Origin of the sequence: Geobacter sp. OR-1, from assembly GCF_000813145.1 — a bacterium.
Classification (GTDB): Bacteria; Desulfobacterota; Desulfuromonadia; order Geobacterales; family DSM-12255; genus Geoanaerobacter.
In genome coordinates this window covers 286907-343575 of record NZ_BAZF01000002.1, presented here as the reverse complement: position 1 = coordinate 343575, position 56669 = coordinate 286907, and the positions used below count along the sequence as shown (strand labels likewise).

The following is a 56669-nucleotide window of genomic DNA, read 5'->3' as shown; positions in this document are numbered from 1 at the left end:
TTCCAAAGCCTTGCATAAGGGTGCCTTGAACCAGATCGGGATCAACAAAACGGGTGGCACCGGCAAAGTTTGTTTCCTCTTTGAATTGCCCTGGTCTTTTGTCGGGTCGTCCGACCATGATGTCAGTGTGCCTGGCACGCAGAAGTTCAATCAACTCTTCCGCTGTCCCTGGTGTCCGCCGCATGTTTTCCAGGCTGCTTACCACCCGATACGTGCCAAGGATATCGTGTCCGTCAGCAGGCCGTACCGTTGGGATGACTCCCGAATCCACGATTTCCTTGGCTTCGTCTACCTGGAACCGTGTCCCTTCGATATAATTGGAAAAATATGCATCAAAGAAGGCAACAGTGTAAAATGACGGTCCGGAACCGCTATTCGTTGGACAGTATTTATACGGATTAGACGCCAGGACGGACCAGAGCGCTTCCACATGCGCCAGTGCATGCGGATCATAAGGGGCGCCAAGCTGGTGTGCTTTGGCAATCGGGTCGGCGAGTGTGGCTTTACGTGTTCTGAGCAATGTGCCGATAATATCGTCCAGCTCGGCAAACTCTTTCTCCAGTCCCAGTTGTGGCGCAATGAGCCGGGCCTGATCACGCAGCCGGTTGATCGATTTTTCTTTCTCGACGTTCAACTGTTCTGCCAGCCGACGTTCAATCAGTTCGCGAGAAAGGTTTTTCAGCTCGCCACCGCTTCGCTCCCGGGAGGGGGTAAGATTTTCAAGTAGAGCACGGGCACGGGATGACATGAATATTCCCAGCAAGGGGGTATCCCCTTCGACTGGTGGCGGTCCCTTGATTTGAATGAACTTTGTGCCATGAAGTTCGAGAGACCTGGGATATTCTCCGGTGACATACACCCGGCCAGCGGGAGAAACGCGACTTTCAATTGCGGTACGGTTACTCACGACGCATCCCGGCAAAAGCAGGGACAATGCCTGCAACCAGTTCTGTCGAATGATGTACGCGGGGTCGTCACTGACGTTGGTAGTGTAGAGTCGCGGGCCGATTTTGCGAACACGACCAGCCTTGACTTCACGGCTGATTGCCCCCGATGTATTTGAGTCGGAGAGAAACAGCAACGGTAATTTTTTCATGTTTAGCGTCATGGGTAACTCGCAAAATGATGTATTTCGTAATAATAGATACCACGAAACACGGATTTTATAAAGTTAAAGATGTTTTTATAGTTTTAAGCTGTTTGTTCGAAGGTGTGTAGTGTCGTCCTCCCAAACGTCATTCACTCCAAGATACTGTCCAACACGCTACTGCTGTCGATTTGCGGCGTAAATGCAGAATGGGGCTTTGCGCCAACTCGTTGAACCGGTGTGTCCATACATTGTTTATCAGACGGCAAAGGAATAGACGGCGGAGAGGGCTCCGTAGCTGTCTTCCCCTCCATAAGCAAAAGCACTTGGCACCCCTTCTCAGTGGAAAGGAACTGTTTAAGCGCTTCATGGGTGAATGCCGCCTGCTTTCTGTTTTTGCGCAATCGATCAAACGCATTGATGATTGTTGGATCATAGGTGCATAGCTTTATGGAGTATTGGGGCATATTACACACCCTTTCCAAAAGCGAGTGACTGAAACCCTCTGGCATTAGCGTACTCAGGCTCGGGTAGGACAACAACTTCAATGTTTCTCGCTGGCAACCCGTTTTTCAGCAAGGCGGCACCGCCGCCGAATAACAGGACTCGATCAAAGTCCGCGTGCATGCCGACATGAGCCTGCAGTTCCCCCTGAATGTCCCTTATGATGTGCTCAATATATGCAACTCCGGCTTCCTGGATCTCTCTGGTCACGTCGTGTCGTTCAAAGCCGTATTGCAGATACCCTTTTTCGATAAGGAATGCAATTTCGACCGGGGTGAAGGTTCCTGATGGTGCGAGCTCCTTGATCCGGGGAAGGAGAAAGCTGGTTGCCATCTGGTGGACACCACGTTTATTGAGGGTCTTGCCATGAATGATCTGCTTTCGATGCGGCGAGAACAGGGTAAAGATGATGGTATTGAATCCGATGTCGATACCGAGAACATTTCCATCCGGTCGTTCCGGCAGGCCATCCAGATAGTCTCTGAGGCCTCCCAATCCTTGAGGAAACACAGCAACATCCTTGATTGATCCACCGGTCAGTGACTTTGCCAGACCGGGAACCGCCCCTCCTGGCTTATGCTGCTCCTGCCAATAGGAATATGGAAGTCCGACGGCAAGCAGTATGTCTCCTTCTGCTGCAGCTATCTTGTGGCACTGTTCGACAAAGACGGGATAATAGCGAACCAGTTCTTCCATTGTTTTCAGATAGGAAGAGCCGGACGACATCAAGGAGTCCTCTCCCACCAACAGATTGTCACCGTTGTAACTGAACGCGGAGATTATCCTTCCCTTACGATCCCCATAGATCCACTTGGCCGAAGAGAATCCGAGATCACACACCAATACATTCATAACTACCCCCGATATTTTTGTGAGGCATTTACGCCTCCATAATTAATATCTATAGGGGGGGCAGGTTCCGGTGGCGAAAATGGTGTCAAAAATGGCTGCCATTTGGAGGCATCCAATTTTAGCGGCATCTATGGGAGCGAAAAAGTAGCCATAAATGAGCCAATTTGCCGTTATTCTAAGGACGGTGGCTAAAATGCCACCATCAATGAGCCATACCTTCATTCAGTGAATTTGGATTGAGTCGGTTCAACCTCATGATGTACTCCTGCATTCTAAACGCAGATTTAATGGCGTAAAACGCTTCGTCCCAATCTTTTCCTCGTCCTTCGATCATCGGATACTCTGGAACAGTGGCAAAGAATGTTTTGCGCTCGACATCCCAGTCGATTCTGAGCGAAGCCGGCTGGGTGGAGGTTTTTCTTCTCTTTCCCAGGTTGCGCCTTTTGCCGCCAAACATGCTGAAGAATACTTCCGGAAAGTCTCTCTGTAGCGCTATATGAGCTGTGGTCGCAATTCCTTCTCCAGGCGCAGTCTTGAGTTCAGCCGTAGCCGATGCAGGGTCCATTTTCCAGCCAAGGCACCAGCGGCCAAAGGAAAAGCCCTTTTTACGAAATGCCGCTGTCAATCTGGGATCGATTTCATATTGACGCCGGTATTCGCTTCTTGCCATGGCCGGAATATGCCCTGTTTCCCGCAACAAGCTGTGAACGAAATCGACGCTGGTTTTCCTGAGGGCCTTGGTGATCTCCACTACGCTAAAGCCAGCCGAATACGCTTCGATGATCCGGTTGTTGAGTATTTCTTCCAAATCCTCAATTTGCATCATGCCTCCTCGATGTAATACAAACTTTTCTACAAAGACTTTCCTTAGAAAAGTTTGTTATTTGGATTTTTTGACAGATTTCTCCAGACGTTTTTGGGATGACTTCCGTTCAAGAGCCGATAGTGCAAGGAAAAGTTTTCTGGTTTCCCCCCGTCTGTTTCGTAGCATGTTGTAGGCGATCTGACGGATACGCAAGATCTTGAACTCCGGGTATTCGATATGAAAAAACTCGCGGATACGCGTTGATACTTCCATGACTGAAACTCGCGATTTCTGCTTGAACTCATCGGGGAGATAGGAGTTCAGGATGTAGCGCTCAATTTTTCCGAAATTTGGAAAGGCCAGCATGAGAGCTCTCTTGTCGGGTTTGAACGTCATGTTCATCTGGGCCACATACCATTCGCTGGACCAGATTTGACAGAGGACTGACAAAGTGTGCTGATCCGAGTCGGTCAACGGCTCTGATATCAGGCCATCGTCGACCAATCGTTTAAGAGCTTTCTGTGATACCGGTTGAAATGTTGCTACTGCTTCCTCCAACTTCATTGGTGACCTCCTGTGCTCTTTGTTGCTGAAAAATCGTTAGGCGAAACGCTGGGGATCAATGGCACCGCTGCTGACCAGAGCCTTGATGCGCTCCATTGCCCTGCTGAGAATATCGCGCACGTTTGAAACGACGCATCCCAAGCGTTCGGCAATCTCGTAGTTTGAGAGCTTCCCTTCCATCCCGATTCCCAGCGACAGATAGAGAACCTGCTGCTCTTTTTCGGTGAGGAGATGACAGATTGAATTGTAGATTGCCTCTGTATTCGGCTGTTTTTGTCTGCCTTTAGTCTGTTTGCCGGATATAGCTGTGAGATCCTCGGTACACAGATGGGAGGGAATTGAGTTTGACCCGTGAGTCAGTATGTCCGGAGAAGGAGTTATGACGCTTATCTGGCTGCGGAATACCTTCCAGAAGGCAGCCTCAAAGCGAATGTGCTTCTGTTTGCTGCGCACTGCTGCAATCATTGCCGCCTCAAATGCTTCTTGCATGTAGTCGCATTCTTCGTAAGGAGAGAATTTTCGGTATTTAGCGATATAGCCTTTGATTACTGGCTGATGGTCCTTTACCCATGCAGCCGCTTGCTGAAAGTCCATGATTGAACCCTCCAGATAAAAAAAGCCGGCCACGGAGTCGTGCTCCGATGACCGGCTTTGCCAGTGCCCAATGCTTTGAGCCTGGCCGTGCCAGAATGAAATTTCGATTCAGCAACCAGATACGGCTTACGTGCCGAATCCAGACGCGATACCACCCAGTTGGTGTGGCTTTTTCAGGAAATAAGAATCAGCGGTTATTTCAACCTGATTCCCAGACATGCTGCTATGCGGATAATGTCCTGCTTTGATGCCGATTTACGAAGATGATCCTCAACTTTTCTGCGTAGCTTTATGGTATCCATCTCCGCTATGATCCTCACCCCGCATACCTGAATTGAGCCGTCCTCAGTCAGCGACACCGCACCGTTTGCATACGCTTGTCCAATTACGGTGAGATTCGGAGTCCCTTTATTAAGGACAAATGAGCCTTCGGAATAGACAACGGTCTGGCCTGATCTGCGCAGGTACGAAACCACGGTTTTCATTGCTTCATCCGGAAATGGGCAGTTCATCGATATTCCTTCCTGTCAATCTGACGCCTCTTATTGGTTAAATAATGGTTAAAAGATGATTAGCCGGGTGTTGATAACCCCGTAACCAAACGATTGTTTTCTGGAAATGGAAACATGGCGGTCGGTCATAAGTCATGAGTGCGGTCGGTCTAAAGTCAGTATTATGGTCGGCCATAAGTCAGTACCGGTCGGCCAAAGGTCAATAGGGGGTCGGTCATAAGTCAATGTCAGGTCGGTCATAGGTCAATACCTCCGGGTAACCACGACAAGTTCATTCTTAAATTCCCACGCTTCCAGAAAACCAACCTCCTTCAGAAGATCGAGGGCCTTCTTCAATTCCGCCTTGAAGTGCTTTGCTTTCATCCCGGAACCGCACAGCTTCAACAAGGTCTCGATCTTGACCGGATACGGTTTGCGATGACTCGCCCAGTAGCCGAAAAGCTTTGAAGCAATTCCGTCCGGCAATAACCGCCTGGTCTCCCAAGCCACCCTGGTCAGAAATTCTTCGTCGAACAGCAACTGCATTTCCTTGCCAACCCAGACCTGCCAGCGTGAAAGGTTTTCATCCCGGTCGTTTTTCGACATGAACTTTTGAATCAGTGAGATGCTGATGAAGCACTGCAGGCGCTTCGACTGGATGCGCAGCGCCGTCGCCTGCATACGACTGAGACACGTTCGCAGCCGTTCATAATTCTGCCCCTTGATAGGCCAGCCGAGAGCCTTGATGAATGAATAAGGAGTGAACTCAACACACTCCCCCAACGGGATCTTCTTGATCAGATGCATGAGATGCATCCAGACAAGCTCATCATCCTGACGCAGTTCTTCGCCACGGTAGATAACCTGGCCATCTCCGATCACGGCTATTTCAGCCTCCTTCATGAACACGCGAGAAAGATTCCTGTTACGGCAGGTGAAAAGTGCCGAACGCAATATTTCGTTCGGCATTGCCCTTTGTCCGTCTGGCCATTCGGGAAGATATTTGGGCCTGGCGGCAAGGCTTGCCAATATCTGCTCGAAGGAATCAGGCACACAGGAGTTTTTGGCGTCTGTAAACAGTTGTGGTTGTGATTCGTCATGCAAACGCTACCTCCCGGATCAGGTTCGCTCTTGTTCTCTGAGGTGCCTTACTCACTTTTTCTTGCCTCCAGCCAGGATTCAAGATCTTCACGGCGCCACCGTTTGCAGCCCATGAGTACAACCGGTTTCGGAAAATTTTGGTGTCTCAGCATTCTCCAGAGTGTTGCTCGCGATACGTTCATGATCTCCATCAGGTCACGCTGCCTCAAAAGAGCTTCCATTGCCTTTCCTCCGTTCGTGATGTTTCTCCTTGTTCAATAAATCTATAAAGGGGGCAGGTTTGACCGGGCCACTGGAAGAAAAATGATCCATAACATTTCAAATATATTGATGATTATTTTGTTTTAACTATATCGGCTCCTAGATTAGACAACTTACAGTTCCCGCTGTTTCATACCGATTCCCCAATGCCCTCCCTGCCGCTCTCTGGTTTTCAGGCCATACCGACCAACCTGCCCCCCCTATAGATTATTTCTATGAAGAGCTCGTTTAGGAGGGCCTATGCAGGTGAAATCATGGAGCATCGCCACGCTTGTTCTGCTTGTCCCGTTGGCAAGCCATGCCTCAGACATTCGACAGAGACCTTTCAGCTATTCGCTGGAAAGCGTGACAGCAAAGGCAGATGACCAATTCGTGGTCTGCTCAGACTGTTCAGATAATCGACTCTCCATGATGCCCATGACGCCAAAACTGGCCCTGCGCATGACCACTCCACTCAAGCTGGATGCCCCTGATACGCGTGAAGTGCAACTAGCCCAGAACAATAAGGGTGATGCCGTCGTTACGCTGGCACGCCTCGATCCCATTCAGTTCGATTTCAACAGCGCCAAGTTATCAGGGCATGAACGTGAGAGGCTAAACGGACTCCTGACGGAACTGCCGAGAAACAGCACATTCGATCTGACTGGGTACACCTGCACGGTTGGAAGTAGTGACTACAACGAGGGGTTGTCGATCAGGAGGGCGAATCACGTAGCCGGAATATTTAAGGCTAATGGCCTGAATGTGGGGACCGTTGAAGGAAAAGGCAAGTGCTGCCCCATTTCCATCGAGAAGCGTCTTAACCGGAGGGTAGAGATTCTGGAACATCGAAAGGAGGAGAAGTGAAGCGGAGAAATGACAGGAGAATTACGGTTGGCGCTCTGATGCTGCTTCTCGTGGCAGCGGCGGGGTTCTCAATGGCAAGTGATGATGTGGGAACCGAGAAAGAGAACTTGATGAAAACTTTTCCGAATCTGCGAGTTGACTCCTTCAGGGAATCGCCGCTCAAGGGCCTGTATGAGATCACTGCAGGAGAACAGGTTTTTTACTTCAGCCCTGAAGGGTACCTCTTCTTCGGTGAGATCTGGACAAAGGAAGGCAAAAACCTGACCGCCGAGATGCGGGAGAAGGTTGCTGCAGAACGGATCAAGAATCTCCCCCTTGATAAGGCCTTAAAAATCGGCAACGGCCCAAAGAAGGTTATCGAATTTACCGATCCTGACTGTCCCTATTGCCGCAAGGTCGACAACCTTCTCTCAAAGCGAACTGATGTGACCCGTTACGTCTATTTCCTCCCCCTACGCAAAATTCACCCCGATGCCGAGAAGAAGGCCCGTTACATCCTGGCGCAACCGAACAGAGACAAGGCATTCCACGACGTATTTGCTGGAGCCTTGGACGGAAAACCGATCTCCGTAACCGATGGCACTCAGCAACAACAGTTGGAGGAAATGGAAAAGATTGCGACAGGGCTTGGTGTACGAGGAACACCGGCACTCTGGATCGAAGGTGCTCACGTGAATGGTGCAGACATCCAACGGATAACCGGGTTGCTGGACAAGGGAAAGGAGGTGAGTAAGCAGGAATCGCGCTGAATCTCGCTGTACACAGTCTGACCATCACACCAGAGCACAAAGGAGAAATGAATGCACAAGCGGAAAGTACTTCTGATGGCCGTCGTCGCGATGATCGTGACGCTGGCGGCATCACAGGCCATGGCCCTCGTCGCCCCGGTAGCCGGATCATTCGGATTCGAGGCCTATGACTTCTTCATCAACAACATCCTCAAGGGTCCATTTGGCGCCATTGCCGGAGTCCTGTCGATCATCGCCGGTGTCGTCGTCATGATCCAGCAGAAGATGGTCCCGGCAGTCCTCTGCATTCTGGGAGGGGTACTTGTCATCAACTCGGACAAGATCGTCACCTCCCTCGGAATGATCATCTGACCTCAACCGGGGGGGCATATGCCCCCCCTGGCATCTTGCAGTCCTATGGAGACAACACGTGATCCGGAAGTTTCCCCAATACCTGACGCAGCCGTTTCAGGTCCTCTGGTTCGAGCCCGACGACCTGGCAATCATGACGGCGAGTTTTATCTTCGCCCAGCAGTTCGGGGGGTATTTCTGGCTGGTGATGATCGTCGTGCCGTGGGCGTATAGCCGTTTCAAGCGGCAGTACCCGCGTGGCTTCCTGCGCCATATCCTCTATTTCATCGGCCTGGCCCCGATGAAAGGCTACCCGCAGTTTTTTGAAAGAGATTTTCTGGAATGACCACTACAGCTGGAGTGAAGAAGTGAACCTCGACATATTTCTACAGAAAAGTTCCAACATATTTGCCGAAAACCGGCTGCTCAAATTCGTTGTCGTGGTGATTGGCATTGCTGTTGTCATCAACACCGCCGGACTGTTCATGGCTTTGAACAGCCAGCGGGTGATTCTCGTGCCGCCAACCATCAATTCGAAGATCTCAGTTTCAGGCGACAAAGCATCGGATGAATACCTCAAGGAATTCACTCGTTACATTCTCAATCTGGCTCTTACCTACAATCCGGTCAATGCCCGGTCGCAGTTCAGTGAGCTGCTGGCTGTCTACGATCCCGCCGAGTTCCAGTCATCCCGTAAGGAGCTGTACGAGCTGGCGGATAAAATTGAAAACACCAAGGCGGCAAGCGCCTTTTATATCCACTCGATCATCAACAATGCCGAGAAGCGGCGTCTGGAAGTCACCGGCACCAAGAAGACCTACATGGTGGACCAGAAGGCTGAAGACGTCCAGAAGGTCTACCTCATCGAATACCGCTTCGAGAACGGAAAATTTATCCTGGTGCGGCTCTATGAGAAGCCTGCACTGGGCGAGAATAAGGGGGCTTGATGCGCACGATTGCTTTATTGGCCGCATTGTTGGTGCCGGCGTTGGTACACGCGACAGATCTAGGCGGTATCCAGAAACAGAAGGTTACCACAATTGAACAGGTTGCCGAGAAACCCACCGATGGAGAATTCCCCACCATCGTCCTTCCGGAAGCAACTACGAGCATCAGGCTGTCCAGTTCGGACATGAACCGCATTTCCTGCCCGGCTGATATCCGCGAAGCGCTGACTTCCACCGAGAAGGGGCTCACCATCAAGATCACCGGCAAGGATGCCTTTGTGAAATTCAAGGTAACCAAGAAAGGCGACAAGTTTGCCTATGCAACCACTCCGACCGAACTGTATGTCGTCTGCGGCGACGAGACCTTCAGCATGATCGTCTTCCCGCAGCGCATCCCCTCCCAGACGATTCGCCTGACTTCTGGCAAGGAGCGGAAGATCAAGGAGAACATCTCCCTCAACGCCGGTCTGCCGTTCGAGAAAAAGCTGCTCAAGGCCATCCGGGACGTCTACACCGAAAACATCCCCGACTCCTACAGCGTCAGCAGAAAGGAGAAGCGCTTCTCCTCATACCGGGAAATCTTCCTGACCCTTAAACGGGTCGTGGATATCGAAGGAGAAGGCCTCCGGATCAAGGAGTATGAAGCGTCCCTTCGTGGCGAGACCACCGAGTTCAAATTGAACGAGAAGATGTTTTTGAAAACGGAACTGGTGGAAAACCCGGTCGCAATATCCCTTGAGCGTCACATCCTTCGTGCCGGTGATACCTCACGGCTCTACGTCGTGGAGCAGCGGGCGGAAAACCATGGCTTACAAAAACTGGCCGGTGATCTGCCGGTTATGGAGGGTGCCAGACAAGGTGTCCCGGCAAAACAGTCAGTGAATGCCAAGGATCGTCCAGCAGAAGTGAATCAGGAGACAGACGATGAAAAATAGGCTGCTCTCCATCTGGAACAATCTAAATGGGAACCAGCGCCGTCTGGTTGTCTGGATCGGTGGCGGCTGTGCCTTTCTGGCGGTCTTCTTTTTCGGGAACATGGCCATGAATCGGGGGAAAAACCAGTTGCCGGCAAAAGGTGCAAAGCAGACCACGTTGGATATTGAGCCAAAGCTCCTGGAAAAATCCCAGTTCCTCGAAAGCCAGAAAGAGATTTCCAAACGTGATGACAAGGTTGCCGAGCTCCAAAAGAGGCTCGACGAAATTACCCGTGAGAAAAGTGGCCAAGTCGTAACACCGCCACAGTCGGCAGGTGCAGCGGCTACCGTTCCGGCTGATCCTCGCATCACGGCGAGCACACAGCTGCCGGGGCAGTCACCAAAAGCAGGTTTCCCCAAAGCTTTGAACAGTAAGCAGCCGTTGCCGCCACCACCGCCAATGCCGCAAGGCAGCATGCCACTCCCTCCACTTCCTTCCACAACGCAAGGCATGCCGGCAGGACAGCCGCCATCTCCATCCGAGACTGAGATCGGCGACATCGCTATCGTCACCCATTCTGGGTCGGGCAAGTCCAGCAAGATCGAAGCAGAGGATAAAAAAAAAGACACCGCAGCCGCTTCGGTTTATCTGCCTCCTTCCTTTATGGAGGCGACCCTGTTGAGTGGCTTGGACGCCCCCACAACTTCGGAAGCCAAAGGTAATCCAGTGCCGGTGCTGCTCAGGGTCAAAACTCCGGCGGTCCTCCCCAACAGCGTCAAGGCAAACCTCAAGGGGTGTTTCGTGATTGCTGACGGCAAAGGGAACCTGGCAACCGAACGGGCGGAACTGCTGCTGGTATCCCTGTCATGTCTCGACCGCAAGGGGCAAGCGGTTGTCGATCAAAAGGTCAAAGGTTTCGTTGTCGATGAAGACGGCAAGATCGGCCTGCGGGGGCGGGTCGTGGCCAAGATGGGCTCCATGATTGCCAGAAGCATGCTGGCTGGCTTCTTCGGCGGCGCCGGTGACGCCATCAAAGCATCAGCTACAACCATGTCCGTAAGCCCTCTCGGAACCACCCAGACGGTTGATCCCAAAGACATCGCCATGTCCGGAGTTGGGTCCGGCCTGTCGAGTGGCTTCAAGGAGATCCAGAAGTTCTACATGGAACTGGCCAGACAGACCATGCCGGTTATCGAGGTCGGAGCCACGAAGCCGGTGACCCTGGTCATCAGTGAGGGGATCAATCTGGAGATCAAGAAGATTGCCAAGGGAGGCAGAAAGTGAAGAAGGCTCTGATTGCCATAGGAATGTTGAGTATGAGCGGCTGTGCTCTGTTCAACCCATATGAAAGCAGTTTCAGCTGTCCGGAAAGCTACAACGGCAAGTGCGTCTCAGTGCAGACAGCATACAGCGAATCAGCCACTGGATCGCTTAAGACCAAAGTAACCCCAGAGGGTAGTACAGCTGAAGAGTGCGGCTCCGAGAATAGTGCTGCCGGTGCCTGTCCTGACGGGAAGAAGGATATGTCGTTAAATCCTGCGTCGAAAGAGAACGGCACCTACAACAGGTATCGCACTGCACTTTTCGACAAGTTCAGTGGCCTCCTGAAAGAGCCGGTCACGCCGGTCGTTGCGCCGCCCAAGACCATGCGGGTGCTGATGTTGCCATACACCGGCCAGGACAATGAGTTCTACATGCTGCGCTACGTGTATTTCTTCGTTGACGAACCACGCTGGCTTCTGGGCGATACCGTCTCGTCCGGCGAAGAGGAGTAGCGCATGGGCATCATGTCATCACTTTTCGGCAAAGATGGCGGAATCACCCAGGGGGAACTGCGGAGGCTGTCACAACGGGAGAAGTTTTCCGACTATCTCCCCTGGATTGCCTATGAACAAAAGAAGCAGATCTACCTGAATACCGACAACACCTTCGGCATGATGTGGGAGTGCGCTCCCCTGGCCTTTGCCAGCGAAACCAGCATCAAAACCCTGGAGGGTCTCTTCCGCGTCAACTTGCCCGAAGGTTCGATCATGCAGTTCATTCTCTTTGCAGATCCGTTCGTGAAACCTGTTGTTGATGCCTATGGTTCGCTGAAGACCCGTGACAGCAAACTGGTGCGTGATGTTTCAGACAACGTCTCGCGCTTCTTTCAGGAGGGAGTGGAAGGTCTCGATTGCTTGAGCGGCATTCCGGTCCGTAACTTCAGGATGTTTTTCACGGTCAAGTTCCCGGTTAAGGAAAACGGACAGGTGAACCTGGAGGAAGTCTTCGGCACGATCCAGGAGGTTTTGCGAGGCGCAGGCCTTTCGCCGGTTGTAGTCAGACCGGGAAGGCTGCTGGACTGGATGCGGCGGATGCTGAACGAAGATCCTTCCAGCAACTCCAGCCACTATGACGAACGGAATATCATCCGCAAACAGGTTCTGCTCGGCACAAAAGTCGAGAAACACTTTAGCTCTCTCAAGTTTGACAACCGGCACTTCCGCTGTGTGACGCCCAAATCGTTCCCCCTGAATGGCGACCCGATCCAGACCAACCAACTCTTCGGCGGGATCATGGGGATGGCGACCGACTCCGACCAGATCCGGACACCGTTCTTTTTCACCCTGAACATTGTGCTGCGCAATCAGAAGAACAAGCTGCACACCAAGTGCAACCTGGTTCTGCAGCAGCAGGGAGTCGGCAGTTTCGCTCCTTCGCTCTCCCGCAAGAAAGACGAATACCTCTGGGCGGTTGATGAACTGGAACGGGGCACCAAGTTCTACCGGATCATCCCGATCATGTGGGTGTACGGCAGCGATGAGTGGCTGGTGAACGAATCAGTGACCAGGGCCAAGCGAGTTTGGGAAGGCCAGGGTTATGTGATGCAGGAAGATAAGGGGATACTTCCCATCCTGTTCATCTCATCCCTGCCGTTTGGTCTCTATGACAGCGGCAGCAACATCGATACCCTTGACCGTGACCATATCATGCCGGTGGACAGCATCGCCGTGACGTTACCGGTACAGGGGGACTTCTCCGGTCTGGGCAAACCGGTAATGCTCTTTGCCGGGCGCAAGGGAAATCTGTTCGGCCTCGACATCTTCAACAAAGGGGTCAACAACCACAACGCCATGGTCTGCGCCTCCAGCGGCGCCGGTAAAAGCTTCTTCATCAATTACCTGGTCTACAACTACTTTGCCATGAAGTCGAAGATCCGGATCATCGACATCGGCGGTTCCTACAAGAAGATGACCAAGCTTTTCGGCGCCCGTTATCTGGACTTCAGCGAAGATTCCCCGGTCTGCCTGAACCCCTTCACTAACATCATTGATCCCGAGTACGACATCCCGGTTATCGCTCCCATTGTTGCCCAGATGGTCTTTTCCACCGGCAAGACCATCCCCAGCGAGACCGAGATGACCCTGATCAAAGGCGCAGTGCGCTGGGCCTGGCAGCAGGAAGGGAATAATGCCGGCATCGACACTGTTCACGAGTATCTGTTCAATTTCGACCGCTACTCCTCGGAAGGGGGCGAAATCAAGGAGGCCGCCTCTCGCCTGGCCTTCAACCTGGCCGACTTCAAGAGTGATGGCGCCTTTGGCCGCTTCTTCAACGGCAGAAGCAGCCTCGATATTTCCAATGACGAGTTCGTGGTGCTGGAACTGGAGCATCTCAAGTCCCGCAAGGAACTGTTCCGCGTCGTCACTCTCCAGGTGATCAACGCCGTCACCCAGGATCTCTACCTTTCGGACAAGTCGGATCAGCGGCTGATCGTATTCGATGAGGCCTGGCAATTTCTTGGGGAGAGTTCGACCCTGAAGGAGGTCATCGAGGAAGGGTATCGTCGTGCCCGGAAATACGGCGGTAGCTTCACCATCATCACTCAGTCGGTGCTCGACATGAAGCTCTTCGGCGGGGTTGGCGATGTCATCAGGAACAATTCGGCCTTCAAATTCTATCTGGAGTCGTCTGACTTCGAAAAGGCGCTGGACGAGAAGCTGATGGACTACGACGAATTCACCATGCGGATTCTGAAATCCACCAAGAGCAACAAGCCGAAGTATTCGGAGATCTTCATGGACACGCCCTTCGGCGTCGGTATCGGCAGACTGGCCGTCGACCCGTTTTCCTACTACGTCTTCACGTCGGATGCGACCGAGATCGCCGAAATTGAGGCAATGGTCGATGGCGGAGTGAGTTATGAGGATGCAATCCGTGAGATGGTCAAGAAATACCGCAGCTAGTCTGCTGGTGTCAGCGCTGCTGGGAAGTTCATCAGCCCTAGCTGTCGACGGGAAAACCGCCGGTCAGGATGCTGGCAAGTCAGCGCTGTCCCGGTTTGGCAGTAAGAACGCCATCAACAGCAATATTTCATTGCCGATGACCAATTCCTCGAACCTTATGCAGACCGTGAACGGCGCCACAAGCTTCCCGGCAACACTAACCGCACCTTCCTCGGCAAAATTCCTGGAAGTGTTTATCCAGCCGTCCGGTACCGGTGACCTGCAGCAGGTGATCGTAAGTCAGGATCTCAATACCGATGGGACTATCGACAACGCCCATACCGTGCCGGCGCTCGTCTCAGGGGTTTGTGCCAACGGGTACATCTCCTGCAATGCCGGCAGTTGGTCCAACTGCAGATACTACACCTGGACTGCCGATACGGATGGTCGGGTTTCTGAAGCCCCGGCCTCCATTACCGACCTTGGCGGTTGCTACTGCATCAACAGCAGTTGTGGCAGTAACCTGGTCTGGGTCAACAGCGCCATTGTGCTCAAAGATATCGGCGGTGGCATCGTCAATGCCGTTCATACCAGCAACACGTCATTCACCATTACCAGCGTCAATACCGACATCACTACCATCACCTATTACGGGCAGGTGACCACTCAGACGAATAACGCCGCCTCAAGTGTCGCTGCCTTTGCCTCCTCGCCAACGGTATCCACCTTGACCGGCTATTACACCAACTGGCCACAGTTGACAGCCGCCCGGGATGCAGCTGCCACCTCCCAGACCTCCGATCCGAGCAGCTTCTACTACCTGATTTCCAACTCGGGTGCAGCACGGCAGGCCCAGGGAAAGGCAAGTGTCTGTACCGTTGACCGTGCAGGCAGGGTCGATACCACTGTCACGTCGTTCAACGACTCTGGTCCCGGTCAGGTTTGCACCGATCATCTGATCTACATGCGTGTCCACAAGGTCGATGATTTGACCTATCGCCTGCAATATCTGGATACCGGACCTGGAGGACCGGGAGCCGCCCACAACAACTGCAATGACAATCCGGGAGGTGACGGCTGGCACACCTACAAGAGCGTCGCAGTTTCGGCCCCGGACCCCGCCAAACTGGGAAAGCTGATGTCCGCTACTTTCAATATCAACAACATGGGTGGCCCTGGCTGTTCCACCGCGTCGGCGTCGGTGGACGGAATCATCAACGGCTTCGATACATCCGTTCAGGTCGGGATGTCATGTCCAGCTGGGGGCGCCCAAGGGCCAACCTTCAACTGGAGTTATTTCTTCGACTATAAGGAGGACCAGTACACGGAATCGGTGGAGGACAGGTGCACAACGCTGGCGAATGACCCGGACTGCCGGTTGAAGGATGAGGAGATCGACAATGTCGTGACCAACCAGAACTTCAATCCGACCGGTCTCAACCAGCTCCCTTCGTGCAAGCCGTTCACAGGCCAGGTGGGAACAAACAACATCTGCCGCGACTGGTGGCATAAGAAGCGTACCTATGTCTGCGGCAGTCAGCAGTACGACTTCTCCGATGTGACAACCCGCTTCGGCCAAGTTGTTTCATCTTCCAGCGACAACACGGCAAATCTGACCTTCCAGGACCCGCGTCTCGGTCCCACGGGATGGACGGTCGCCAATGGCAGCATCAACCTGCCGCAACGGGACCCGGCAACAGAATGCGAGGTGGCCTGCAAGACCCGCATCGCCAAGATCGATACTCAGGTGACGACGACCGGGAATGTCACCGACATGCGTGTTCCCGCCCAGTCCTATGACATTTTCTATAAGACCTGCATCGACAACAGCTGCCCGGCTGATCCCGGAGAAGAGATCGTCATCGATTGCCAGTGCATCAACGAGTTCGCCGAGGCTGCCACGGTCATCCAGACACTCCGGCTGGCGGGCAAGGACAACATCTGTTCCAGCGGACAGAAACAGCCGATGCAGTCGAGGTAAGACCTGATGCTATTCCGTGTTGCCTATTCAGTGCTTTATTCTGTTCTCCTGCTCTCCCTCTCCGGGGTGACCACTACGGCGCAGGCCGTTGTCAGTTGCCAGGATACAATCACCACGGGAACCACTTACCGCTATATAGACGCGCTGTCGTTCTTCACCGAGTACAACGGCAAGACCTACGCCATAGCCAAATCAGCCGTCAGCGGCAGTCAGTCGCTTCCGGACAGCTATTTCGACTTTGCGGCCAACATCAGCCGGGAATACCTGATGACCGGTACTGATACGGCTTCGCTCAAGCGGATGCTTGCCTTGGGCCAGTTCGGCGCTGCCAAGCCGGTTAGTATCGGCAGCCAGCAGACGCTGGACTTCTTACTCAAGCGCTACGGTGCGTATCTCGGTGCGTCATCTGCTGCGAAGAGCACTTATATCGACGCCTGGAAGGAATTCGGCCCTGGCGGATTTACCACTCTTGACGGTATGGGACTATCCTTTACGAACTGGCCGGCTGCCGGTGCTTACACCGGCCAGGACCCGCAGGCAGTTGTCATGGGGAGTGACGGTGTCTGGACCAGCGGTCTTGATGGCGCACGTACTTCCCAGATCGTGGAATTTACCGGCAAGCTCGATTGTGCGCTTTCCTATGTCGATCCCGGCACGATCACCCCCCCGACCTCCGCCACCTCCGCCTCCGCCGCCTGACCCTAATGCCATCAGCAACATCATGTGCGGCCAGGATCTCAACAATAACGGCTATGCGGCTGATCCGGGCGAGGTGGCTAACTGCATTCAGACGGCTCAAGGGCAATTCTGTCCGGTAGGCTCCACTGAATGCGTGGAGACCTATACCGCTCCGGTCTGTCCGGGGGGCTCAACCCTGGAGCCAGCCCGTGACATGTGCCAGGCAACGGCTCAAAACGTATGCGGCAGCGTTTACAGCTGGGATGCAGGTATCGATAAATGCACCAAGGCTGTTGTCTGTCCTGAAAACGGCACATTTAATCCAGCAACTGACCGGTGCGAAAAACTGGTTCAAAACGATTGTCCCGTCGGCTACGCCTATGATGGTAACCCGGCAAGCCCCACCTATGACCGCTGCGTCAAGTCGGCAGCCTGCACTGATGGCGGAACGTTCGTGGCGGCAAAGGACCGGTGTGAAAAAGCCTGGATGCCGGTGTGCGATACTGCCAACGGTTATTCCTATAATGCCCAGACCGGTGTCTGCCAGCGGGCGCCGATCTGCACCTATGGCAGCTACAATGCTCAATACAATCTCTGCGTTCAACCCATCGTACCGTCCTGCCCAAGCGGCTACGGCTACAACAGCACCCGTGGACGTTGCGAAAAAACTCCGGAATGCCCGACAGGCACAACGTACAACGTTGTCACAAACAAGTGTGACGCCATTACCAACGCCAGCTCGCAACAGGTCTTGTCCTGCAGCCCGCAATCATTTCTCTGTACATCGTATGCCGACTCCTGCTGCAACGTGAGCATTACCTGTCCCAGCGGTCCCCAGGGCCAGGTCAGTGTCGTTGCGAACTATTGCTGTCTTGGCTCTGACGCCATGACGATCCAGTCTCCTCTGGACCTCCTTACCAGAACGGAGCTGACCAGCACCGGCTACGCCCTGTCAGCCCTGCAATGCGACAGCGTTGGCAACTGCAGCTACTACTTCATGGATCGTTATTGCGACGGTTCTCCGGCCAGTGACTGGATGTTGTCCGGATCTTTCGGGATGTCCTCACCCCAGATGATTTGCCCTCCCGGACAGGCGCTCATCAATGGCAATCAGTGTCTGTCTGCCACCAATCCCACGTGTACCGGCGGCAATTTCGATCCCAGCCTGGATGTCTGTTGGATAACCTACTCACCAACCTGTAGCCAGGGGACATACGACAGCGCTTCAGGGCTCTGCATTCTCGCTCCTTCTTGTCCCAATGGAACGCTGAACAGTTCGACAGACCTCTGCGAGGCAACCACCACCAGGGATTGCGGCGCCTATTCGCTCGATGCAGCCGCCAATCTCTGTTATTCCGCCCCGGTGTGCGCCAACGGCGCCTATGACGCAAACCTCAATGTCTGTCAGGCCTCACTTACCCGGAATTGCGGCACGTACAACTGGAGCCAGGCTGATTTCAAATGCCTCCAGGGGATAACCTGTCCGCAAGATCCCGGTTTCTCTCGGGCAGCAACCACCGCTTACTCGACCACACTCGACAAGTGTCTCTCCGAAACCCAGCACGACTGCCCGGCAGGAACGACCTACATGCCGCTGCCCATCGGCAAATGCGAGGCGGTACCGATCTGTTCAGGGGCCGGGATCTATAACACGCAGAAGGACAGCTGCTTTGAGGGGTTCAATACCTGTCCACTCGGGACGCAGTACGCCTGCATGGAATATCAGAGCAAGATGCAGTGTTCCCCGAACCCCTGTTTCAATCCGGGAACTCCGGGAGCGGAGATAACCACCACCCTTGATGAATCAATGCTTCAGGACGACGGGCCTCGTGACCCCAATGGCCAGTGTCTCGGCCAGCTGTACATCTTCAATGGCAAGGCCTCACGCTGCCGGCCACCGGGGCTCAAGGTCGGGATGATCAATAACTGCTGCGAGAGTGACCAGGTCGCCTCCGAGGATACCGGTGGCAGCATCCAGGCAGCGGTACAAGGCATCCAGATGGCCTACGAGATAGGCCAGGTCGCCTATTACGGGAACGCCTTGGTGACCGGTGCAGCTCAGATTTCGGCCATATCGACCACCGCCACCGGAGCAGTGACGTCCATGACCGTGGTCACTGCAACCGGCACGACAACCACCCTCTCAGGGGCAGCGGCAACCGGCGCCTACGCTACCATGGCCAGCGGCGCCACCGGTGCATCAGCTGTCGGCGCCGGCTTGCAGGCGTATGCTGCGGCTCTCTTCAACCCGGCTACCATCGCCATCGCGGTGGTCATCCTGGTGGTCATGAAGGTGCTGATGGGAAGCGGCTGTGATCAGGGGGATATTCAGACCGGAATGCAGAACGCAGCCAAGGACTGCCATTACGTGGGGGACTATTGTGAGAAGAAATGGGCACTGGTGGGATGTGTACAGAAGGCGAAAAGTTTCTGCTGTTTCAACTCGAAAATGGCAAGAATCATCCATGAACAGGGGAGACCGCAACTGCATGCCTTCCAGCCGAACGGTGCCTGGGGGGTGCCGGAACAACCGAACTGCCGTGGCTTTACGCCCGATGAATTCCAGGCGCTGGACTTTTCGCGGATCGATCTCTCGGAATACTTTGACGACGTGCAGAAGGATCTGGCCACCAAAATCCAGGGATCGCAAGAGACCATCATGCAGAACATCCAGAACAAGTACCAGGCGACACCGAAGTGATCAGGCGGTCAGGACTGGCAGCGATTGCGATGGTAATTGGCGCTACGTCGGTGCAGGCCAAGGTGCTCGGTACCTTCGGCATGACGTACCGGATCTCGGAACGGGACGCCCTGGCCGAGATCGAGGAACGGTCCCGGCAGGTGGACTGGAACAAGGTCCTGGACAAGCGGAAGGTCGAAAACTACCAGGGGCCTCCGGACAGGATGAACCTGCCGCGAGCGAAACTGGGCCGGATCTTCCCGGTTGATATGACCTATACCACCGAGATCGACGTTCCCGACGGCAAGGGAGGGATTCTCTACCCCAAGGGGTACACCTTCAACCCGCTCGATTATGTGACCTACCCGAAAACACTGGTGGTCATTAACGGCAATGATCCGGAACAGGTCAAGTGGCTTGCCGCATCGGAGTATGACAAGCGGCTCGATGTGACGCTTCTGCTCACGGAAGGAAGCTTCGGAGCCGTGGCAAAGCGGGTCAGTCGTCCGGTGTTCTATGCCGACAGGAAGATCATCGAACGTCTCAAGCTGAAGGCCGTGCCATCGGTCATCAAACAGAATGGACGGTTGATGGAGGTAACTGAAGTGGCGCTGCCGGTCGGCAAGGCAAAGGCAGCATCAAGATCATCGCATGCCAAGAAAGGGAATCCATGAAGTCACTGCTAGCTCGATGTCTCGCCATGGCCGGCATCCTGGCACTCGGCGCCGGTTGCTCCCACGAATCCTGGACGACTGTTGAGGAAACCACCCGGCTGCCGACCGTGGCGGCTCCTATTCTTGCTCCGATCAACTGGGTAGCCAAGGCGGGTCGGGCATTGACCAGCGGTGCGTCGGAATCGGCAACGACAGAACGTGGCAAGCAGTTCGTCCTGTCCCGCAGGGTCATGGATAGCTTCAGTGCCGACGGAAAGATCATGGACCAGGTCCTGGCGATGCAGAACCGTTTCCGCTCTTTCGACTGGGGCGACATCTCAGCCGAACAGTCCCAGGCAAATGCAAAGCTTCAAGGTGGCAAAGGGGCTATTGGTCGGTATCCGACCGACAGCACGGTACCGGCAATCATCATCACAGACGAAGGGTCAGAGTTCAGGGTGCGGTATGAGGACGAACCAGCTGAATAACATCTCGATCATCACCATGGTCATACTTTTTCTGTCCGTAACGGTTGTCCATGCCGCCGGTGGGGCCTGCAAGGGAAAGGTGCTCAACCCGGTGACCGACATCTGCTGGCAGTGCATGTTTCCGGTGAAGATGGGCAGTGTTACCTACGGCAACGGCGCCGAATCAGCTCCCGGCAACATCACGTCGCCGGTCTGCGCCTGTCCGGACAGCAAAGGAATACTGATCATGGGTGTCTCCACCGCGTTCTGGGAGCATGCCCGCATGATCGAAACGGTCAAGGACCCGTACTGTTTTCCGGTAATGGGGACCGGCATGAATAACCCGAAACCAGGATATTCTTCCGGAGAGAATCGAAGCAAGGAGTATGGCGATTCGGACTTTGCTTTCCAGCAGGCCCATTACTACTATTTCCCGGCCTGGTCGATTCTGCGCCTCTTCATGGACTTCCCCTGCGCCGAGAACAAGGCATTCGACCTGGCCTATATGACGGAAGTCGATCCCATGTGGAATGACGACAGCCTGTCGTTCATCATCAACCCGGAGGCGCTTCTGTTCGGTAACCCGGTCTCGCAACTGGCGTGTGTTGCCGACAGCGTGGCCGCTACCGTGACCCAGCCGATAGATCCACTGTTCTGGTGCATGGGGAGTTGGGGCTCGTTCTACCCCCTGTCCGGCAGCATGATCGAAAACAACCCACTGAACGTGAATGCCGGCCTGGCAGCCCGGATGCTGTTCAAGCTCGGGCGGGAAACGCTTCTCTATGATACCGGCATCAACCAGTGCGCCAGCGCCGGGGTCGTGACGCCGATCCTGGTCAAGAGCAACTATCGTCTCCAGATAGCACGGCCGGTGCGAGGCAATGACTGCATTCCCATCGGCAGACCGTCACTCATCTGGGGAACGGCAAAAAACCCGCCCTTCGGCACGGCCAATACTTCACCGGACAATTTTCTCTGGTCTCTGACACGAAGGAGGGTCTGTTGCGTCGGTTATGCGCTCAATTGATACTGGCTGCCCTGGCCATTCCCGCAGTTGTTCGAGGAGACAATACCCGGCAGCTGTTCATCGATACGCCGGACGCCTGTTACCAGACGGAGCGCCAGGATGGAGAGAGCGTCTACCTGAAGGTCATCGGAACCTGTGCCGGCAAACCGGGCCGGGCTGTCATCAACGGCGACCGGCAGCGGGTGAAGGTCTTTGTTGGTGGGAAGCTCTGGAATGAGCAGCAGCCTCAGCCAATGGGCACTCCTGAGGTTTCGGCGGTGCTCGACAGTGCAAACCGGATGACCGGAACCATCAAAATCCCGGCCAATTCCGCCGAGCACGAGATGAAACAGGTGGCAGATCAGCTCAATGCCTACTACCGTTCCCCGGAGTTCCAGGGTCGGCTGAAGAGCGAAACGGAGCGGATAACGGGTGAACTCTTCGGTGATGCATCTGGCAGGTTCTATCCGGACAGCAAGGCTCAAGCTCACGGTAAGCTCGGCAGCGATGAACGGGTTTACGTCTTCATCTCATCGGCCATGCCGTTGCAGACAGTCAGGAACTATGCGGCTTCGGTGGCTCGTTTGCGTGACCCGAACGTTACCCTGGTCATGCGTGGTTTTGTGGAGGGGATGACGAAGATCCAGCCGACCATCAGGTTCATCGCATCGGTGCTGCAACGTGATGCGTCGTGCAATCCTGCAGATGGCGAGTGCAAGATGCTGCCGGCCAGCCTGGCTGTCGATCCGCTGCTGTTCAGACGGTACGGCATCGACCGGGTGCCCGCAGTTGTCTATGCCCGTGGCGTCAAGGCTGAGGATGCTGCCCTGAGCGAAGGCGATTCCAAGAACACCAGCATTACAGAGAACCATACCGTCTACGGCGATGCCAGCCTCGAATATCTGCTCGAACAGATCCAGAGGGAAACCGGCTCACGCACCCTGGCTGACCTGCTCCCCGCTTCGACCGGGAAGAACTGATTCAGGAAAGAGAGCATACCGAATGAACGATGTGAACAACATGGAGACGACCTCATCACATGAACAGCCTGAGAACAAGGTTGCTGTTTCGGCACCATCAACGGCACCAAAAGAGCAGCCAAAACAGCCACTGGGACTCATTCCCATTGTGGCGCTCTGTTTGGCGGTATCTTTTGGCGCATCTTTTGCCACCATTTTTGGCTATGACCGCTGGTATGCCCAGAAGATCGTGGCCGTTGACCTCAAAGGGTACATCGCCCAGCAACGGGACAACTACCTGGCCGGCAAACTGAATGACGACGAGCTGAAAAGGAGTTTCGACCGACTGGAGACCGTCATCACGGCCATTCCTAAAAACCGGGTAGTCATCATGGGTGACGCGGTGGTGCGCAATGCCGAAACCGTTAAACCTTGAGTTCCGAAACTGGCGGCTCTGGCTGGCAATCACAGTCCTGCTCGTGGCGGGGACTCTGCTTCCCTACAAGATCAGCGTCACCCTCACGCCATCACTCACGCATCGGGTCTACTGGCTTATTCGGTACCCGGACAAAGTGGTGCGTGGGGATTACGTCCTGTTCCGACACAAGGAGCTATCAGCCAGAATGGGGATTAAGAAATCGGATGACGTGATGAAGATCCTCGGTTGCAATGAGGGGGATCGGCTCACCGTCGACGCGGAGAAGAAGTTCTTCTGCAACGGTGAGTACCTGGTCCGGGCCAAGGACTTTTCCCTGAAGGGGGAACCGCTGCAACACTTTACCTTCAACGGTACTGTGCCCATAGGATTCATGTTTGTCATGGGGCAACATAAGGACAGCTACGACTCCCGTTACTTCGGCTTTATCGACAAGAGCCGCATCCTGGCGAAAGCCTACCCGATCTTCTGACTGGAGCTGCCGTGCCCATCGAAAAACTCAACCCGCTGCACTACATGGGGCAAGCGGAATATACCGGCTTCTGGCAGAAGCTCTTTGCCACGCTCCTCTATGGCTTTTGGGGACGCTTCTTCTTTGTCGCCCTGGTGGTCTCGGCATTCTGGGTCGGGGTGAGACAGCGAAACCCGACGCTGGCTGCCATCTGCCTGCTGCTGGCGGCTATTGTCGCCTATGGCGGCGGGGTCATGAACCTGGTCAGATCATTTACGGGATAGGAGGACGCAGTGTCGAAGGATAGCAACAGCTCACCGGATGTAATGCCGGTCCCCCAGAGCAACGAGATCCACCCGCGCGGGCTCCTCGAAGCAATCTCCTACATCGATCAGAACTTCGCCAACGAACTGGGAGGCTGCATGATCAAGGCCCGCTTCCTGACCACCAAGCAGCGGCTCGAATTCATGGAAGTGGGATTCAGGAGTTCCTTTGCCTCGGGGATCGTCTCGGCGCTACTGACCCCCGTGGCTATTGGCGTGATTGAGCAGTACATCCCCATGTTCGGTGATTCATCACCCACCTTCTTCGACAAGTTCAGTGCCTTCCTGCTGGCTCTCGGCTTTTCGCTGGGCTATGCCATCTTTATGGCCAAGGCCTCCACCTGCTTCATCGGTGAGTACACCCGGGCGATGGTACTGAATCTCTTGGGCGGCATGGTCTTCGGAGCCATCGTCAAGGCGGTACTGGCTTTCATCGCCTTCCACTTTCTCTATTTCAAGATCTTTACTGACAAGAACGTTTTGTGGGCGGTGGGTAAGCTCTATTACGCCAAGACTTCGCCGAGTACGGTCGCCTCGATCTACTACTGGGTACAGGGTTTCAAGGGGATCTTTCTCATCTCCGCATACTTCGTACTGGTATCCACGGCAGTGTTCATCATCATCCCGATTGTTGCCATGCTGGTCGCCTGGCAGCGTAACCGCAAACTGATTGCCGCAGGAGTTGTGCATGTCGATACGGACAACTTCTAGTATTGCCATCACTGCACTGTTGCTGTTGATTCCATCCATGGCCCTGGCCTTGGACATGGAATTCTATGTCTGGGGCGGTCACGACGCGGTGGTGAATGCCTTCAGCAAGCTGGCGCTGATCTTTGGCGACAATGCCTACAAGTCGCTTTATTTCGTGGTCATCACTGCGGGGCTCTTCTTCGGCGGGGTGACAGTCTTTGCCAAGTCGCTTGGAACCGCCAACGGTTCGGTCATGACCTGGATCGTACCGACCATGATCGGCATCATGGTCTATCTTGCCCTGGTTGTTCCCAAGGGGACCATCCATGTCTACGATCCGGTATTCAACAAGAACCAGGCGGTTGGCGGCATCCCCGATGGCGTGGTGGCGGTTGCCGGCATCCTGAACAAGATCGAACGGGGCCTGGTGGATATCGTCACCACTGCCGGAGATCCCCTGAATTACCAGACTCAGGCCGGCGGTAAAGGATTCCTGGGGCTCGCCCAGCTCACCAGCATTCCCTTGACGGCCATTGACAGCAATCTGGATGCCTCCATGCGGCGCTACGTCAAGGATTGCGTCTCCTATGCGCTGATGAATCCCAATGCCGGACTCACCGTGGATGAACTGCGTAAGACGACTACCAATTTTGTCGGCTCTCTGGACAAGGCGGTAAATCCCGCCATCTGGACGGTCTACTATGATGCTGCCAACCCGCAGGGGCAGGCGCTTACCTGTACCGACTCCTGGACCAGCATCAAAGCGGTGCTCACTCCGGCAAATCTAGGGAAGAACATCGAATCGGTTTGTGCCAATCTCGGCTATGACGTAAGCGATGCCGCCGCCATGGTCCAGTGCAAGACAGTGCTGAACAACGTCAATTCCGGCACCGGCCTTGGAGCGGCGAGTATCGACGATTTCCTGAAGCAAGCCTATGTCTCCCAGCGTTTGGAGGATATCTTCCGCAGCGGCAACGCTGCCGGCGCCACCAACTACCAGTTCTTGCTCAATGCCTCCGGTGCCATGAAGTCGGCCAACGAGTGGTTGCCGATCCTGAAGGCGGCACTCACTGCCATCGCCGTCGGTCTGCTGCCGTTTCTGGCACTCTTCATTCCCACACCGCTGATCGGCAAGGCTGTCGGGATTATCGCCGGCTTCTTCATCTGGCTGACCGCCTGGGGCGTAACCGATGCCATTGTTCACCAGTTTGCCGTGGACTATGCCAACCGGGCCTATGAGATGGTGCGGCAGAACAAGCTTGGCATGGATGCCCTCTACTTCTTCCCTGACCAGACCGTGAAGATTCTCGGCATGTTCGGCACACTCCGGATGAGCGGAATGATGCTGGCAACGGTTATCACCGGGATGCTGATCAAGTTCGGTGGTCATGCCATGGCAATGATGGCCGGGGGGATGGTCAGTCAAGTACAGGCTGCGGGTAACCGGGCGGTGCATGAAGTGGAAGATCCTTCCGGCAGAGCTTCGGCCATGCAGCGCAACGTCACGGCCATGCCGACCCAGGCATGGAGCAATGAGCATAGTTTTCAAGCCAGGCAGGCGCAGTCATTGGTCGGTATGTCCGGTAAGACGACCGCTTCCAGTGACATGATCCGGGATTTCGGCATGGAGTTTTCGAGCCGGATATCGGCTGACAGTGAACTGGGCAGGTCCATCGGCTTCGGTGGCAGCGGCAGGGCTATGCGGGAAAGCGGTCTGTCATCGTCGTATGAACTGAAATCATTTGACGGTCGGCTGGGACTCGACAAGTCTGCTGCGACCAAGGATGTGGTTTCAGGCAGCTATGGCGGCGACACTATGGCATTTGCCACGATGGGAGTCGCCAATGACCGGGCCCTGGCCAACGTCTTTGGTTCCGGTGAAAACTACGCCGGGTTCCTAACCGCCAACATGGACAAGAACGTCGGGCAGCTGCAGGGAGAGATGGGAGCCTACGCTGCAGCCAGGTCTCTCGGTTTCAATGGGAACTGGCGTGAGTTCAACGCCATGCGTTCTGAGGTTACCGCCCTTGGGGATTTTGCCAATGCCGATGCGGTGAACAAGATCGCAGATACCTACGGGGTCTCTTCCGGACAACTCATGCAGATGAATGCCCAGTTCCAGCAGGGCAAACATGCCTCAGAGGTAACCGGACTCTCAGATCAAATGGGAGGCCCGGTAGCCGCAGGTATGGAAGCTGGCCATGTCGTAGCAACAGAAACCGGGGGCAAGATCCAGGGCATCTATGCCGGCGGCGGTTATGACAACTACCAGCAGCTCACCAGCAATGATGTTTCAGGGAGGATTGCCCGCAATCAACTGGTTCACGCGGCAGCGGATCAGATGGTTGGCAGGATTGCTCCTCAACTCCGGAACGATCCGGAGATGTACAAGGACGGTCACCTGACCGAACGGGGTTTTGCCGAGATGCAGAAGGCGATGGAGGGCCAGAATATCAACTTCACGACAGCTGACGGCAAGAGTGCGGTCAATGTCGGCATGGATGGCGGGATCGTCAATTCGTCCGATTCCGGCACCGTTGCCAAAGGTGACAAGGGGCAAGCACTTGAACTGCAGAAGCAGCTTCGCTCTGCCGGATTCCAGAGTGCAGCCGCCCATGTCGCCAAGTTGTCCGGTCAGGCCTTCGACTACAAGGCTGACTATGACCGGAACGGCAACCTTGCGTCGTTTGCCATTGATCAGGGTGGTCGGGTGCAGAAATTCGATCTCGGTCAGAGCAAGACCGGAACTGATATTGAGCGTCTGGATCGGAACGTGTCGACCAATGACAAGGGGCTGAGGAAAACGGTTGGTGATTTTATCAAGACTGGCTACGAGAATCAGGCACTGAATGTCTCACGGAAGTCCGGTAGCTACATGATCCAGGCGGGCGGCAAGCAAATGATGGTCAATGGTGACTGGTATTACGCTAAAAACGATAAGACCGGCAAGATTGAGGTGGTAGGCGGATCATTTTCCAACGGGCTTGACGGCAACGTCCTCATGTATGCCAAGGACAAGGAAGGCAACCTGCACTACTCCCAGGTGCAGGGCAAGATGGACAAGAGCGGGAATCTGATTGCCGGGCATCGGTCAGAGATCACCGAAGACCAGTTTGTTCAATCGTCACAGCAAGGGGCGGCGGTGGTCAGTACGAGATCTGGTGGTGGGATTACCGGGAGTGTTCGAGCTGATGGCGGGGTCAAGGCGGATTATTCGAATTCACAGGTGGTCGGAACAAGGGTCGAATCGCGGCAGAATCTAGCTGGGAGCGCTGCATCACAGGAGTTCAAGGATGGTCGATCGATTGATGCCGGTACAGCTGCTACAACTATAGCTGTTGGTCAGGGGGCACTGCATGAGACTGCTGGAATAGTTGGGGATATTGCGAAGACCGTAGGCCCATATAAAGCTGCAGTAACAAAGCGAGAGGAAGCAGCAAATGCTGCTGCAAGCGCGGCGGAACGTGAGATAGCACATACCGCGGAGCAGCAAGCTCGAAATGTACAACAGCAGATGCAAAGAACCAGCAAAATTCTCCAACACCAGAGTAAAAGCTCACCACTCCCAAAAGGCGGTGGGCCACAGCCACGAGGCACAAGGAGGTAATGTGTGATTGAGAAGATACTATTCGTTTCTGACGGGATCATTGCCATTATGGGAAACGGGAATGTACCGTCTGGACAGATGGATAGCGTGGTTTTTGATCTGGCAGAATACGGGGTTGAACTTCGTGTCTCGGGTGTTCAAATACCTGTACCCGTTGAGGCTCTTGAGCACCTTGAGCAAGCAGAAGGCACGAATGTGCACTTCTACGAATCCGATCCCTATGCTCTTGTTGCATCTTATCGTGGTTGCATTGAAATCAGTCGAGACGAAATATTAAAATTGAAGGGGGCTTGGGAGTATATTCAGCCTCACCAGTGATGAAAGGAGGAAAGATCTTTTCTTCTTCGACGATCACGGAACAGTCGAAACGGAGTGCTATAAATTATCCAGTTCATGTACCACTCATATTCTGCAGCCGACATTGTTGGTCGCAGTTCTGGAGCAGCGTACCCATATTTTAGGAGCTGCCAAGCTGAAAGCCCTTTTAACGATCCGAGATAGAGACGTAAGTGAACACGGTCAAGGATTGTGTAACATAGCGCCAGAAATGAGATGCCAAGTGTCCAGTACCAAAATGACGAAAAAAAGAACAATCCAACTATTGCCCCCGCAAGAAAACAGGGGAGAACGGTTCCAACAGCCGATATAATGAACGCCTTGAATTTTTGTCCCATCGCACTCCCTCCTTTCATTTTCGGTCTGACTTCGATTGGATTTTCTCGTTAAGTTTGACCAGCTTCAGTTTGCTTGTCAACTCAATTAAATTTATAAATCGCCATTATATCAGCCTGTTGCATCACTCTGTCCAGATCGGACATTGTGCTATTTCCTCGACAACGTCGAATCTGATTTTTGCTTTTGCATATCAATTGACTTTAGAGGCTAAAAGATGTATTAAGTTGGCGTAATTTCATACGTTTATGGAGGAGTAAGACGATGGGCTCTAAGCCCTTCAAAATACTTTTGAACATTAAGCCGTCTGTTTCAGTGCATTACTGACGGGCGGCTTTTTGTTGATTAATTATTATGATAATTTAGTTGGCTCAAAAAAAATAATATAATGCGAAGAAATTTATTGCCTAAAGTAAATTTATCAAAAGTATCACCATAGACATACATATATTTGCATGGGACAGTAATGATAAAAAACAATGGAAATATAAACATAGCGGTCTATGACTTCTTCTGCGGTTGTGGCGGGACAAGCAGGGGGTTTCAGAAAGCCGGTATGGATATCGCTTTTGCACTTGATGTTGATCAGGATGCAAAAAGCACCTTTACCAAAAACTTTCCATCTACCGTTTTCTGCGATAAGAGCATCAAAGATCTTTCCGTTTCCGATTTACAGCATGTACTAGCCAAGCATGAGGATAGTTACAAACTTTTCTGTGGTTGTGCCCCCTGTCAGCCATTTACCAAACAGAATACAGAAAGCCGTAAGAATGATGAGCGCAAGGATCTTCTAACGTATTTCGGTGCTATCATAAAAGAGTGTCAGCCCGATTTTATATTTGTGGAAAATGTTCCCGGCTTGCAAAAAGTACCCAAACATAATGATGGTCCATTCCCCGCGTTCAAAAACCTTCTAGAAGAAATGAATTATAAACTCTCCTGTGGCGTTGTTGCCGCGCAAGATTATGGAGCACCGCAATTACGGCGGCGTTTTGTGCTATTGGCGAGCAAGCATGGTGAAATATCTATTCCTGAGCCCACCCATGGTAAAGGCCAGAATACTCAGTATAAAACCGTCTTTGATGCAATAGCCGATCTTCCGGTCATTGCTGCCGGTGAAAGTTATGCTGGTGAGGGTGTGCTAAATCACCGTGCCGCCATGTTGTCGGAGATCAACATGCAAAGGATTAAAGCTTCGGCTCATGATGGCGGCGGCCGGAATAATTGGCCGAGGGAGCTCCGACCTGAGTGCTATACCCGTACAAATGAAGACGGTACAACGCATTCCGGTCATACGGACTGTTATGGTCGCTTGTGGTGGAAAAAACCGGCAACTGGATTAACAACACGTTGCATCAGTTATTCAAACGGAAGATTCGGGCATCCAGAACAAGACCGTGCCATAAGCGTCAGAGAAGCTGCGCGCCTGCAAGGGTTTGATGATGGTTTTGAATTTTTCGGGAGTCTAAACTCCATGGCAAGACAAATAGGGAATGCTGTGCCTGTTGATCTTGCCTTTGTAATGGGAAATCATTTTATCAAGCACGTTGAGGCGATCAATGGCTAAATTTAAAACTCGCGCCCGAGCGGTTGACATGCTTGGACGTCAGCAAATTGCTGATGTTTCAACTGCCATAAGTGAACTTTTCAAAAATGCCCATGATGCTTATGCAGATCAAGTCGAAGTTGACTACTTCCGATCAGACAACTTGCTCGTCATTCGTGATGACGGAATCGGAATGACCAGGGACGAGTTTGAAAACCGTTGGCTTGTCCTGGGTACTGAAAGTAAGCTCGATTCAGCAGCACATAATGAGACGTTTAGACCAGCAGATAAGCCCAAACGGGCTATCATGGGTGAAAAAGGTATCGGTCGCTTGGCCATAGCTCTACTAGGTTCCCAAGTTCTAGTTTTAACAAGAGCAAAAAGAGGTCGTCGATTAAGTGATTTATCAATGTGCTTTATCCACTGGGGCCTCTTTGAAATTCCATCTCTGAACTTGGACGATCTTGACTTCCCGGTTATTGCAATACCTGGAGGGACTTTACCTAGCGCAAAAGAGGTTCGTGATTTAGTTAAACAAAATTTGCATCTTGTGAAATTACTTCAAAAAAAATACCCGCACTGTGATTTCACGACTGTTTTGGATGAAATGGATGACGTCCAAATCGACCCTGAAGATTTAAACGATTTTCTGGAAGGATTATCCTTAAGGGGGAATGGCGCCGGAACTCATTTTTTAATTACGCCGGCCAATGAAGAAATAAAGGCAGAAATAGAACGGGAACGGCAATCCCAAACAAAAGAATTCTCTAAGCTCCTGTTGGGATTTTGCAACTCAACGTTTTCTACAAAGACGTCATCACCGATGGAAACAACCTTTCGTTATTGGCCTTCAGATACTGTCCATGAGGATCTAATTGGGCAAGGAGAGTTTTTTACAAAACATGATCTTGAATGTGCTGACCAATACATTTGCGGGGAAATCAACGAATACGGCCAGTTTAAAGGAACCGTCCGCGTTTACGAAAAAGAATACGAGCATCACGTAATTTCATGGAATAGGGGCGCGGGGAAGGAAACATTATGCGGCCCATTCAGCATAGAATTCGGTTATCTCCAGGGCAACAAAAGCGAAAGTAACGCTGACCCGGACGACTACGTTAGAATCAACACCAAACTCGATCAGATCGGAGGCATCTACGTCTACCGCGACGGGATCAGGATACTACCTTACGGTACCACAGATTTTGACTGGCTAAACATTGAAACCAGACGGAATAGAGGAATGACTCACTACTTCTTTTCTTACAGACGCATTTACGGTGCAGTGTGTCTAACACGAGAAGAGAATGGCCGGTTGAAGGAAAAAGCGGGTCGTGAGGGATTTCAAAAAGACAAGGTATATCGGCAGCTTAAAGATATATTAGAGCACCTTTTTGTTCAGTTGGCTGCGGACTTTTTCAGGAAAGATGCTGACTTTGGCGAGTACTTTCGCGAAAGAAAAGCTGAGTTGGATCGATTGGAAAGCGCTCGCAAGAAGCGAGATAAACAAGTTGGCACAAAAAGAAAAAGCCTGACAGCAGCACTGGATTCGTTTTTCCAGAGTGTTTCTCAAAAGATTCCTGAAGCAGAAGTAGATTCTTTACGTCTACAAGTTCATGCACGCATGAAGTCCGCATCCAAAATGAAAAATCAGGATGAAGCTGCGGAAGAACTCCTTGAAGCTGAAAACGAGGCAAATCGACGTTTAGCTGAAATTCGACGCAGTTATCAGATTGCTAAACCAAGAGGCGTAGGGCTCACAAAACAGCTTGAGCGAGACTGGACAGCATATCAACGTGAGCAAGAACGTCTGGAAACTGAGCTTTTTTCGCCTTTCTCTAAGGAAGTCGCAGGAACTTTGGGCATAATGGCAGAAGAGGCACGTATCTATATTGATCAGCGCCGTCGCTTGAAAAGTTTGATTGATCAGGTTGCAAAGAATCGTGAGTCAGAAGTCAAATCAGAAGCCGGCTTGCTAGAGAAAGCAGCGACCGATACTCGTCGTGTGGCAATTGATACTGCCAGAACCGCGATTCAGGAGTTCAGAAACATTGTGAAAAAGGTGGAGATAGACTTCGCAGAGCAGGACTTTGTAGATATATCCCCGCAACATGCTGAAGAAATTCGGCAAATGTATGAGTTTCGTATTGAAGAGGTTGGACAAAGAAACACTGAATCGCTTGGACGGGTTCGTGAAATGCTCACAAGCATTGCTGAAAACATGGAGCAAAAAGCAGATACTGGTCACCTTGATATGGTTGAAGCCATGGATACAGAGTTACAAAATTTAAGGGAGCAAGCTGATACCGATGCAGAACTTGTTCAATTGGGTTTAGCTGTTGCCATAATTAACCATGAGTTCGTCGCTGCAATAAAAGGGATTCGGCTCAAACTCCGTGAGCTTGGTTCTTGGGCAAGGACAAATGCTGACTTAGTACCTCTTTATCAAGAAATAAGAACCAATTTCGACCACCTTGATGCGCATTTAAATTTATTCACACCGTTACAACGCCGACTGCAACGGAAACGGACGATAATCAAAGGCAGCGAAATTAACCATTATGTCAGGACATTATTCAGCGTTCGATTCAAAAGGCACGATATCGAACTAATAGTCACACCGGACTTTATTGACTCTGAGGTCCCAGGATTTCCATCAACAATATATCCTGTTTTCGTAAACATAATTGATAACGCAGTATTCTGGCTTAAAGATATTCAAGGGCTGCGAACTATTACCTTGGATTTTTCGGGAAATACCTACCTCATAAGCAACAACGGTCCAGGTATTCATAACAGGGATATAGAAGCGATATTTGAACAGGGATTCTCACGTAAGCCGGGAGGACGCGGGCTTGGCTTGTTCATCTCCCAAAAAGCTCTGCGAAAAGAAGGCATGGATTTGAATGTCGCGCAGATCGAAAGCAAAGAACGCGGGACTACTTTTGAAATTTTATGTCCGGGGGAAGTGGATGAGTAAAGCATCGACAATGGATAGCTTTTCACGAAATGCTGTTGAAAACTTTGTGCAAACTGTAGTTTTTGTCGATGACAAGATTTACGCGCCCTCACCCAAGGGAACGGTTATAGAGGAGAAGAAAGTCTCTGCTCCCAAAGTTAGAAAACCTGCCACAAAGAGTGTGGCGAAAAAACCCATCGACCTTGCAGTTTATGACAACGAAAAGCTTGAAGAAACAGCCACTTTTTCTCCCCACGACATTCAAGCCAGCTTTGCCAAAAAAAGAATTGTCTGTTCCTTGCATCAACCGATAAAAAGAAAATCAGTCGGAATAGAATCTGACACCTACAAGTTGTGTGCTTCCGCAGATATTGTAATTGTTGATTGGGATCTTTACGGAGATGCTGGCGAAAATGCCAAAACTCTTATTGAAAATTTGGTTCTTCAAAGCTTGGAAGAAGATCCTCACCAGTTACGACTTGTTTTGATATATACAGACAATCCAAACCTATTTGACATTTCAGACAGGGTTTCCGAAAGGCTGATAGCTAAAATTCCTAAAGGAATTGAATACAAAGATGCCGATAAAGGACTTGCCTTTCATACATTAAATGCCCGCGTCGTTGTGCTGGGAAAACCAGCGATAAGACTTGATGAGTTCAAACCATTTGAAGTGAGAGAATCTGAATTAGCAGACAGGGCTATTGCCGAATTCTGCAAGTTGACAAACGGAATGTTACAAGGCGGCATCCTGATGGGTCTTGCAACAATCAGGAAACAGAGCCGTAAAATTTTAACCAAGTTCCATTCAGGATTGGATGCAGCTTTTCTGACCCACCGTGCGCTGAGCCTTCCACATGAAGAAGCATTTGACCACATAACACCCCTGCTTGTTGCCGAAATCGAAGCTGTCCTTGAGGATAGCTTACCAACTCCATTAATTGATAATTCAAAAATCGAAAACTGGTGTAAAGAAAAGTGGATTCCATCCGGGCATGCAAAACAATTTATTTCTGAGGGGATTGATATTCATGAGTTTGCAAAGGATTTCTGCATAAAAGGAATGGCTATTGCTGACAATTATACTCCTGGAAATATATCTGACCTAGCTAAAACCATAAAGACCTTAAAAGAGAAGACTCCAAAATGGCCCTCCGTAGATGCCCCATCTTTCAAGATGCTGACATCCTATCTCAGCAAAGACTCTAGTGGTTCTGATCTCCGTGAATTGTCAGTTCTTATGAGTCAGCGCACATACTACGGAGATGGCCGTCATTTAACTCTGGGTACCATTATTCGAGAATCTGGTGGAGATAAACGTTACCTGATTTGCCTTCAGCCAACCTGTGACAGTGTCCGGTTAACAAAAGTATCAACGTTTCTTTTTTGCCTACTCTCAGTGGCAAAAGGAGAAAAAACAACACATATAGTGGGGAATGGCAAAGACTTTACCGACTTGATCTTTAAACCCGAGATTGAAAATTGCGTCACATTGACATTCAAGCCAAGTAAAGGGCTTGTTACCGCAAACAAGCTTGAATTTACTGACCACTCTGTTGGTCAGGGTTATCAATGGATCGCTCAATTGAAGCCAAAACATGCTCAACGAGCGGCAGAACAATTTGCTCGCGAGCTAAGTCGGGTTGGCCTTACTGAGTCAGAGTGGCTTCGATTAAAGACAAAATAGTGGCTCGGGACTGGATATAGTATGAACTTCTAATCGAAAATCTCCGTTGATGTCTACCGTTTGGGCTTCAAAAGAATAACAAGGCAATTTATTTGGAATATCATCTAATATGACTGACTTCATGACCCCCAAACAGCGTAGCCGCTGCATGTCACGAGTTAGGGGGAAAGATACGTCCCCGGAAATCTATCTTCGGAAGATGCTTTGGGCCAACGGTTTTAGGTACAGGCTCAAGTCTAAGCTACCTGGCAAACCAGATATTGTTCTACAAAAACATAAGGTGGTGATTTTCGTTAATGGCTGCTTTTGGCACAGTCATAAAGGATGTCTTAAATCTAAGTTGCCTTCAACCCGTGAAGAATTTTGGTCTAACAAGATTGCTTCAAATACTGAGCGTGACAAACGGAATATTGCCGAACTTAAGAGGTTAGGATGGAGAATTGCCATTGTATGGGAGTGCTGCATTAAAAACCAGAAGAGTAAAGCAGGTACGGTTGAATCTCTCTCAAACTGGATATTATCTAACTCCGAATGGGTCGAAACAGCTTTGGATTGAGAGTTGAGATAGGGAGGTTAGCCTCTGACATGAGACATGATAATAATGAGAATACCATCCAGCCCCCATGCCCCTTCTGTACTCTGGACAACTCCAGAATAATTCTGGCCAACACCCATGCCCTCGCCATTTTTGACGGATTCCCCATCACCCCCGGTCACAGCCTGATCATGCCGAATAGGCACATCGCCTCGTTCTTTGATGCTACCAAGGAAGAGCAGGGGGCGCTGTTTGGTCTGTTGGCAGAGATGCGGTTGCTTCTGCAAAGGGACCATAACCCCGACGGCTTCAATATCGGCATCAACGACGGCTCTGCTGCAGGACAAACTGTCATGCATCTGCACATCCACTTGATCCCGCGCTACATAGGTGACGTGCCTGACCCACGCGGCGGAGTGCGCTGGATCTTCCCCGATAAGGCAGCATACTGGAAATAGCTATGACGATGCCTGCCGCAGAAGAACAACTAAAATTCATCACAAACATTCAGCGAGTCCTTGAAGAGGGCTCCTTCGTCGCTACTTACAAATTTGCCCTGATCATGTCCCTTGCCGACTATGCGGTTGAAAACGGCGATGATTCTGGCGATCCGTTACAATTGACGACACGAAATATTGCAGAAAGTTTTGTGGAGTATTACTGGCGACAGGCTGTACCGTATGCTCACGGCAATCTACAGGCTCCCGTCCGGGTTCTGAAGCAGGGGACAGGTCAGCAGCCGGTTGTATTGAGCCGAATAATGGATCTTCACAACCTGTTTAATGGTTCGTTGTCTGCTGCTCGGAAGGACGCTAAAGTTTGGGATGCCTTACTGATCAAGGTAGCGGCAACCATAGCTCAGATGCCACTTTGGAAGCTTCAAGTGGTGGGCCGTTCTATTGTTCCGTTTCTGTACGAACAAAACGGCAACGGTAATGCCATCAGTCTCCAACCCGGAGTTGTTTACAACTTCAGAAGATTTTACGATCTGATCCGAAATCTGGTGCAAGGTGCGTGGATTCGCCATGTCAGAATGCTCAACGTTGATCTTCTGGGAGAATCCGATTTAGCCGAATTTCTTTTCGGTGCGGAACGCACGGTCCTACCAGGTCTTCGTGCGGTGCTTAAAGATGTTCAAGCCGATGATTGCTTCTACTGCAAAGGGAGACTCCGTGAAGGTGGAGATATTGACCACTTTGTCCCATGGTCCCGTTATCCGCTGGATCTAGGTCACAATTTCGTTCTTGCCCATTCTGTCTGCAACAGGAGCAAGAGAGATTTTCTTGCCGCTCCGTTCCATTTGGAAAACTGGCAGAAAAGGAATCAAATCCATGGGAAAGCACTTGCTCAGGAGTTCGACGCACGCAGTATTCTTCATAATTTGGATGCAACCGAAAAGATAGCCTTCTGGGCCTATTCGCAGGCTGAAACAGCAGGTTCAAACCTCTGGTTCCGCAAAGATGATGTGATGCCGATTGATCAAAGCTGGCGTCAAGTTCTTGGTACATGAATACATGATGACAACGTATTACGTTGAAAGTTACGACAATTCAATAAGATGCACATGCAATCTCCACAGTATCAAGGACGGTTCTCAACGGCCCTTGTGGACAACTCTGCTACATGGCTGTCAAACTTATCTCCAGCAATGATTCTCCCTGCACACGTTCAACGGTTATCGACTGTCGCTCAGGATAACACCGATACGTCAGGTAACAATGATTCCTGGGGTTGCTGAGAATTGAGGGGGTAAATGACGCCAGGTTGGTGCCTTTGCATCGCGCTGATGGCGCCAACAGTCCAGGATGACCCTCGCTATGCAGCCGCTCGCCAATCTGGTGCGTCAGGCTGTAATCTTGTGCTATCAATCCTGGGAACTGTTTCTCTTTCCCTCGCAAATCAATCAACACTGCCCGACCATGGACGAGATAAACGGCACGCTCCCTAATGATCGGGCCTTTTGATCCCTCCACTCGCAGTTCTTCCTGAATCATGTGGTACGCCGTCTCATGGATCGTGGTTTCCAGTTCCAATGAACCGTACCAGACGCCAAACGCTCCATTTCCATACCGGCTGCACAGATAGGGATCGGTCTCGAAGGGATAACCGATTGCGGTGGTATAATGAAAACCCCGCTTGATTAGTCCGGTCGGGATTTCGGCCTTTACCCGCATCTCTGCAGTGACAGCCACTTCACTCAGATATGCATCACCATCGGTCAAATCCGAAAACAGATCGACAGACTCACGCAAAGATACAATGTTGCGAAAAAGGTCATCGTTGAAATCACAGGTTTTGTCGAACAGGCTTGGCATGAATCAGCGCCCACGGTAGAAGTCGAGGTAGCGGGCCACCTTGGCGATGCCGATGATTCCCTGTTCTTTCATGACGGCAAGCGGAGTAAGGTTGTCAAAAGCCGTGTTCCGCCGGGAAACCCATGAATAGCGGATATCTTCATTCTGGGGGTAGAGAAGCCGCAGCGCCTTGTGAATGGCCAGGAGCCAGCCAACGCGGTCCAGAATGTCGCGGGTGCCTGGCAGCGCCTCGCCCTTGCCGTATTTAGCCAGCATGGCCCGGCTTTTGGGGCTTAAGCCGAGGAGATCAAGCTGATCGGCGGTCGAAAGATCCCAGAGGTGAAATAGTTTGATGACCATTTTCGACAGTGCGCTTCGCGAATCCTCGGAAGACAGGTCAATGTCGATGTTTGATGCATGAGCGAGCGCCATTGGATAATCCCCCTTTCATGGTTCTATAATATACAAAATATGTTTCCTTGACAACAAAAAGGAAATGTATTTTATTGTTCGCATGAAATGCTGCGGCAACCGGGATAATGCAATCATTACGCATGGCAAATTAAATAGACATACAGATGTGGCTTTTGGAGGTTTCAGAAATGTTCAATGAAGACCTGCTGGCAGCACTGCAGGAGTTACTGGAGGCATCCAGTACCATGACCAGCGGCCAACTGCCAAGCGCGACCCAACTGGAACGCTATCAACGGGCACGCGAATGGGCGCAACGGCTCCTTGACCGCGAAGAGAGGGCGAAAAATGCGTGATCTTTCTTTGATGATGGTCTCTATTTTTTCGGTGGCGGGGATGTAGACGGCCCCTGGCCGGCTGAAGGTGATGGCAGTTGAGCTGGTGCATATCCAGCACCAGGCTTTGGAGTAGATGGCAGTTGAGCCGGTGCATAGCCGCGATTTCCATTTGTCGATCCGATTTTGTTGTTCATCTCTGAATACCTCTTGACGTTGAAAGTTGTGAACAGAATTGTGAGTATAAGGCCAGTGAAGAATAGTGCCCCGGCAACCAAGTTGAGCCGGTTGGTTCTTTCGATATGCGGGTTCGGCAAGCTTGCGCTTTCATGATCTCCGGCTATTTGTGATTCAAGACGCTGGAGTTGTACATCTATTGCCTTTCTGCTTTCGTACAGGGAAAACAGAACACAGGCGATAGAACTGCCGAATGCGCACCAGGCCGCGATGATCAGTGGCAGCTCTATGACATCCTTCAGTGGAACTATGTCCTTGAGAAATGTCATTGAGAGAGCGAGCGCACCAGCGGATAGCGTGAGTATCGCCTTGTCGGTGTTTTCGTTTGCCGATTTGCCCGCTTCCCACAAATGTTTCCGAAACTCAAGATTTACGGCTTCGTTGTTAACTTTGTTCTCTGTCCTGCGACGTGGCCGCATCTCAACCTCTGGGTGGAAATGGGTCGTTGCCGTGACTGTCTGCCCCGGCTATTCTGCCGTCCTTGTTGTGGATTATGAACTCTGACTGTTGATTCTGGCTGATTGTTCTTCCCTGATTAATTGCTTCCCTCTTTGTCTCCGTGTGAACGGATACTCGCTGTGCTCCCGGTTTGACAACATCCCACCCGCCGTTTGAGTTCGGTACTACATGATGTTCTTTCCGTGACATGGCAATCTCCTTTTTTGTTTTTTGCACCATATATGGTGTCTCGCTAACAATTGAAGCCAATATATTGTGTGCTATTCGCTTTGTCAATCAACAATATAATAAATTATTATATTGTTGACACGCAAGTATAATTTATTTATATTTTTACTTGACAGAAAGGGGGAAATTTAATGTCGAGAATGGAATTGGCTGAACGTCTCCGAAAGGCCCGCGAAGCGGTTGGCTTGTCGATTGGCGATGCAGCAACTCGTCTTGGTTTCACCAATTACCAGACACTGAGTAACATCGAAAAAGGTGAGCGGGAGGTAAAGGCGAGCGAGTTGGCTCAATTTGCCAAAACGTATTTCTGTAACTTGAACAACTTGCTTATGGGGGACGACATCCCACAGCCAGCAGTACATTTTCTCTGGCGTCGGGCTCCATCTGAACGAAAAACAGAAATAGAGGCATCGATAAAGCACAGATTCGAGGAGTATCATCTGCTCGAAAAACTGCTTGGCCTGGTAGAAGAAGGATCTGGTCCTGTTATCTCCGTTTCACCGGCAGATATACGCACCTACCATCAGGTTGATGCATTGGCTGCCAAGGTGAGTAACCTTCTCAATATGGGCAGCAGGCCTGCGCTTTCTCTACAGAAGGTTATGGAGCAGATGCTCCGTACCAAAATTCTCTTTATCGAGTTGTCCGAGTTTGGTTCTGCTGCTTCAACGGTTCACCCTGAATTTGGCGCCGCCATCGTCGTTAATAGCGAAGAAGCTCCATGGCGCATCAACTTCACCCTTGCCCACGAATTGTTCCATATCATTACCTGGAATACGTTTAACCCGTCGGATCTTGAGCAAGATGAAGCACTGTTCAAGGATATTGAGAAAAAGGCCGAACGCTTTGCCTCGACTCTGCTTCTTCCGGAAAGTGCGGTTCGTGAAGAGCTGAATGCGCGGATAAAGGAACAAAAGCTTTCCTTTTCGGACATTGTCGACATTGCCAGGGAATTTGGTGTTTCAACACAGGCGTTGCTCTATCGAATGGCGAACATGCGCTTCATCGAATGGGAAAAGGCGAACGATCTGGCAAGAAACGATGAGCTTTTGATGATCGACCGGCGCATCAGAAGGGATGCTGACTACGAAGCCCCCTCCTCGGAAAGATTCACACTGCTTGCAGTGAAATGTCTCCGCAAGGGATTGATTTCTCGTGGCAAGTTCTCAGAACTGCTCGAAATCGATCGCGCTGATATTGATGAGTTTCTTGAATATCGGGGATTGAGCGAGGCGGAGGGCGAGTCGATTGAAATTATGGCTTCTTGATGCCGACGTTATCATCAAACTTCTCGAAATCGACGTGTTCGACAGACTGGTTGCAATGCATGACCTGCATGTTGCCTCTACGGTGGTTGATGAGGTCAAGTATTACCGCAGAGGCGGGCGGAAATTTCAGGTAGATTTTCGGCAACAGTATATTACCACTGGTCTCGTGACTGAAACTCTGGCAACTGCCGAAGAGATGCAGGATGTCCTCCGCCGACTGCCGCCGCTGCGCCAGCAAGGCGTTCACGCTGGCGAGATTGAATCACTTGCCGTTCTGGTCAGACAGGAAGATCTCACCCTCTGTACATTCGATGCCGCGGCAATTAGGACTTTGCCATTTCTGGACGTAACTGAACGTGCGGTTTCGGCGGAACGTCTATTGCGAACGTCCGGATTGACCCTGTCACCGGGATATAAACTTGATCCCAGGTTGAGTGAAGAATACTTCAGATCGAATGTTGATCAGGGTTTACGGGAGTTTGTTTGCTCCCATACAAGCTAAAGAGCATGATGCGTTTATTCGCATCACACGACAACGGAAGGAACAGGAATGAAAGTTTTTCGGGATTTGTATATTAACCTGAACGGTTTCAAAATCGACGCACTTATGGAGTTGTTTACCGAAAAGTGTGGCGACAACTGGTGTCGTGCGCTTGATCGTGAAAAGGATGCCGGGGTTCTGGGTGAAAAGGCCTTCAGCTTTGAACACATACAAGGCGACGGTCTGGAACGCGCAGGATTATCACTCTTTCAGAAAGATGGGGATACCTGGTACGTCCCCAATATCGTCCCCCTTGATAGTAGTCAGCTCTCGCATGGTCAATATAATAAACTCCTGGAAAATTTTCTGGAAAAGATCGTGCGTCCATCTATCGATGGGCTTGCAGTGACGGCTGAGCTGACGAATGATGAGCAGTTTTTGAAGGATATTGTTGGTGAAGAAACCGCATCATTGCTGCATAAATTTTCTGTTTTAGCGAATCAATCTACTGGTAGCTCCCATCCCTGTGATCGCAATCGTTGGTTCGATTTTCTCATTGCTGTCCAAAGACAACACGTATCACTTAACACTGACCTATTGATCCATGCACTCAAAGAGGACGGGTGGTCCGAAGAAAGGGCTCATGACCTAGCTATTGAATATGAATTTGCGATCAGCCTTCTTGATTACAATGAAGGCAAATGACTATGTTTATTGATATCGAGGAGTTAAGTGCCGCTATTGTCACTAAGCCGGCACCGGTTCTCTTTTTGGATACCTGCACCATTCTGGACGTAATCCGTGCTCCATATCGTGAATCGATAGCCGTTGAGGAAATAAATGCAGCAAAGAATTTAATTCAATTATCTGAGCAGTCCTTGCCAGGGGTATGGCTCGTCACGAATGAAACCGTTCACGGAGAATGGCTTGCTAACGTCGATACCGTCAAGTTGGAGTTAGAAAGAGAAACCAAGAAAATAGAAAGGCAACGTTCCAAGTTTCTTGCGGCAGTAGACATAGTCTATGGAATGAAACACGAAATCGGACATAGGGTTGAGCATCTCAAGCTTTCAGAACATCTCGAAAATTTATCAAAGAAAATCCTTTCCACATCCCAGATAATAAAGATCGCTGATTGTCATAGTCTGAACGGAATGCATCGAGTCAGAAAATATCTGGCACCGGCTGGTCGAGGCAAACAAGAGGCAAAGGACTGCGAAATATTTGAGGCATTTCTCGACACGGGACGCTCTCTACGGTCTAAAGGATTTTTAGGTGCGATTTGTTTTGTAACAGCAAATTCTGACGACTATGGAAAACCTACAGAGCCAAAGTCTCCCCTTGATACTGAATTATTAGATATAAATGCCCATTACGTTGGATCGTTAAGTTGGGCAAAAGCCGTAGTTGAGAAAGAACGACACCCGATAACGAGTAAATAGGCGCTATGGCTTATTTGTTGCGTGGAAAAGGTGAATGATTCCCGCTTGGTGCCGTTGGAGGTGTTGAAATGAGTAGTGGCTTCACTCTTGTTGACGAACCTCTCATAGAATATGTAATTGACCAAGCCGATGGCAAAGAATACAGGGCTGGTGAATATGTATTTGCGTCCGCGCGAGAAATTGCTGAAATAAGGATGAGAGTTTTTGATGCAATCAAGAGAGAAGAGCCAAACATTATCTGTGCAGCTTGTCACACGCCAGCATATCCCAGGAAACACATTGATACAGGGAAATTCCATTTTGTTCACGTTTCTGAAGATGGCGAAAACGATTGTCCTTACAACGAGAAAAGAAAGCGAGTTGATACGACGCGCATCGACAGTATGCGCTACAACGGCCAAAAGGAAGGGCCTGATCATAAATTACTGAAGAATATACTGCGGTCAAGTATAGACGCTGACCCGTTATTCGACCCGGCTCAAACGAGAGAAGAGAAGAACTGGTATGGAGCAACGGATGAGAAAAAGTGGCGACGACCCGATATCGCGGCTACCCGACTGTTTGCTGATGATAACAGCCTACGAATCGCTTTTGAGATTCAACTTTCTTCGACCTACCTGAAAGTAATTGCAGCAAGAAGAGAATTCTACCTCAAAGAAAATGCCCTTCTTTTCTGGGTTTTCAAGGATGCATCCGGAGTAGACCCCCGTCAGTATCAAGACGATCTCTTTTACAACAACAATTCAAATCTCTTTGTCGTTGATGAGGAAACAGGTCGTTTTTCTCAGGAACATGGCAAACTGATTTTTCGGTGCTGTTATTATGAACCAGTGTTGGTTGGGGCAAGCGTCATTGATGAATGGCGTGAGCGGGTTGTGTCTTTTGACGAACTGACCTTCGATGTCGAACACCAAAGGGTTTACTGGTTCGATTACAAAGCTGAAAAAGCAAAACTGCTTGAAACTGCAGGTAAAAAGATTTGGGAACGTGAAGAAGAGGAACTACGGGCTAGATACGAGGATTTTTGGAATAACATCCATCTCAGGAAATGCAAAGACCCGGAAACCGAATACCGACGGCTTAGACAGCAATTGTTGATGCATGATATTACCGTTCCGGAACGTCATGACCGGGAATTGGAGCGGTTCACACAAATGGTCTACAGCGCCAAAGCTGGTGAAGGCTTTCTGACTGGGCTCAAGACTCTTCTTGAATTGGCCAACAACTCATATCTCTACGGTAAACAATTTTTGTGGTACTTTGGGCGAGTCTTGCAGCATTACGGAACCTGGGATACGCTCCTTGCCCAAGACAAAAATGCTGAGCAAAGAAAGAAAATGAGCGGCAAAAAGCATGAAAGCTGGAAAGAAAAAGGGAAAACCATTAAGCAGAAGATCGATGCCAACGATCCTGATTTCAAACAGAACCGTAGTTACGACAAATTGTTTTTACTTCTGTTCCCTGAGATTACGCTACCAGAATAAGAAAAAGGCGACCACAAGGGCCGCCTCTATCCAGGCCGAACGGGTATCCGGCCTGAAGATGTTAGTAGGGTTTCACTCCCGAAATGATGGCAAGAACCTCGAACTCGCCTCCTGACAAATCATTCTTCATCAGTGCTTTCTCGAACTCCTCCCATGACAGTGTGAATTCCCTACCGTTAATGCGTGCTCGAACTGACATGACTCTCCCCCCTTATCGATGTGATGGTGGCCCAAAAGGGCTCCCTGCAACCACCGTCGGGACGGTGACTCCAGGGAACCCTTTTGAACCAGGGGTAGAGCTGAGGGAGGGCGCACGAAGCGCCACTCCCCCACTAACTACAGATATCCCTTTTCGACAAAACTCAGGAACTCGTCATCGCCGACGATGATATGATCCAGCACCCTGATACCAAGTATGTCGCCGCTCTCCTTGAGACGCGTGGTGATGGCAATATCTTCCTTACTGGGAGTCGGGTCACCCGTCGGATGGTTATGCACAAGGAGGATGGCTGCCGCATTGGACAGGCATGCCGTCTTGAACACCTCCCGGGGATGCACGATTGCCTGGTTGAGTGAGCCGATGGATACCCGGTCGAAACAGACGATCCGGTTCTTGCCGTCCAGATGCAGAACAACAAAATGCTCCTTCGTCTCACGCCGGAGATTCCGGAACATTTCAAATACCTGCTCTGGTTTCGTGAAACGCAGCGATACCCACTCAGGGGCATCGTCACGCACGACCTCGTTGCGGTAACGGGCCTCGATAGATCTCACCATGATTCGTTTGGTGACCGGTGGTACCGGTTCACCGAATAGATTGAAATTCATGTCCACCTCCGAAAATATTGAGGGCGGACTCCCCCTTAGGGGCAGTGGTCGCCCCCATAGGGTTGATAGTTATCGGTTTAGGTCTGGAGTGCCAGCACGGCCTCCCGAAAGGTCACGCCATCAAGCTCCATCGTGGCACTGATGGAATCCCATGTCCGGTTACAGACAAAACAGTGGACATGATTCTCGTACATTGCCATGGATGGATTGTTGTCTTTGTGAAACGGACAGCAACGGTGTTTCCCTTTGGGGAAGTCGATGATGCTGGTTATGGGATACTGCCGGGCCTGCTCGATCATCTCAGGGGTGATCTTGCCAGATACCGGTCCCGCTTCCTTACCGTTGACGTGGTTCAGCAGAGCTGTTGCCTCCAGCTTCAGAGGTCGCAACTCCTTCTCCTGGTCATTGATTAAGGATGCAATAAGAGCTTTTGTCAGCGGATCATGACTGCGTTCCATCCGCCGTTGAGCTCCCCATATTTCACGTTCAAGATGTTTGATTTGCGGTTGCAGGAAGGCAAGCCGACGCATGATCGCATAGCGTTCCGGTACACCGAATTCCTTCGCCGCTGAGATGACGGTTTTCACGGTCATCCTTCTTGCACCTCCTGTCGTGTGTCGCTCTATGTTCATGCCGTACCTCCAACTACCCGTACCGAGCGAAACGGAGTCCCCCAGACAGCTTCGCCTCCGGAACTGCTCCGGGATTTGATCTCCAGGTGGCATGGTATCCACCCGGTCGACCGCCCGACGATGAAGCGTCGGCGATCCCCGTAACAGTCGATGACCTCTACACGTTTCCCCTCCAAGCCGATCAGATCGGCTGTCAGGTCAACACGCGAGCGCCATCCGGTTGCGATATTCTTCTGGCGGGCTTTATCAACCAGGTCAGCGTACTTGCGATAAGCTATCATGGTGCCGCGTTCAGTCGGAACAGGGGAGTGTTCAGGAGAGTTCAGTTCCGTTGCCAAGGCTGCCGCCTTCTTCAAGACGACATCGAAGCCTAGACAGGTGTAGAACTTGCCATGGTCGAGAACATAGACGCCGCCGGCATAGCCGGGGTTGATTGTGATTTTGGTGGTCATGGTCTGTCTCCTTTGTAATAAGCAAGTGAGACAGACTTCCCCCTTGGGGATTGTCGTGTCTCCCCGCAGGATGAATTATTTATTTTGGTTCAGCTGCGCAGTTGTTTGTCCCAGCAGCACTCGCCGATGAAATGGGCGTAGTCGTCCCGCTGGTAGAAGACGCGTGCGGAGGCTTGCGGGATTATGTTGCCGCAGCCGACACATTTTACGGCCCGTTCAATGGGGCTGTCTGCAACCGTCAGTTCCCGGATGAAGGTTTCATCGCAGTTCTGACAGTCAAAAATCTCCCTGTCGATCCCCAACAGGGTGTCGGTTCGGGAGACTTCCAGAAAACAGCCGCATACCGGGCAGCCGATGGTGTTCGGCGTGCCATTTTCCGCATGCCGTTCATGTTCGTAGTTGTTGCGGGCGACGCGGAGATTCTCCTCGAAGTCAATCTCCATCCGCTCACAGAAGTGCATCAGATCCGTGAGCATGTCCTTGACGTCATCTTCGTCGCCGTCGAAATCCCGCTCCTCAAGGGTCAGACAGTAAGCCTGCATGACTGTGTCGATCCGGTCGGCACGTTCCTCGTTGGTCGGTTCGTCTGTCGTTCGTTCAAGAGGGCTCATGCCGCGACCTCCTCTTCTCCGCAGGTTTCCCGTTTATCGTGGACGGCAGGTTCATTGAGTACAGCAAGACGCACAGTGTCGGTTTCCCACCGGACATCGGTATGCTTGTAGAAGCCCGACCAGAAGAAATCGTCATCGGTGACGTTCAGAGTGTTGCACTCCATCCGCCCCTCGAATTCCTTCAGGGCAACCTTTCCGTTATCAGGTTCGGCGTCCACGTCAGCCGTCATGAACTCGCAGGCATAGTTGAATTCGCTGATCTTGCAGGCCTTCATCTGCCTGACAACCACCGCGAGCTTCTTGATCCGCTCGATGAGCGTGGCGTCGAGATCGATGACGGCGTAGTCCGCGATGTCGGAGAAAAACTCGCTGTTGTCGTGAACGGGGATGATGAGGCGTTTTGCTGATATGGTGTCTGTCATGGTCTGTCTCCTTGTAATGTGCGGGGACAGACCGACCCTTACGGGGGTATCTGTCCCCGCACGGGTTGATGGTAGAGGTTTCGTCAGGCGTATTTCCGCCTGGGGGCGGGAGTACGCACATAGACGCCAAACAGGGTGAACTCCAGGGCTCCCGCATCCAGCAAGGTCTGGTACATACCGAATGGCAGATCCCGTGTGACCTCTCTGCCGTCTTCGCAATGGATGACGGCAATGGATGGTGGAGTTGGTGCAGGTTCTGGCCTGGTGATCGGTAGATGGATGATGTTGCTTTTGATCGGCGCTTCTCCCTTGTTGTCTCCCCTGACTCTGGCGTTCTCGTGCTGGGTCATCTTCTTCAACAGGGACGACGGGTCCGTGTAGTTGAAGTTCCCCTCCTTGAGCGCCTTCGTCATCAGGGATGAAAACGACTGGCTGCTACTGCATTCCGCCGGGTCAATGTCCGGAGTTTCTCCTTCCGCCAGCTTGGCGACCATCCTCTTCTCCAGGGTGTAAGCAAGCTGCAGTGCCTGGACTTCCGAAGAGGTGAGATACCAGTAGCGAACGGGACGAACTTCCCCGAACTGGGCCCGGTGGATGTCAGCGGTATTGACGCGACGGATTCTGCCGTCTCCCTGTTCAGCCAGCCTGGTGTTGGACGTGTAGTCGTACCAGACGAGGTTGTTGAACTGGGATAGGTTGAGACCCGTGGCAACGCGGTGGAACGAGACGACAACGACCTGGGCCGTTACCTGTTCGAACCACCCAACCAGCTTTTCAGGAGCAACCGAGTCGGGCAGGATCTCGATGCTGGCACCCTGCACGTTATCCCGAAGGATGCGTTTCAGGACGGGACGCATGTCGATCTTCTGCGTATTACCGGTATAAACCAGCAGACGCTCTCCCCGGTCGATCACCCCTTGGGCGATACCGATCAGTTTTTCTTCTTTTTTCCAGAAGCAGCTCTCCGTCGGGAAGCGACAGCCGGTGCAGTGTGCCGAGCGGAATATCCCGCAGTTTCAGTTCGTCGTTGTAATGCCTGAACGTGTCGCTGACACGCAGGAACGCGGCATTGCGGACGGCTGCAGCTGCCAGGAGGTCTTCCGGCGGCAGGTCTGCCTTGTCGATGATGTTTTCGATGCTCCGGTGACAGGTTTCCACCAGGGCGTGTGATTGACATTTGATGACCTCCCGTTCCACCGGTGGAAGGTCGTCGAAGTCGTCACTGTCCACGTTGACGAAGTTGGGAATCGTAAAGATCAGGGCTGCCGGTGAGATGCCAGCCGTATCGTAAGTGGTGACACGTTCCGATTCACGGTGACGGTTTTTCTCATCGGTTTTCCTGACGGTCTTGAACGCCCCGTACTTGGTCTGGAAATCAGTGGCCGACTTCATTTCCCAGCCGGCACTGCGCATCTGCATTGGATTCAAGCCCCACAGGATGTTGTAGATGGATTTCGCCATGCCGTTGGTCACGGTGGCGGTGAGGGCAAGAACCTTCTTGGCGGTTGCGGCGAGCCGGATGAACGCGGTCCCCTGATTGCTCATCAGGTTTGCCGCGTTGTGGGCTTCGTCGAAGATGGCGAGGTCGAACGGTATCCGCTTCAAGAGCCGGATGTACGGAAGCTGCTTGTTGTGCGTCCGGGCTTCCGTGGCGGTACCGTTGCTTTCGATCTCGCTGATCCAGCGTCGATAGGTCATGTCAGGTCGGTCATTTTCCGGGATATAGGTAAAGAGCGGTTCGCCGCAGTACGAGCACTTGGGTTTGTCACCCTTGCGAATCTTCTCGGACAGAGCCGAACGGCATGATGGGCAGACTTCCGTGTATTCCACGGAACTGTGGCCATCCTTCTTGACAATGGTTTTGCGACTCTTGATGCAGAGCCGGTATTTCGGGTGCATCCTGAGCCGTGTGTAGGCAATCAGGTAGAGACCGTGCGGCCTGGTGGCGGCAAGTTCCTTCAGGGCTTCCCAGGAATCGATGACATGCACATTGAATCCCTCATTGGCGTATTCACGTGCCAACTGGGGGATGAGCTGCGGTTCCGATACCATCACCGTGCGTTTTGCCTCAGTGAGGTATTTGACCGCCTTCGCCATCCAGGTTTTCCCGGTGCCGGTGTTGGCACGAATGCCAATGCCCCGGCGTCCTGAGCGGTAAGCCTTGATGACCGCCTTGACCGCTTCCCGTTGTGGTGGGAGCAGACCGATCTCCTGCAGTTCATCAACCAGGAATGTTTCGTCCTGGCCGATTTCATGGAGGGGCTGGTAGAGCCGTGAGAGTTTCTGCAGAAGCACCGATGAGAGACGGCTGTTGAGTTCGTAGTAGTCGAACCCGTGTTCCCGGGCCGGCTTGACGTACCCATGGCGATCCATCAGAAAGGCTTCGACGGTGGGCTTGCAGACCATCGTCTCGCAGTTGTTCTCCGGGTCCTTGAAGGTCTCGGTTTTGGTGATGACCATGAATTTGGCCAGGAAGAAGTCGCCGTTGATGGTGACGGATTCTATCTGACTGTTCATGGCTGCCAGTTGTACGGCGTGCGCTGTGCGCAGGGTTGATATGGGCTGGATGCTGGTGTCGTAGGACGACGGATACTGCCGGTCCAGCACCATGACAGCCGCTTTGTCAAGCCGGTCCTCGCACTCCCGGTATAACTCCGAGAGGTCGCGGGCCGTCATGAGCGGGCGGTTGCTGCCACTCATGCCGCCAAGGGAAAGAGTCTGGCGTTTACCCGGCACGGTGTACTTCTCCCGTACCGCTCCATCCCCCAGGTTAGCAGCGGGCCAACTCTGGAATCGGGCGTATTGACGGTAATACTCGCCGCTGTTGTCCTGGTTCTTTGCCAGGAATACGACCACCTGCTTGAAACGGGCGTATTCCTCGCTCTGGAAGGCGTAGGCAAACGGAAACGTCCCCTGGATGATGTCCAGCAATCTCCCTTTCAGCTCATACTCGGGAATGATGAGGACCATCACTCCTTCATAGGCCAGCAGAGGTGCTGTCTTTTCCATCCAGGTGACCAGTTCGTTGCCGGCGGCCTTGTTGTAAGGCGGATTCAGCAGGATCAGATTGAACTTGCCGGATAGCTCCACGTCGAAGAACGACGAGTTGAGCTTCTGGGTTGTCCCGTGAATCCTGTCAAACCTTCCGGCATCCAGTTCAACGGCATAGGAGAGGATTTCGTGAGGTGAACCGTTGGAGGCAGCATAGCGCCGTTTGAGCCAGCGGGTTACCGTGGTCAGGAATTCGCCTTCACCCGCACAGGGGTCAAGGACGGAGATGGTTTTCAGGGCATTGTAGCGTCGGCTTTTCCAACCGAATGACGGCTCCAGAATACGGAGTACCGTTTGAACATCGGATGGAAAGGTCGGGTAATACCCCTTGTTCAGTTCGTTCCCCCGGGTGCGGGAAAACGAGCTGTTGATGGTAGTAGTAAGTTCCATGCCTGTCTCCTTGGTAACAGGGGGCAGGCGGAGATAACACCCTCGCCGTTCGGGGAGGAGGTCAAAACCGCCTACCCGCAGAGGGATAGAAATTATTGTATCTTCGTCTCAGTGATCCCAATAGCGCCGGTCATACCAGCGGCCATTGATCTTGATCCGGTTGTCGGCATCGATGGGAACAGTACGGTCATAGCTGCCGCCTTCCTTAAGGACGGTGCAGCGTCCCGTACCGCCTTCAACCGTGGGGCCAAAGCCGGATATGTAAAACTGCCACTCTCCGTGAGTACCGTTACGGTAGACTTCACGGTGTTGAACGTAGCCGTTTTTGATGATCCGGCGTTCCCAGTTGTCCGATACTTGTTCAATTGGATAACGCATGGTGTTCCTCCTTTTCGATGGTGAAATGCGCTGTCGCGGGAGGCATCTTGAGTCCGCCATACTTGAGCCGGTTGACTATCTCCGACTTGAGTTCGTGGACCCGGAATTTCCAGCACCGCTTGTTTCCCACAAGGGGCTCTATTTCCATGGATACTTCGTTGAACAGTGCCTCGTACCAATCGCGATGGACAAACTCCCGCTGATCGAGAATCCTGGTAAAGACCTGGTAGCAATCCGCCTTCGAGGTGCCGATCAGAAACGATGAGTCGGACGAAGGCGTGATGTATGCCCCCGAATACCCTTCGCCCATTTTTGGTATAACCCTCAGGGGATGGTTGCTCCAGATGTTGATGGATCTGTCTTCTTTACCGTGGCATTCAAGTGACCCCTTCATGGCAAGAATCTGGGCGAAAGCCCGGATCTCCTGAGTGGGGCCGTAGGCGGTGAGATAAAAGAGATTGCGGGCGCCGGGCACAGAATCGTCCAGGATCAGATCCCGGCAGATGACCGTTGCCGACGCCTTGTCGTTTGAGATGGTAATTTTCATGGGTTCTCCTCGTGTAGTACCGACGGAGAACGCACATCTCCCTTGGGGAATGGCATTCCCCGTCGGGGTGTGGGTTGATCAGGCGACCAGCTTCTCCCGTAACAGCTCCAGGAGGGCCGGTGTAAATTGGTCAAGGTTTTTGATGATCCGATGATTGTCGGGCAGGTATCGTTTGATGCTGGTGTCCTGGATACCGATCCCGATCACCTCAATCCCCGATTCCCGCATCCGCTTGATGGCGGCTTGGGTGACGGGGCCATCGCCGGTGTCTCCGTCGGAGAAGGCGATGCAGATCTTACGTGTTTCCCGGCGCAGGCAGAGCTCGCCCCATGCCCACCAAAGAGCATGGCCAAGCCTGGTGCCGCCGGAACCGGTGATGTTGAATCTGCTGTGATCCGGCTTTTCCCCGAAATCAACCATGGGGAAAACGCGATTGTCGAAACCTTTAAAGGTCGCAATCGCCGTACGGACACCGGGAATGGAGTACAGAGCCTCCGAAGCCACAAAGCAGGCACGGGAAGCGATACCCATCTTGTTCAGCAGGGTCGAGTTGCCCATGCTTCCGGAACTGTCCAGAAGCATGCAGACAGCAGTGTTGACTGCCCGTTTTTCCTCTTTCCTGTTGAAGACCCGGGTATCGCCGACACGAAGTCGGGTCAGAACACGGGAATCCAGTCGGTGTCCGACACTGGCCGGGGTGGAGCGTTTCTGTTTTGATGCCTGGACGAGCCCCTGAAGGCGGGCTCGCAGAGCAGCCGTATGGACTCGAAGAGCAGAGATATCATCGTAGCCGCTGGCGTTTCGTAGTGGTTGGGCGGTCGGCAGCCGTGGTGCAGCAGCTCCAGACCCGTTGAACGAGCTTTCGGTTGCGTTCTGACAGAGCAGTTCGGCAAGTTTCTCACCCACGTTTCCGTAGGACCCGATGCTCTTGCCGGATAATGCTTCCGAGATGGCCTGCCGGGCTGTTTCAAGTGAAGCACCCGACTGTCCCGGTGTTTGTTGTCCGGAAGATGTGCTGTTGTCAGACTTGGTTGAAGGTTGTGATGGCGCTTGCTGTTTGCCACCGTCCTTCGCTTGTTGACCGCCATTGGTGTCCGTGGCGTTCTTCTGTTGCGATTGACCATCCTGATTCCCCTGGCCAGAGTTACCGTTACTGCCGGAAGCACTTTGAGAGGTCTGGGAATGGCCATTTGTTTGCATTGGCTTTGCAGCGTTACGGATGAGCTTCATCAGTTCATCGCGAAGCGCTGCCGTCTCACGGGTTGACCGAAGAGTCCCGGTCCGATCCAAAAGCTGTACCGCCTGGTTGAACTGCTCCCCAAGGATTTGCCGGACCAATGGTTCGGCGCTGTCCCTAGTTTGCCGCATCGAATCATGGTTCAGCACCGCGATGCGGGTCAGGGCCATGATCCAGGAGAGGATGCTCTGGGATGGATGGGACGGGTCCGGTCTGAACGCGCCATGCTGTTCAACCAGGATGCGCGTCAGTTCTCGGAGGTTGGCAATGCAGCCGGGATACTCCCAGCCGATTGCCTGCTCGATCCTGACATCTTCCAGGATGTTGAGCAGATCCCCCGCGAAATTATCCATCAGTTGCACGGAAAAGTCGGTGTACCGGACGTGCGCTGCTTCATGATCGATATAGCCATGGGCAAGCGCTTCAGCATGATCTCCAGACACGACCGGTATGGTTATTTCCTTCCCAGTGGTGCAGGCGATCTGTCCGGCAATGGTCACAGTGATGTCGTATTTCCGGCCAAGAACCTTGGCGATCAGGGCAAGAGGACGTGCTTTCATGGTGTCCCCCTACCAGAACCAGACAGCCGGGGCTTCAACCTGCTTTGCCGGCTGTGGTCTTCTCGTGACGGTCTTTGGTGGAGTGATTGTTGGTGGGGCCGGCTCGACTTCAGGTTCGGGGAGAGGTTGCAGCATCTCTTCCCGTTCCTCGGTCGTGATGAAACCGGCAATGTCGGAAAGCTCGCACAGTACTCCGACCAGACCCATCAGGGTTGCCCCGGTAACAGGTCCGGATCTGGGTACGGTAGCGAGCGCCGCGTTCACGTTGGCAACGAGGGCGCTGATCTTGTCAGGGCCGACGAAGCTGAGGCTGGAGAGTTTGTCGAGAATCGCCTTCAGGGGACGAAGTGCCTTCCGGGTTACGGAAGTTCGACCCCGGTACGATTCCTCCCAGGTAGATTTTGCCAGGGCGCCGATCTCATGGATCAGTTGATCCGCAAGTCCGCCTACCTGACGTTCCAGGGGTTGTGCTGCTGAAGCCGCTTCACCCGGGGCTTCCACCTTGAAGGCGGTAAATCCGCAGGCAAGTCGTTCTGCAACACGGCTGGCAGGTTCAACAGCACGGGCGACGATCTCCGACCATTCACCAGCTTCGGCGAGCCAGTCTTTGAGATTGTCGTCGTATGCCGACAGAAAGTCAGTCTTTGCAGTGGCAAAGCTCTGTTCGATCTGTTCCATCTTCTCCATGAGGGGAATCAGCTTTTCCTCGGGAATGGCATAGCCACCGAGGAACCGGACTCCCACCTCCTCGCAAGCTCGTTCGGCCTGACGTTTCAAGGTGGCGAACACCTTGAGTGCGTCAGGCGCAAAGATGCGCTTGGAACCGAGTGAGGCAAGTTTGTCAGGTGGCAGGTTCGCTCCCTTGAGGTCTTCCGGTCGGAGTTTCTTCTTGCCCGACCAGACGGAGAAGCTGAGATGAACCAGGACAAGGCCTTGGAGGACTTTGGTGATGGTAGTTTGGTTGTTCATGATGTCTCCTTTCGATGGTAATCCCTCCGTAAGGAGACTTCTCCCCGAGGGAGTTGGTCTCCCCCGGTGGGGTTGTAATGATTACCAGAACCAGGTCTTCGGTCCGTCACCGCCTATTTCAGGTGCCGGAGCTGTTGGTTCTGGTTGTTCGGGTGGTTGTAGTTCTTCAGCCTTTTCTTCAGGACCAAATGAAGTTGGCAGCAGATCCTTCCAGACATCGGGTGTAATGCCGTCGGCATACTGATACCCGTCGCCGTTGACCTGTTCCGCTTCCTTGCGGGTCATGAGATTGCTGGCTGAGCGATAGTCGCGAAGACATTCACCACCTTTGAGGATACCGAGGCGCATTGTTGTGCCACGGCGACCGTAACGGTACAGGACGTCGTAATTGCCATCGTCCCGCTCGAATACCGCCAGGTGATAGACCTTGTCGTGGTTTCTGACCCTGTCCAGCAGGTGCAGATCCACAGAGGACTTGATGCACCTGTATCTGGTCATGGCGTCCTCCGGTCACCGAAATGCCGCTGCAATACCGCATGCAGGGCGGTTCGGGTGTCGGGTTCAGCTCGGAAGCCGAGTGCCCGGTCGAAAGCCTTGGTCAATGTTTCGCCGTTGGACATTCCTTGACTTGCCGCAGCCCGTGCCTGGAAGGCGGTGATACGTGCCCACCTGGTCAGGGTTCGGGTCGAAAGCGTGACTTCTGCTTCACCCTTGATGAACAGGGCGCGGATTTCATTGGCGATGTTCACCATGCGGTCTCTGATGTCGCTCCCAACCGATGGTGCTACCTCGGTCAGGATTTTCTTTTCGATCTCAGGATCGGGATAACCGACCTCGATCATGTAGAAGCGGTCGAGAAAAGCCAGATTTTGCCGCAGAATCCCCTGATAGAGACCCGTGGCGTCACCTGCTCCGTTGGAGTTGGCGGTGGCAATGAAACGGAAATCCGGATGAGCCGTCACCACTTCTCCTGTTTCCGGAATGGTTATGGATCGGCCTTCGGCAACACCGTTCAGTCCCGCTGCAGTGGATGGGTCGAGCAGATCGATTTCATCGATCAAGAACCAGCCACCTTCCTTCATGGCAATAATGAGTGGCCCATGCACAAAATCCATTCCTCCGCCGGCATTGAGCCGATAACCACCGATCAGTTCCGGTGTTTCCAGCCGGGAATGGGCGACAACGTTCCAGAGGGGGATATTGAGCCGTGCTGCAATCTCGATGATGACTGATGATTTGCCGCAACCGGTGGGGCCGGTGAGGTAGAGTGACCGTTCACCCAACAGATACCAGGTGAATAGGTCAGACAGGGTGGCCTGACGGAATATGTATTGCTCGTCCGCCGGTGGAACCGCAGGGTGTCCCGGTGTCCTGCCTTTGATGGTTACCGTTTTGGGCGCGTCGATTTTGAACGTGCTCCTGATTTCGTAGTTCATGTCTGCCTCCTTTGCAGGGTTGTAACCCGACAGGGAGACAGACCACCCCGCAGGGATGTCTATCTTCCCTGCCAGGTGTTGATATTGGTTTGGTATCAGATGAAGTCGTGAGTGCTGGCATTTGCTTCCGCCAGAGCAGCTTCCTCGATCAAATCGTTGATGTCGCGACCCGTTTCCAGATGCGCGAGCACAAAGCGGATCGATTCGGCTACGCAGTTGAGACAGGTATTGCTCCCGAGGTGACAGCCGATACCGCTCAATGCTTTGAAGGCATCGGTTGGCTCAAGTCCCGAACGGAGTCCGTAGGAGACCAGGCGAGCGATACCGTCTGCCATGGCGGAACCACATCCTCCGGCTTTGCCGAAGCGGATGAATACTTCCATGGGTGCGGCTGTTGTCGTGCAGAGAGTTACCGTGGTGTAGATCTTGCCGCAAGATGACCGGCGTTCGATGGTGAAGCCGGTGGCAGCCTTGGGCCTTGGAGTTTTTGGGCTCATGATGGCCTCCTTGTGATGGCAGTGGTCTGCCTTGAGTGTGCTACAGAGGAGGTGGAACTCTCCAGGCAGTGATGATCCTGGGAGAGCCGTTGACCAGTCGGGCAACGACCAGTACTCCCTTGTACCTGAACTTGAGTGGCTTATCGTTGAGGAGCGGCAGAAGGTGACGGACACCTTCGACTGCCTCCAGCGGGATATCCCGTTCCAGAAAGCGGTTGGCTCCGTGCAGTGACAGATTGACCTCGTTCATTGCGGAATCAGTTAGAGTCGTTTCCTCTTCTGTATAGATAGTAATGTTTGACTCCATCATCCGCGCACCTCCTCCCAACCGGCGGGGTACACCCTCGGTTCAGGCGGAACGGCAGCGATCATGACTAACAGGAAGATAGCTGCCATGAGGATCAGCGTCACAATGGTGTGCAGGGCCTCTTTCAGCACT

The 56669-nt window shown here is 52.4% G+C and carries 64 protein-coding genes (2 of these 64 running past the window's edge); 34 read left to right on the top strand and 30 right to left on the bottom strand.

Going from position 1 to position 56669, the window contains the following annotated elements:
* The 8 genes from OR1_RS03410 to OR1_RS23190 all read right to left on the bottom strand — a co-directional run.
* A protein-coding gene (locus tag OR1_RS03410) for a Fic family protein (RefSeq protein WP_162483599.1) crosses the window boundary here: on the bottom strand, positions 1 to 1096 show its 5' portion. It extends 374 nt beyond the left edge of the window; 1096 of the gene's 1470 nt are visible here — the first part of the coding sequence; the start codon lies at positions 1094 to 1096; its stop codon lies off the left edge, out of view.
* 459 nt (positions 1097 to 1555) lie between these two features.
* Complete coding sequence (locus tag OR1_RS03400; protein ID WP_041969937.1) at positions 1556 to 2443, bottom strand: ParM/StbA family protein; 888 nt, start codon at positions 2441 to 2443, stop codon at positions 1556 to 1558.
* A 202-nt stretch (positions 2444 to 2645) separates the two neighbouring features.
* Entirely contained in the window at positions 2646 to 3266 is a 621-nt protein-coding gene (locus tag OR1_RS20540; RefSeq protein WP_052440227.1) for a hypothetical protein, read from the bottom strand.
* 57 nt (positions 3267 to 3323) lie between these two features.
* Positions 3324 to 3812: a hypothetical protein gene (locus tag OR1_RS03390; protein ID WP_152609791.1), complete on the bottom strand. Its 489-nt coding sequence runs from the start codon at positions 3810 to 3812 to the stop codon at positions 3324 to 3326.
* Positions 3813 to 3848: 36 nt separating this feature from the next.
* A complete protein-coding gene (locus OR1_RS03385; RefSeq protein ID WP_041970060.1) occupies positions 3849 to 4406 on the bottom strand; it encodes a sigma-70 family RNA polymerase sigma factor in 558 nt (185 codons plus the stop codon).
* 194 nt (positions 4407 to 4600) lie between these two features.
* A complete protein-coding gene (locus OR1_RS03380) occupies positions 4601 to 4918 on the bottom strand; it encodes a hypothetical protein (RefSeq protein ID WP_041969936.1) in 318 nt (105 codons plus the stop codon).
* Between the two features lie 243 nt (positions 4919 to 5161).
* Positions 5162 to 6001 (bottom strand): plasmid replication initiator TrfA, encoded by an 840-nt coding sequence (trfA, locus tag OR1_RS03375; protein ID WP_052440226.1) that lies wholly within the window; start codon positions 5999 to 6001, stop codon positions 5162 to 5164.
* 44 nt (positions 6002 to 6045) lie between these two features.
* Entirely contained in the window at positions 6046 to 6219 is a 174-nt protein-coding gene (locus OR1_RS23190) for an AlpA family transcriptional regulator (protein ID WP_082002783.1), read from the bottom strand.
* Between the two features lie 280 nt (positions 6220 to 6499).
* On the opposite strand from OR1_RS23190, the gene OR1_RS03370 reads away from it, so the two are divergent.
* From OR1_RS03370 to OR1_RS03265, 22 genes are read left to right on the top strand one after another with little or no spacing between them, the layout of a single operon-like run.
* Positions 6500 to 7105 carry an OmpA family protein gene (locus OR1_RS03370; protein ID WP_041969935.1) on the top strand — a complete coding sequence of 202 codons (606 nt, stop codon included), beginning with the start codon at positions 6500 to 6502 and terminating at the stop codon, positions 7103 to 7105.
* On the top strand, positions 7102 to 7854 hold the full coding sequence (locus OR1_RS03365) for a DsbC family protein (protein ID WP_052440225.1): 753 nt from the start codon (positions 7102 to 7104) through the stop codon (positions 7852 to 7854). Before OR1_RS03370 ends, OR1_RS03365 begins: the two co-directional genes overlap by 4 nt.
* Positions 7855 to 7905: 51 nt before the next feature.
* A complete protein-coding gene (locus tag OR1_RS03360; protein ID WP_041969933.1) occupies positions 7906 to 8205 on the top strand; it encodes a hypothetical protein in 300 nt (99 codons plus the stop codon).
* Positions 8206 to 8263: 58 nt separating this feature from the next.
* Positions 8264 to 8530 carry a type IV conjugative transfer system protein TraL gene (locus tag OR1_RS03355; protein WP_041969932.1) on the top strand — a complete coding sequence of 89 codons (267 nt, stop codon included), beginning with the start codon at positions 8264 to 8266 and terminating at the stop codon, positions 8528 to 8530.
* 22 nt (positions 8531 to 8552) lie between these two features.
* Positions 8553 to 9131, top strand: a complete 579-nt coding sequence (locus OR1_RS03350; protein WP_041969930.1) for a type IV conjugative transfer system protein TraE — start codon at positions 8553 to 8555, stop codon at positions 9129 to 9131.
* Positions 9131 to 10066, top strand: coding sequence for a type-F conjugative transfer system secretin TraK (locus OR1_RS03345; protein ID WP_237754211.1), 936 nt, complete (start codon positions 9131 to 9133; stop codon positions 10064 to 10066). Before OR1_RS03350 ends, OR1_RS03345 begins: the two co-directional genes overlap by 1 nt.
* A complete protein-coding gene (locus OR1_RS03340) occupies positions 10056 to 11330 on the top strand; it encodes a TraB/VirB10 family protein (protein WP_041969928.1) in 1275 nt (424 codons plus the stop codon). Before OR1_RS03345 ends, OR1_RS03340 begins: the two co-directional genes overlap by 11 nt.
* Positions 11327 to 11821 (top strand): type IV conjugative transfer system lipoprotein TraV, encoded by a 495-nt coding sequence (gene traV, locus OR1_RS03335; RefSeq protein WP_082002782.1) that lies wholly within the window; start codon positions 11327 to 11329, stop codon positions 11819 to 11821. The genes OR1_RS03340 and traV overlap by 4 nt, the downstream gene beginning before the upstream one ends.
* A 3-nt stretch (positions 11822 to 11824) precedes the next feature.
* Positions 11825 to 14272 (top strand): TraC family protein, encoded by a 2448-nt coding sequence (locus OR1_RS03330; protein WP_041969926.1) that lies wholly within the window; start codon positions 11825 to 11827, stop codon positions 14270 to 14272.
* A complete protein-coding gene (locus tag OR1_RS03325; RefSeq protein ID WP_237754217.1) occupies positions 14235 to 16232 on the top strand; it encodes a hypothetical protein in 1998 nt (665 codons plus the stop codon). The genes OR1_RS03330 and OR1_RS03325 overlap by 38 nt, the downstream gene beginning before the upstream one ends.
* 6 nt (positions 16233 to 16238) lie before the next feature.
* A complete protein-coding gene (locus OR1_RS21920) occupies positions 16239 to 16931 on the top strand; it encodes a hypothetical protein (protein WP_041969924.1) in 693 nt (230 codons plus the stop codon).
* Positions 16932 to 16953: 22 nt separating this feature from the next.
* The gene (traN, locus tag OR1_RS20535; protein WP_052440224.1) at positions 16954 to 19611 is read left to right on the top strand and encodes a conjugal transfer protein TraN; all 2658 of its coding nucleotides are present in this window, start codon (positions 16954 to 16956) and stop codon (positions 19609 to 19611) included.
* Positions 19608 to 20264: a hypothetical protein gene (locus tag OR1_RS03310; RefSeq protein WP_041969922.1), complete on the top strand. Its 657-nt coding sequence runs from the start codon at positions 19608 to 19610 to the stop codon at positions 20262 to 20264. The genes traN and OR1_RS03310 overlap by 4 nt, the downstream gene beginning before the upstream one ends.
* Positions 20261 to 20731 (top strand): hypothetical protein, encoded by a 471-nt coding sequence (locus OR1_RS03305; protein WP_152609790.1) that lies wholly within the window; start codon positions 20261 to 20263, stop codon positions 20729 to 20731. The genes OR1_RS03310 and OR1_RS03305 overlap by 4 nt, the downstream gene beginning before the upstream one ends.
* A complete protein-coding gene (locus OR1_RS03300; RefSeq protein ID WP_041969920.1) occupies positions 20709 to 21737 on the top strand; it encodes a TraU family protein in 1029 nt (342 codons plus the stop codon). Before OR1_RS03305 ends, OR1_RS03300 begins: the two co-directional genes overlap by 23 nt.
* The gene (locus OR1_RS03295; protein ID WP_041969918.1) at positions 21713 to 22696 is read left to right on the top strand and encodes a type-F conjugative transfer system pilin assembly protein TrbC; all 984 of its coding nucleotides are present in this window, start codon (positions 21713 to 21715) and stop codon (positions 22694 to 22696) included. Before OR1_RS03300 ends, OR1_RS03295 begins: the two co-directional genes overlap by 25 nt.
* Positions 22697 to 22718: 22 nt before the next feature.
* Entirely contained in the window at positions 22719 to 23111 is a 393-nt protein-coding gene (locus tag OR1_RS03290; RefSeq protein WP_041969917.1) for a hypothetical protein, read from the top strand.
* Positions 23089 to 23583, top strand: a complete 495-nt coding sequence (locus tag OR1_RS03285; RefSeq protein ID WP_041969916.1) for a S26 family signal peptidase — start codon at positions 23089 to 23091, stop codon at positions 23581 to 23583. The genes OR1_RS03290 and OR1_RS03285 overlap by 23 nt, the downstream gene beginning before the upstream one ends.
* Before the next feature lie 11 nt (positions 23584 to 23594).
* Positions 23595 to 23846: a hypothetical protein gene (locus OR1_RS03280; RefSeq protein WP_041969915.1), complete on the top strand. Its 252-nt coding sequence runs from the start codon at positions 23595 to 23597 to the stop codon at positions 23844 to 23846.
* Positions 23847 to 23855: 9 nt separating this feature from the next.
* Positions 23856 to 24596 carry a hypothetical protein gene (locus OR1_RS03275; RefSeq protein WP_041969914.1) on the top strand — a complete coding sequence of 247 codons (741 nt, stop codon included), beginning with the start codon at positions 23856 to 23858 and terminating at the stop codon, positions 24594 to 24596.
* On the top strand, positions 24574 to 28182 hold the full coding sequence (locus tag OR1_RS03270) for a conjugal transfer protein TraG N-terminal domain-containing protein (protein ID WP_041969912.1): 3609 nt from the start codon (positions 24574 to 24576) through the stop codon (positions 28180 to 28182). Before OR1_RS03275 ends, OR1_RS03270 begins: the two co-directional genes overlap by 23 nt.
* Before the next feature lie 3 nt (positions 28183 to 28185).
* Entirely contained in the window at positions 28186 to 28500 is a 315-nt protein-coding gene (locus OR1_RS03265; RefSeq protein WP_041969911.1) for a hypothetical protein, read from the top strand.
* On the opposite strand, the gene OR1_RS03260 is transcribed toward OR1_RS03265, so the two are convergent.
* Positions 28491 to 28856 carry a hypothetical protein gene (locus OR1_RS03260; protein ID WP_041969910.1) on the bottom strand — a complete coding sequence of 122 codons (366 nt, stop codon included), beginning with the start codon at positions 28854 to 28856 and terminating at the stop codon, positions 28491 to 28493. The genes OR1_RS03265 and OR1_RS03260 overlap by 10 nt on opposite strands.
* A 464-nt stretch (positions 28857 to 29320) precedes the next feature.
* Here OR1_RS03260 and OR1_RS03255 point away from each other — a divergent pair, with 464 nt between their 5' ends.
* The 6 genes from OR1_RS03255 (at position 29321) to OR1_RS03230 (ending at position 37091) form a co-directional block, all read left to right on the top strand.
* Positions 29321 to 30421, top strand: a complete 1101-nt coding sequence (locus OR1_RS03255; protein ID WP_041969909.1) for a DNA cytosine methyltransferase — start codon at positions 29321 to 29323, stop codon at positions 30419 to 30421.
* A complete protein-coding gene (locus OR1_RS03250; protein ID WP_052440223.1) occupies positions 30414 to 33380 on the top strand; it encodes an ATP-binding protein in 2967 nt (988 codons plus the stop codon). Before OR1_RS03255 ends, OR1_RS03250 begins: the two co-directional genes overlap by 8 nt.
* Entirely contained in the window at positions 33373 to 35046 is a 1674-nt protein-coding gene (locus OR1_RS03245) for a response regulator receiver domain (protein ID WP_041969906.1), read from the top strand. The genes OR1_RS03250 and OR1_RS03245 overlap by 8 nt, the downstream gene beginning before the upstream one ends.
* A gap of 109 nt (positions 35047 to 35155) precedes the next feature.
* The gene (locus tag OR1_RS23185) at positions 35156 to 35602 is read left to right on the top strand and encodes a very short patch repair endonuclease (RefSeq protein WP_041969905.1); all 447 of its coding nucleotides are present in this window, start codon (positions 35156 to 35158) and stop codon (positions 35600 to 35602) included.
* Positions 35603 to 35631: 29 nt separating this feature from the next.
* Complete coding sequence (locus OR1_RS03235) at positions 35632 to 36039, top strand: HIT family protein (protein ID WP_041969904.1); 408 nt, start codon at positions 35632 to 35634, stop codon at positions 36037 to 36039.
* Positions 36040 to 36041: 2 nt separating this feature from the next.
* A complete protein-coding gene (locus OR1_RS03230; RefSeq protein ID WP_052440222.1) occupies positions 36042 to 37091 on the top strand; it encodes an HNH endonuclease in 1050 nt (349 codons plus the stop codon).
* A gap of 109 nt (positions 37092 to 37200) precedes the next feature.
* On the opposite strand, the gene OR1_RS03225 is transcribed toward OR1_RS03230, so the two are convergent.
* Positions 37201 to 37896, bottom strand: coding sequence for an RES family NAD+ phosphorylase (locus tag OR1_RS03225; protein ID WP_041969903.1), 696 nt, complete (start codon positions 37894 to 37896; stop codon positions 37201 to 37203).
* Between the two features lie 3 nt (positions 37897 to 37899).
* Entirely contained in the window at positions 37900 to 38307 is a 408-nt protein-coding gene (locus OR1_RS03220) for an antitoxin Xre/MbcA/ParS toxin-binding domain-containing protein (RefSeq protein WP_041969902.1), read from the bottom strand.
* A gap of 170 nt (positions 38308 to 38477) precedes the next feature.
* Here OR1_RS03220 and OR1_RS22240 point away from each other — a divergent pair, with 170 nt between their 5' ends.
* Positions 38478 to 38642 carry a hypothetical protein gene (locus OR1_RS22240; RefSeq protein ID WP_160295207.1) on the top strand — a complete coding sequence of 55 codons (165 nt, stop codon included), beginning with the start codon at positions 38478 to 38480 and terminating at the stop codon, positions 38640 to 38642.
* A 20-nt stretch (positions 38643 to 38662) separates the two neighbouring features.
* Here OR1_RS22240 and OR1_RS03215 read toward each other — a convergent pair whose 3' ends face one another.
* Positions 38663 to 39277 (bottom strand): hypothetical protein, encoded by a 615-nt coding sequence (locus OR1_RS03215; protein ID WP_041969900.1) that lies wholly within the window; start codon positions 39275 to 39277, stop codon positions 38663 to 38665.
* A gap of 1 nt (position 39278) precedes the next feature.
* Entirely contained in the window at positions 39279 to 39506 is a 228-nt protein-coding gene (locus OR1_RS03210) for a DUF2188 domain-containing protein (RefSeq protein WP_041969899.1), read from the bottom strand.
* A gap of 170 nt (positions 39507 to 39676) precedes the next feature.
* Between OR1_RS03210 and OR1_RS03205 the strand changes: the two genes are divergently transcribed.
* From OR1_RS03205 to OR1_RS03185, 5 genes are all read left to right on the top strand, one after another.
* A complete protein-coding gene (locus OR1_RS03205; RefSeq protein WP_041969898.1) occupies positions 39677 to 40813 on the top strand; it encodes an ImmA/IrrE family metallo-endopeptidase in 1137 nt (378 codons plus the stop codon).
* Positions 40794 to 41315: a hypothetical protein gene (locus OR1_RS03200; protein ID WP_041969897.1), complete on the top strand. Its 522-nt coding sequence runs from the start codon at positions 40794 to 40796 to the stop codon at positions 41313 to 41315. Before OR1_RS03205 ends, OR1_RS03200 begins: the two co-directional genes overlap by 20 nt.
* A 48-nt stretch (positions 41316 to 41363) precedes the next feature.
* Positions 41364 to 41999, top strand: a complete 636-nt coding sequence (locus OR1_RS03195; RefSeq protein ID WP_052440221.1) for a hypothetical protein — start codon at positions 41364 to 41366, stop codon at positions 41997 to 41999.
* Between the two features lie 2 nt (positions 42000 to 42001).
* Entirely contained in the window at positions 42002 to 42736 is a 735-nt protein-coding gene (locus OR1_RS03190) for a PIN domain-containing protein (RefSeq protein WP_041969895.1), read from the top strand.
* A gap of 68 nt (positions 42737 to 42804) precedes the next feature.
* On the top strand, positions 42805 to 44220 hold the full coding sequence (locus OR1_RS03185) for a DUF6035 family protein (protein ID WP_041969894.1): 1416 nt from the start codon (positions 42805 to 42807) through the stop codon (positions 44218 to 44220).
* Between the two features lie 61 nt (positions 44221 to 44281).
* Here the strand turns inward: OR1_RS03185 and OR1_RS22235 are convergent, their stop codons facing one another.
* The 17 genes from OR1_RS22235 to OR1_RS03110 form a co-directional block, all read right to left on the bottom strand.
* Positions 44282 to 44419: a hypothetical protein gene (locus OR1_RS22235; RefSeq protein ID WP_160295206.1), complete on the bottom strand. Its 138-nt coding sequence runs from the start codon at positions 44417 to 44419 to the stop codon at positions 44282 to 44284.
* Positions 44420 to 44556: 137 nt separating this feature from the next.
* Entirely contained in the window at positions 44557 to 45048 is a 492-nt protein-coding gene (radC, locus tag OR1_RS03180; RefSeq protein WP_041969893.1) for a DNA repair protein RadC, read from the bottom strand.
* Between the two features lie 77 nt (positions 45049 to 45125).
* A complete protein-coding gene (locus OR1_RS03175) occupies positions 45126 to 45641 on the bottom strand; it encodes a CHC2 zinc finger domain-containing protein (protein WP_041969892.1) in 516 nt (171 codons plus the stop codon).
* Between the two features lie 35 nt (positions 45642 to 45676).
* Positions 45677 to 46132: a hypothetical protein gene (locus OR1_RS03170; RefSeq protein ID WP_041969890.1), complete on the bottom strand. Its 456-nt coding sequence runs from the start codon at positions 46130 to 46132 to the stop codon at positions 45677 to 45679.
* A gap of 89 nt (positions 46133 to 46221) precedes the next feature.
* Entirely contained in the window at positions 46222 to 46743 is a 522-nt protein-coding gene (locus OR1_RS03165; protein WP_041969888.1) for a hypothetical protein, read from the bottom strand.
* On the bottom strand, positions 46740 to 47165 hold the full coding sequence (locus tag OR1_RS03160) for a hypothetical protein (RefSeq protein ID WP_041969887.1): 426 nt from the start codon (positions 47163 to 47165) through the stop codon (positions 46740 to 46742). The genes OR1_RS03165 and OR1_RS03160 overlap by 4 nt, the downstream gene beginning before the upstream one ends.
* An 83-nt stretch (positions 47166 to 47248) precedes the next feature.
* A complete protein-coding gene (locus OR1_RS22680; RefSeq protein WP_237754210.1) occupies positions 47249 to 48079 on the bottom strand; it encodes a hypothetical protein in 831 nt (276 codons plus the stop codon).
* The gene (locus OR1_RS03155) at positions 48039 to 50606 is read right to left on the bottom strand and encodes a DEAD/DEAH box helicase family protein (RefSeq protein ID WP_237754209.1); all 2568 of its coding nucleotides are present in this window, start codon (positions 50604 to 50606) and stop codon (positions 48039 to 48041) included. The genes OR1_RS22680 and OR1_RS03155 overlap by 41 nt, the downstream gene beginning before the upstream one ends.
* A gap of 108 nt (positions 50607 to 50714) precedes the next feature.
* Positions 50715 to 50984 carry a hypothetical protein gene (locus OR1_RS03150; RefSeq protein WP_041969886.1) on the bottom strand — a complete coding sequence of 90 codons (270 nt, stop codon included), beginning with the start codon at positions 50982 to 50984 and terminating at the stop codon, positions 50715 to 50717.
* Complete coding sequence (locus tag OR1_RS03145) at positions 50968 to 51531, bottom strand: hypothetical protein (protein WP_041969885.1); 564 nt, start codon at positions 51529 to 51531, stop codon at positions 50968 to 50970. The genes OR1_RS03150 and OR1_RS03145 overlap by 17 nt, the downstream gene beginning before the upstream one ends.
* Positions 51532 to 51609: 78 nt before the next feature.
* Entirely contained in the window at positions 51610 to 53328 is a 1719-nt protein-coding gene (locus OR1_RS03140) for a VWA domain-containing protein (RefSeq protein ID WP_041969884.1), read from the bottom strand.
* Positions 53329 to 53337: 9 nt separating this feature from the next.
* Positions 53338 to 54297 (bottom strand): DUF3150 domain-containing protein, encoded by a 960-nt coding sequence (locus OR1_RS03135; protein ID WP_052440220.1) that lies wholly within the window; start codon positions 54295 to 54297, stop codon positions 53338 to 53340.
* Between the two features lie 81 nt (positions 54298 to 54378).
* The gene (locus tag OR1_RS03130; RefSeq protein ID WP_041969883.1) at positions 54379 to 54795 is read right to left on the bottom strand and encodes a hypothetical protein; all 417 of its coding nucleotides are present in this window, start codon (positions 54793 to 54795) and stop codon (positions 54379 to 54381) included.
* Positions 54792 to 55733, bottom strand: a complete 942-nt coding sequence (locus OR1_RS03125) for a MoxR family ATPase (RefSeq protein ID WP_041969882.1) — start codon at positions 55731 to 55733, stop codon at positions 54792 to 54794. Before OR1_RS03125 ends, OR1_RS03130 begins: the two co-directional genes overlap by 4 nt.
* 95 nt (positions 55734 to 55828) lie before the next feature.
* Positions 55829 to 56230: a TSCPD domain-containing protein gene (locus OR1_RS03120; protein ID WP_041969880.1), complete on the bottom strand. Its 402-nt coding sequence runs from the start codon at positions 56228 to 56230 to the stop codon at positions 55829 to 55831.
* A gap of 40 nt (positions 56231 to 56270) precedes the next feature.
* Complete coding sequence (locus OR1_RS03115) at positions 56271 to 56540, bottom strand: hypothetical protein (RefSeq protein WP_041969879.1); 270 nt, start codon at positions 56538 to 56540, stop codon at positions 56271 to 56273.
* Positions 56537 to 56669 carry the 3' portion of a hypothetical protein gene (locus OR1_RS03110; RefSeq protein WP_041969878.1) on the bottom strand. Its footprint extends 68 nt past the window's final position, so the window shows 133 of its 201 coding nt (coding positions 69-201); its start codon lies beyond the right edge, outside the window; its stop codon occupies positions 56537 to 56539. The genes OR1_RS03115 and OR1_RS03110 overlap by 4 nt, the downstream gene beginning before the upstream one ends.

Excerpts from the sequence above, each read along its gene's own strand:
- OR1_RS03305 (WP_152609790.1), top strand. The coding sequence starts at position 20,261 with ATGAAGTCACTGCTAGCTCGATGTCTCGCCATGGCCGGCATCCTGGCA.
- OR1_RS03360 (WP_041969933.1), top strand. The coding sequence starts at position 7,906 with ATGCACAAGCGGAAAGTACTTCTGATGGCCGTCGTCGCGATGATCGTG.
- OR1_RS03235 (WP_041969904.1), top strand. The coding sequence starts at position 35,632 with ATGAGACATGATAATAATGAGAATACCATCCAGCCCCCATGCCCCTTC.
- OR1_RS03130 (WP_041969883.1), bottom strand. The coding sequence starts at position 54,795 with ATGACCAGATACAGGTGCATCAAGTCCTCTGTGGATCTGCACCTGCTG.
- OR1_RS03285 (WP_041969916.1), top strand. The coding sequence starts at position 23,089 with ATGCCGAAACCGTTAAACCTTGAGTTCCGAAACTGGCGGCTCTGGCTG.
- OR1_RS03145 (WP_041969885.1), bottom strand. The coding sequence starts at position 51,531 with ATGAAAATTACCATCTCAAACGACAAGGCGTCGGCAACGGTCATCTGC.
- OR1_RS03330 (WP_041969926.1), top strand. The coding sequence starts at position 11,825 with ATGGGCATCATGTCATCACTTTTCGGCAAAGATGGCGGAATCACCCAG.
- OR1_RS03190 (WP_041969895.1), top strand. The coding sequence starts at position 42,002 with ATGTTTATTGATATCGAGGAGTTAAGTGCCGCTATTGTCACTAAGCCG.
- OR1_RS03205 (WP_041969898.1), top strand. The coding sequence starts at position 39,677 with ATGTCGAGAATGGAATTGGCTGAACGTCTCCGAAAGGCCCGCGAAGCG.
- OR1_RS23185 (WP_041969905.1), top strand. The coding sequence starts at position 35,156 with ATGACTGACTTCATGACCCCCAAACAGCGTAGCCGCTGCATGTCACGA.
- OR1_RS03390 (WP_152609791.1), bottom strand. The coding sequence starts at position 3,812 with ATGAAGTTGGAGGAAGCAGTAGCAACATTTCAACCGGTATCACAGAAA.
- OR1_RS03340 (WP_041969928.1), top strand. The coding sequence starts at position 10,056 with ATGAAAAATAGGCTGCTCTCCATCTGGAACAATCTAAATGGGAACCAG.
- OR1_RS03150 (WP_041969886.1), bottom strand. The coding sequence starts at position 50,984 with ATGCGTTATCCAATTGAACAAGTATCGGACAACTGGGAACGCCGGATC.
- OR1_RS03225 (WP_041969903.1), bottom strand. The coding sequence starts at position 37,896 with ATGCCAAGCCTGTTCGACAAAACCTGTGATTTCAACGATGACCTTTTT.
- OR1_RS03380 (WP_041969936.1), bottom strand. The coding sequence starts at position 4,918 with ATGAACTGCCCATTTCCGGATGAAGCAATGAAAACCGTGGTTTCGTAC.
- OR1_RS03260 (WP_041969910.1), bottom strand. The coding sequence starts at position 28,856 with ATGGGACAAAAATTCAAGGCGTTCATTATATCGGCTGTTGGAACCGTT.
- OR1_RS03220 (WP_041969902.1), bottom strand. The coding sequence starts at position 38,307 with ATGGCGCTCGCTCATGCATCAAACATCGACATTGACCTGTCTTCCGAG.
- OR1_RS03345 (WP_237754211.1), top strand. The coding sequence starts at position 9,131 with ATGCGCACGATTGCTTTATTGGCCGCATTGTTGGTGCCGGCGTTGGTA.
- OR1_RS03245 (WP_041969906.1), top strand. The coding sequence starts at position 33,373 with ATGAGTAAAGCATCGACAATGGATAGCTTTTCACGAAATGCTGTTGAA.
- OR1_RS03270 (WP_041969912.1), top strand. The coding sequence starts at position 24,574 with ATGTCGATACGGACAACTTCTAGTATTGCCATCACTGCACTGTTGCTG.
- OR1_RS03210 (WP_041969899.1), bottom strand. The coding sequence starts at position 39,506 with ATGTCACGGAAAGAACATCATGTAGTACCGAACTCAAACGGCGGGTGG.
- OR1_RS03135 (WP_052440220.1), bottom strand. The coding sequence starts at position 54,297 with ATGAACAACCAAACTACCATCACCAAAGTCCTCCAAGGCCTTGTCCTG.
- OR1_RS03185 (WP_041969894.1), top strand. The coding sequence starts at position 42,805 with ATGAGTAGTGGCTTCACTCTTGTTGACGAACCTCTCATAGAATATGTA.
- OR1_RS20540 (WP_052440227.1), bottom strand. The coding sequence starts at position 3,266 with ATGCAAATTGAGGATTTGGAAGAAATACTCAACAACCGGATCATCGAA.
- OR1_RS03300 (WP_041969920.1), top strand. The coding sequence starts at position 20,709 with ATGAGGACGAACCAGCTGAATAACATCTCGATCATCACCATGGTCATA.
- OR1_RS03385 (WP_041970060.1), bottom strand. The coding sequence starts at position 4,406 with ATGGACTTTCAGCAAGCGGCTGCATGGGTAAAGGACCATCAGCCAGTA.
- traN (WP_052440224.1), top strand. The coding sequence starts at position 16,954 with ATGTGCGGCCAGGATCTCAACAATAACGGCTATGCGGCTGATCCGGGC.
- OR1_RS03115 (WP_041969879.1), bottom strand. The coding sequence starts at position 56,540 with ATGATGGAGTCAAACATTACTATCTATACAGAAGAGGAAACGACTCTA.
- OR1_RS03170 (WP_041969890.1), bottom strand. The coding sequence starts at position 46,132 with ATGACCACCAAAATCACAATCAACCCCGGCTATGCCGGCGGCGTCTAT.
- OR1_RS03370 (WP_041969935.1), top strand. The coding sequence starts at position 6,500 with ATGCAGGTGAAATCATGGAGCATCGCCACGCTTGTTCTGCTTGTCCCG.
- OR1_RS22240 (WP_160295207.1), top strand. The coding sequence starts at position 38,478 with ATGTTCAATGAAGACCTGCTGGCAGCACTGCAGGAGTTACTGGAGGCA.
- OR1_RS03160 (WP_041969887.1), bottom strand. The coding sequence starts at position 47,165 with ATGACAGACACCATATCAGCAAAACGCCTCATCATCCCCGTTCACGAC.
- OR1_RS03400 (WP_041969937.1), bottom strand. The coding sequence starts at position 2,443 with ATGAATGTATTGGTGTGTGATCTCGGATTCTCTTCGGCCAAGTGGATC.
- OR1_RS03120 (WP_041969880.1), bottom strand. The coding sequence starts at position 56,230 with ATGAGCCCAAAAACTCCAAGGCCCAAGGCTGCCACCGGCTTCACCATC.
- OR1_RS03325 (WP_237754217.1), top strand. The coding sequence starts at position 14,235 with ATGCAATCCGTGAGATGGTCAAGAAATACCGCAGCTAGTCTGCTGGTG.
- OR1_RS22235 (WP_160295206.1), bottom strand. The coding sequence starts at position 44,419 with ATGTCAGTTCGAGCACGCATTAACGGTAGGGAATTCACACTGTCATGG.
- OR1_RS03215 (WP_041969900.1), bottom strand. The coding sequence starts at position 39,277 with ATGCGGCCACGTCGCAGGACAGAGAACAAAGTTAACAACGAAGCCGTA.
- OR1_RS03255 (WP_041969909.1), top strand. The coding sequence starts at position 29,321 with ATGATAAAAAACAATGGAAATATAAACATAGCGGTCTATGACTTCTTC.
- OR1_RS03165 (WP_041969888.1), bottom strand. The coding sequence starts at position 46,743 with ATGAGCCCTCTTGAACGAACGACAGACGAACCGACCAACGAGGAACGT.
- radC (WP_041969893.1), bottom strand. The coding sequence starts at position 45,048 with ATGAATTTCAATCTATTCGGTGAACCGGTACCACCGGTCACCAAACGA.
- OR1_RS03250 (WP_052440223.1), top strand. The coding sequence starts at position 30,414 with ATGGCTAAATTTAAAACTCGCGCCCGAGCGGTTGACATGCTTGGACGT.
- OR1_RS03195 (WP_052440221.1), top strand. The coding sequence starts at position 41,364 with ATGAAAGTTTTTCGGGATTTGTATATTAACCTGAACGGTTTCAAAATC.
- OR1_RS23190 (WP_082002783.1), bottom strand. The coding sequence starts at position 6,219 with ATGGAAGCTCTTTTGAGGCAGCGTGACCTGATGGAGATCATGAACGTA.
- OR1_RS03175 (WP_041969892.1), bottom strand. The coding sequence starts at position 45,641 with ATGACCGTGAAAACCGTCATCTCAGCGGCGAAGGAATTCGGTGTACCG.
- OR1_RS03290 (WP_041969917.1), top strand. The coding sequence starts at position 22,719 with ATGAACGATGTGAACAACATGGAGACGACCTCATCACATGAACAGCCT.
- OR1_RS03125 (WP_041969882.1), bottom strand. The coding sequence starts at position 55,733 with ATGAACTACGAAATCAGGAGCACGTTCAAAATCGACGCGCCCAAAACG.
- OR1_RS03140 (WP_041969884.1), bottom strand. The coding sequence starts at position 53,328 with ATGAAAGCACGTCCTCTTGCCCTGATCGCCAAGGTTCTTGGCCGGAAA.
- OR1_RS03230 (WP_052440222.1), top strand. The coding sequence starts at position 36,042 with ATGACGATGCCTGCCGCAGAAGAACAACTAAAATTCATCACAAACATT.
- OR1_RS03155 (WP_237754209.1), bottom strand. The coding sequence starts at position 50,606 with ATGGAACTTACTACTACCATCAACAGCTCGTTTTCCCGCACCCGGGGG.
- OR1_RS21920 (WP_041969924.1), top strand. The coding sequence starts at position 16,239 with ATGCTATTCCGTGTTGCCTATTCAGTGCTTTATTCTGTTCTCCTGCTC.